General features: G+C 76.2%; 5 protein-coding genes and 3 pseudogenes (1 of these 8 running past the window's edge). All 8 read right to left on the minus strand.

The genetic code is table 11. The features are described 5' to 3' along the window. Positions 1 to 435 (minus strand): acyltransferase domain-containing protein (locus IF06_RS35015; RefSeq protein ID WP_232236811.1); only part of this gene is annotated, 435 nt, incomplete at its 3' end. After that, positions 330 to 7196: a type I polyketide synthase gene (locus tag IF06_RS32455; protein ID WP_232236812.1), complete on the minus strand. Its 6867-nt coding sequence runs from the start codon at positions 7194 to 7196 to the stop codon at positions 330 to 332. The genes IF06_RS32455 and IF06_RS35015, both read right to left, overlap by 106 nt. A gap of 47 nt (positions 7197 to 7243) precedes the next feature. Beyond that, a pseudogene (locus IF06_RS32465) lies at positions 7244 to 21182 on the minus strand (type I polyketide synthase). A 46-nt stretch (positions 21183 to 21228) separates the two neighbouring features. Next, positions 21229 to 32126: pseudogene (locus IF06_RS35020) on the minus strand (type I polyketide synthase); the annotation flags it as partial. An 80-nt stretch (positions 32127 to 32206) separates the two neighbouring features. After that, complete coding sequence (locus IF06_RS35025; RefSeq protein ID WP_420063446.1) at positions 32207 to 39205, minus strand: type I polyketide synthase; 6999 nt, start codon at positions 39203 to 39205, stop codon at positions 32207 to 32209. A 228-nt stretch (positions 39206 to 39433) separates the two neighbouring features. Further along, positions 39434 to 46492: pseudogene (locus IF06_RS35030) on the minus strand (type I polyketide synthase); the annotation flags it as partial. 28 nt (positions 46493 to 46520) lie between these two features. Continuing rightward, on the minus strand, positions 46521 to 56660 hold the full coding sequence (locus tag IF06_RS0130745; RefSeq protein WP_030275219.1) for a type I polyketide synthase: 10140 nt from the start codon (positions 56658 to 56660) through the stop codon (positions 46521 to 46523). 349 nt (positions 56661 to 57009) lie between these two features. Further along, positions 57010 to 57671, minus strand: partial view of an SDR family NAD(P)-dependent oxidoreductase gene (locus tag IF06_RS34535; RefSeq protein ID WP_420063447.1) — the end only. It continues 6169 nt past the right edge of the window; 662 of the gene's 6831 nt are visible here — the last part of the coding sequence; its start codon lies beyond the right edge, outside the window; its stop codon occupies positions 57010 to 57012.

Consider the following 57671-nt stretch of genomic DNA (forward strand, 5'->3'; position numbering starts at 1 on the left):
CGACGGACCGTTCACCGCCGCAACGCCCACCCCGGGGAACTCCCCGAGCCGCTCGGCCACCGCCTCCGCCGACAGGTCGACCGACGCCATCGTGCCGGTACCCCGCAGCACCGTCAGCGCACGCGACCGCAACGCGACCGCCTTCGCCGCATCCTCCAGGCTGAGGATCCCCGCCACACACGCCGCGCCGATCTCACCCTGCGAATGCCCGATCACCGCGGCCGGCACCACACCCGCGTGCCGCCACACCGCCGCCAGAGCCACACCCACGGCCCACAGCACCGGCTGCACCACCTCGACCCGCGCCAACCACGACTCGTCCTCGCCGGTCAACACCGACACGAGATCGACATCGAGGTACGGGGCCAGAGCCCGCTGACACTCCGCCAGCCGCGCGTCGAACACCGGCGCACGACCCACCAGACCCGCCGCCATCCGCGCCGACTGCGCACCCTGACCCGGGAACACGCCGACCGGGTCGTAGCCAGGGACCAGCCCACCGCCGCCGCGTCGATGTCGCCGCGCTCACGCACGTACTCCGCGAGACGGGCCGCCTGGCCGGCCAGGGCGCCCTTCGACCGTCCCGACAGCGGCCACAGCACCGCGTCGGAGGCCACGAGCCCGGGGCCGGGCTCGGCCGGTGCCACGGACAGTTCGTCGGCCTGCTCGATGATGACGTGGGCGTTGGTGCCGGAGATGCCGAACGACGACACCGCCGCCCGGCGCGGCCGGTCCACCGCCGGCCAGGGCCGCGACTGCGTCGCCAGCTCCACCGCGCCGGAGGTCCAGTCGATGTGCGGCGACGGCTCGTCCACGTGCAGCGTCGCCGGGACGAGGCCGTGCCGGATGGCCTGCACCATCTTGATCACGCCGGCCACACCGGCTGCGGCCTGGGCGTGGCCGATGTTCGACTTCATGGAGCCGAGCAGCAGGGGCCGGTCGGCGGGCCGCTCCCGCCCGTACGTGGCGAGCAGGGCCTGGGCCTCGATCGGGTCGCCGAGGGTGGTGCCCGTGCCGTGCGCCTCGACCACGTCCACGTCGGCCGTGGTGAGGCGGGCCGACGCCAGCGCCTGACGGATCACCCGCTGCTGCGAGGGGCCGTTCGGGGCCGTCAGCCCGTTGGAGGCGCCGTCGGAGTTGATCGCCGAGCCGCGCACCACCGCGTAGACGGTGCGGCCCTGCCGGCGGGCGTCGGAGAGCCGCTGCACGAGCAGCATGCCGACGCCCTCGGACCAGCCGGTGCCGTCGGCGGACGCGGCGAACGACTTGCACCGGCCGTCGGCGGCCAGGCCGCGCTGCCGGGAGAACTCGACGAAGGCGGTCGGGGTGGCCATCACCATGACGCCACCGGCGAGGGCCATGTCGCACTCGCCGCGCCGCAGCGCCTGGCCGGCCCAGTGCAGCGCGACCAGGGAGGACGAGCAGGCCGTGTCCAGCGACACCGCCGGCCCCTCCAGCCCGAACGTGTACGCCACCCGCCCGGAGATGACGCTGCTGGTCATCCCGGTCAGCATGTAGCCCTCGGCGGCCTCCGGCGAGTACGCGAGCAGCGAGCCGTAGTCCTGGCCGCTGGTGCCGACGAAGACGCCGGTGCTGCTGCCCCGTACGTCGGTGGGGTCGATGCCGGCGGACTCGAAGGACTCCCAGGTGGTCTCCAGCAGCAGTCGCTGCTGCGGGTCCATGGCCAGGGCCTCGCGGGGCGAGATGCCGAAGAAGTTGGGGTCGAACCTGTCGACGCCGCTGAGGAAGCCGCCGCCGCGGGCGTAGAAGGTGCCGGGGGCGTCGGGGTCGGGGCTGTAGAGGCTGTCGAGGTCCCAACCACGGTCGGTGGGCAGGTCGCTGATCGCGTCCACGCCGTCGACCACCAGCCGCCACAGGTCGTCGGGCGACCACACGCCGCCGGGCAGCCGGCAGGCCATGCCGATGATCGCGAGGGGCTCGTCGTCGCCGACCGACACGGCGGTCGTCGTGGGTCGCACGGGAACCGGGGTGCCGGCGATCTCCGTACCCAGGAAGGCCGCCAGGTCGTGCGGGGTCGGGTAGTCGAAGACGAGGGTGGCCGGCAGCCGCATCCCGAACGCGTTGTTGAGCCGGTTGCGCATCTCGACGGCGGTGAGCGAGTCGAAGCCGAACTCGCTGAACGCCCGGCGCGGCTCGATGGCCGCCGGGTCGGGGTAGCCGAGCACGGCGGCGGCCTGGCCCCGGACGATCTCGACCAGCGCGGCGGCCCGCTCGGCGTCGCCGAGCCCGGCGAGCTGCTGCACCAGCGACGCGCCGGTACTGGCCGCGGCGGCGCGGGCGGGCGTGCGGATCAGCGCCCGGTACAGCGGCGGGATGGTCCCGCCGGCGAACTGCACCTTCATCGCGGCGAGGTCCAGCCGGGCCGGGACGAGCGCGGCGTCGGTGGTGCGGCAGGCCGCGTCGAAGAGGGCGAGCCCCTCCTCGGCCTCCATGGCGGCGACGCCGGAGCGGGAGATCCGGTTCAGGTGGACGTCGTCCAGCTCGGTGGTCATGCCGCTGCGGTCGGCCCAGAGGCCCCAGGCGAGGGTGAGGGCGGCGAGGCCGCGCGCCTTGCGGTGCTGGGCCAGCCCGTCGAGGAACGCGTTGGCGGCGGCGTAGTTGCCCTGGCCCGGGCCGCCGGCGGTGGCGGCCAGCGAGGAGTACGAGACGAACGCCTTCAGGTCGAGGTCGGCGGTCAGCTCGTGCAGGTGCCAGGCGGCGTCGACCTTGGGCCGCAGCACGCCGTCCATCCGCTCGGGGGTGAGCGAGGAGATGACGCCGTCGTCACGGACACCGGCGGCGTGGATGACGGCGGTCAGCGGGTGCTCCGCCGGGATGCCGGCCAGCAGCTCGGCCACGGCGCCACGGTCGGCGACGTCGCAGGCGGCGACGGTGACGCTCACGCCGAGCGCCTCCAACTCGGCGCAGAGCTCCGCGACGCCCCCGGCGGCGCGGCCGCGCCGGCTGGTGAGGATCAGGTGCCGGACGTCGTACGTGCTGACCAGGTGCCGGCTCATCAGCCGGCCGAGGGTGCCGGTGGCGCCGGTGATCAGGACGGTGCCGTCGGAGTCGAACGGGGCTGCCGGCGGCTCGGTCGGGGCGGGAACCCGGGTGAGCCGGGCGCCGGCGGCGACGCCCGCGCGGATCACGACCTGCGGCTCGTCGGTCGCGACGGCCGGGACGAGCGCGGCGGCGCAGCCGGCCACGTCGTCGACGTCCACCAGCACGAACCGGTCGGGGTTCTCCGACTGGGCGGAGCGCAGCAGGCCGATCACGGCGGCGCCGGTCAGGTCCGTCAGGTCGGTGTCCCGGTCGGTGGCGACCGCGCCCGAGGTCAGCACCACCAGTCGGGACACCGCGTAGCGCTCCTCGGCGAGGAACTGCTGGAGCACGGCGAGCACCCGGTGGGTCGCCTCGGCGACGGCGCGCGGCACGTCCGCCGACGCGGGCGGGTCGAGCAACGGCAGGACCAGCACGCCGGGCGCGTCCGTCCCGCCGTCCATCGCCGTGGCCAGGGCCGCCAGGTCGGAGTACGCCGCCACGGCCGTGCCGGTGGCGGCGACCGCGTCGGTGAGCGCCGCCGCGTCGCCGAGCACCGCCCAGTCGACCGTGGACGGGCCGGCGGGAAGCGCGAGCGGGGCCCACTCGACCCGGAACAGCGACTCGGTGCCGCCGCCGGAGGCGGTGCGGAGCTGGTCGGCGGAGACCGGCCGCAGGACGAGGGAGCCGACGGAGATGACCGGCGCGCCTGTGACGTCGGTGAGCAGCAGCGAGATGCTGTCGGGGCCGGTGTGCGAGACCCGGACGCGGGCCGCCGCGGCCCCGGCGCCGTGCAGGGCGACGTCGTTCCAGGAGAACGGCAGGCGGCCGAATCCGGGGGGCATGCCCGCCCCGGAGGGCTCCCCGGCCGGCGTGGTCAGGCCGAGGGTGTGCAGCGCCGCGTCGAGCAGGGCCGGGTGCAGGCCGTACCCGGCGGCCTCGGCGGCGGGGGCCTCGGGCAGCGCCAGCTCGGCGAAGAGGTCGTCGCCGCGCCGCCAGGCGGAGCGCAGGGCGATGAACGACGGGCCGTAGTCGTAGCCCTGGGCGGCGAGGTTCAGGTAGAGGTCGTCGGTGCCGACCTCGGTCGCGCCCGGCGGCGGCCAGGTGGTCAGGTCGGACCAGCCGGCGGGACCGCTCGGCACGGCCGGGCCGCTGGCCAGCACGCCGCTGGCGTTGCGGGTCCAGGCCCGCTCACCCGTGCCCTCGGCCGGCTCGCCGTCCTGCGCGGAGTGCAGCGACACGGAACGGCACCCGGTCTCGTCCGCCGGGCCGATCCAGAGCTGGATGTCCACGCCCCCGGTCTCCGGCAGGATCAGCGGCGACTCCAGGGTCAGTTCGCGGACGTGGTCCGCGCCGACGTGCGCGCCCGCCTGGAGGGCGAGTTCGACGAAACCCGTGCCCGGCAGCAGCACGGTGTCGAACACGACGTGGTCGCAGATCCACGGGTGGGTACGCCGGGCCAGCCGGCCGGTGAAGAGGAAGCCCTCGGCGTGCGCGACGCCGACGGCGGCTCCGAGCAGGGGGTGTTGCGCGGGGCGCAGGCCGACCGCGGTGACGTCGCCGGTCCACCCGGCGCCCGCCTCGGGCCAGTAGCGCTGGTGCTGGAAGGCGTACGTGGGCAGGTCCACCCGCCGGGCGCCGGTGTCGGCGAACCACTGCCGCCAGTCGACTGCAACCCCGTGCACGTGCAGCTCGGCCAACCCGGCCAACAGCCCGTGCACCTCGGGCCGGTCCTTGCGCTGCGCGGCGACGGCCAGCACGACGTCGTCGCCGGGCGGGATCTCGCCGACCATCGCGGTCAGTACGCTGCGCGGCCCGACCTCCAGGAACGTGTCCGCCCCGGCGGCGCGCAGCGCGGCGACCCCGTCGGCGAAGCCGTGGCTGACGGTCAGCCGGCGCGTACGCACGCCCCGCTCACGCCAGACCCGCTCCACCTCGTCGAGGGCGTCGACGGCACCGGAGACCACGACCGAGGTCGGCCCGTTGACGGCCGCGATCCCGACCCGGTCGGTCGAGCCGGCGATCGACTCGACCACCGCCACCTCGTCGGCGGCCACCGCGAGCATGCCGCCACCGGCCGGCAGGGCCTGCATCAGCCGGCCCCGCGCCGCCACCAGCGCACACGCGTCGGCCAGCGACAGCACCCCCGCCACGTACGCGGCCGTCACCTCACCGATCGAGTGACCGCCCACGAACTCCGGCGCGATGCCGAACGACTCGACGAGGCGGAACAGCGCCACCTCGACGGCGAACAGGCCCGCCTGCGTGAACACCGTCTGGTCCAGCAGGGCCGCCTCGGCGGAACCCTCCAGCGCGAACAGCACCTCCCGCAGCGGACGCGGCAGCAGCGCGTCCAGGTACACGCACACCTCGTCCAGCGTGGCGGCGAACACCGGGAAGCCCGCGTACAACTCCCGGCCCATGCCGGCGCGCTGCGCGCCCTGGCCGGAGAAGAGCACCGCGAGCGAGCCCCGGCCGCCGGCCTGCCCGGCGACGACCGCGCCGGACGGCTGACCGGCGGCGAGGGCGCGCAGCCCGGCCAGCAGGTCCTCGCGGCCGGTCGCGTGGACCACGGCGCGGTGGTCCAGGGTGGACCGGGAGATGACCGACGAGAAGGCCACATCCAGGGGGCGCAGGGTCTCGTCGGCGGCGATCCGGGCCGCCCAGCGGGCCGCCTGCGCGGCGAGGCCGGCAGCGTCCCGGGCCGACAGCGGCACCGGTACGACCGGCCGCTCGACCACCGGCGCGGCGGCCGACGGGGCCGGCTGCGGTGCCGGGGCCTGCTCCAGGATGGTGTGCGCGTTGGTGCCGGACACCCCGAACGAGGAGACCGCCGAGCGGCGCGGCCGGTCCACCGCCGGCCACGGCGTCGCCTCGGTCACCAGCGAGACGTCGCCGGCCGACCAGTCGACCTCGGGCGTCGGCTCGTCGACGTGCAGGGTGGGCGGTACGACGCCGTGCCGCATCGCCATGACCATCTTGATGACGCCGGCCACCCCGGCGGCCGCCTGCGCGTGGCCGATGTTCGACTTGACCGAGCCGAGCAGCAGCGGCGCGGAGTCCCCCCGCTCCTGTCCGTACGTGGCCAGCAGCGCCTGCGCCTCGATCGGGTCGCCGAGACGGGTGCCGGTGCCGTGCGCCTCCACCACGTCCACGCCGCCGGCGGCGAGGCCGGCGTTGGCCAGGGCCTGCTGGATCACCCGCTGCTGCGACGGCCCGTTCGGGGCGCTCAGCCCGTTGGAGGCGCCGTCCTGGTTCACCGCGCTGCCCCGTACCACGGCGAGGATGGGGTGACCGTTGCGCTGCGCGTCCGAGAGCCGTTCCAGCACCAGGACGCCGACGCCCTCGGACCAGCCGGTCCCGTCGGCGGCGGCGGCGAACGCCTTGCACCGGCCGTCGGCGGCGAGGCCGCGCTGCCGGGAGAACTCGACGAAGGCGGCCGGGGTGCACATGGCGGTGACGCCGGCGACGATGGCCAGGGTGCACTCCTGCTGCCGCAGCGCCTGGCCCGCGAGGTGCAGGGCGACCAGGGAGGACGAGCAGGCGGTGTCGATGGTGACGGCCGGCCCCTCCAGCCCGAAGGTGTACGCGATCCGGCCGGACACCACGCTGCCGGCGTTGCCGGTCATCAGGTGCCCCTCGAGGCCCTGCGCGGCACCCATCAGCACGGTGCCGTAGTCCTGGCCGGTGCTGCCGGCGAAGACGCCGGTGCGGCTGCCGCGCAGCGAGTGCGGGTCGATGCCGGCCCGCTCCAGGGCCTCCCACGAGGTCTCCAGCAGCCAGCGCTGCTGCGGGTCCATCGCCAGCGCCTCCCGGGGGGAGATCGCGAAGAAGCCCGGGTCGAAGTCGGCCAGGTCGTGGACGAAGCCGCCCTGCCGCGTGTACGACGTACCGGCCTGCTCGGGGTCGCTGTCGTAGAGCGACCCGAGGTCCCAGCCGCGGTCGGTCGGGAAGTCGGAGACCACGTCCCGGCCGGACGCGACCACCTCCCACAGGTCCTCGGGCGAGCGCACCCCGCCCGGGAAGCGGCAGCTCATGGAGACGATGGCGACCGGTTCCTGTTCACCGGCTTCCACCTCGCGCAGGCGCTGGCGCACCTGGTGCAGGTCAGCGGTGACCCGCTTGAGGTAGTCGAGAAGCTTCGCCTCGTCAGCCATGGACCGCGCACTCCTTGTGTTGACCCGTCGTCGCAGCAGCGATCACGTCAGGACATCCCCAGCTCGCGGTCGATGAAGTCGAAGACCTCGTCCGGCGTCGCGTCCTGGAGCTTCTCGGCGACGGTGTCGCCGTCCGCCGGGGCGTCGGCCTCGTTGAGGGAGGCCAGCAGCGCCCGCAGCCGCTCGGTGATCCGAATTCGGGCGCTGCGGTCCGGCGCCGAGCCGGAGAGCGCCGCTTCCAACCTGTCCAGCTCGCCGAAGACCGGTGCGACCCCGACCACCCCGCCGTCGACGACGGCGGCCCGCACGTACTCGGCCAGCCCGGCGGCGGTCGGATAGTCGAAGACGACCGTGGCGGGCAGCCGGACGCCGGTCGCCGCGGTGAGCCGGTTGCGCAGCTCCACGGCGGTCAGCGAGTCGAAGCCGAGTTCGCGGAACGCCCGGTCCGGCTCGACGGCGTCCATCGAGGCGTGGCCGAGCACCGCGGCGGCCTGCCCGCGTACCAGCTCCAGCAGGGTCTTGCGTCGTTCGGCGTCGGTCTGCCCGGCGAGCAGGGCGGCCAGGGACTCCGCGGAGACGCCGGTGTCCTCGGCCCGCTCGGCGACGGCCCGCCGCGCCTCGGCCACGCCCGCGATGAGCGGGCTGGGCCGCACGGCCACGAAGCCGGGCACGTAGCGGGCCCAGTCGATGCCGGCCACCATCGTCGCCGGCTCGCCCCGCGCGACGCACTGCGCGAGCGCCGTGAGCGCGGGCGCGGTGTCGAGGCGGGCCACGCCGGTACGCCGGCGGCGCTCCTCCACGGCAGGGTCGGTGGTGGCCATCCCGCCGGCCGCCCAGGGGCCCCAGGCGACCGAGGTGGCCGGCAGGCCCTGCCGGTGCCGCTGCTCGGCGAGGGCGTCGAGGTAGGCGTTGGCGGCGGCGTAGCTGCCCTGACCGGCGGCGCCGAGCTGCCCGGCCAGCGCGGAGAACAGCACGAACGCGCGCAGTTCCCGCCCGACGGTCAGCTCGTGCAGGTGCAGGGCACCGAGCACCTTGGGGCGCAGGACGGTGGCGAGGCGGTCGGCGGTGAGCCCGTCGAGCACCCCGTCCTCGAGGACGCCGGCCGCGTGCACGACGCTGGTCAGCGGCGCGTCGGCGGGTACCTCGTCGAGCAGCTTGGCCAGCGCGGCCCGGTCGGCCACGTCGCAGGCCGCGACGGTCACCCGGGTGCCCGCCCCGGTCAGCTCGCGGACGAGTTCGGCGGCGCCGGGGGCGTCCGCGCCACGGCGGCTGACGAGCATCAGGTGCTCGGCGCCCCGGGCGGCCAGCCAGCGGGCCACCTCCGCGCCGAGCGCGCCGGTGCCGCCGGTGACCAGCGTCGTGCCCGGGTAGCCGGCGTCGTCGGCGGGCGCCTCGCCGCCGGGTGCCCGCACCAGCCGGCGGACCAGGATGGTGGCGCCGTCGACCGCGAGCTGGTCCTCGCCGTCGAGTCCGGCGAGGGCGGCGCAGAGCAGGTCCCAGCCGTGGTCGTCCAGGGTGGCCGGTACGTCGACCAGGCCGCCCCACCGCTCGGGGTGTTCGAGGGCCACGACCCGGCCGAGGCCCCAGAGCAGCGACTGCTCCGGTCGGCCGGGCGTGCCGCTCCGGGTGGTGCCGGCCGCGCCCCTGGTGACGCACCACAGCGGCGCGGCGACGTCGAGGTCGCCGAGCGCCTGGATCAGCGCGAGCGACCGGGCGAGGAACGGCGGCACCGGCTGGGTGTCGTCGACCGCGCCGTCGGCGAGGGCGAGCAGGGACAGCACCCCGTCGACCGGGGCCGGCCCGCCGTCGGCGGTACGGGTGACACCGTTCAGGTGCGCGGTGAGGGCGGCGCGGTCGGTCAGGTTCTCCGGCAGCGACACCAGCCGGACATCGGCGCCCCGGCGGGTCAGCTCGGCGACGGCGGCCTCGCCCTCCTCCGGGTGCCGTGCGTCGGCGATCACCCACCAGGCGCCGGGGAGGAAGCTGACGGGCGTCCCGGTGTACGGCTGCCAGACGCTGCGGTAGCGCAGGTCGTCCAGGGCGGAGCGGTTGCGCTGCTGGCGTCGCCAGGAGGCGAGCACGGGCAGGGCCGCGCCCAGCCGTTCCAGGGATTCCGTCGCGTCCTGCTCGGTGAGTTCCGCGAGCGCGGCCAGGTCCTCGCTCTCGACGGCCGCCCAGAACGCGGAGTCGACGCCGCTCGGGGTCTCCTCGGCGCCGTCCTGCCGGGTCGCCGCGGTCGGCCAGAAGCGGCTGCGGTCGAAGGCGTACGTGGGCAGTGCGACGGTGCCGGTCTCGGCGAGGACCCTGGTCAGGTCGACGGGCAGGCCGATCGTGTGGGCGGTGGCCAGGTTCGTCAGCAGCCGCGTCGCGTCGTCGTCACCGCGCCGCAGGCTGCCCAGCGTGTGCCCGCTCACGCCGGCGTCGTCCAGGATCGCCGTGACCGGCATCGTCAGCACCGGATGCGGGGAGATCTCCACGAACGTCGTGTGACCCGCCTCGACGGCCACCCGCACGGCGGCGTCGAACTGGACGGTCTGCCGCAGGTTCTCATACCAGTAGTCCGCCGTCATCGAGGACGGGTCCACCCAGTCCCCGGTGAGGGTGGAGACGAGCCGGACGTTGCCCTGTCGCGGCGTCACGTCGGCCAGGTCGGCGCGCAACTGCTCCGCGACGTCCTGCACCGCCACGGAGTGCGACGCGTAGTCCACCGGAATCAACCGCGCCCGCACCCCGTCGGCCTGACACGCCTCCACCAGGTCGGCGACCGGCCGCGGCGGACCCGACACCACGACCGTCGACGGACCGTTCACCGCCGCCACCCCGACACCCGGGAACGCCGGCAGCCGCTCGGCCACCGCCTCCGCCGACAGGTCGACCGACGCCATCGTCCCGGTGCCCCGCAGCACCGTCAGCGCCCGCGACCGCAACGCGACCGCCTTCGCCGCATCCTCCAGGCTGAGGATCCCGGCCACGCACGCCGCGCCGATCTCGCCCTGCGAGTGACCGACCACCGCCGCCGGGGTGACCCCGGCGTGCTGCCACACCGCCGCCAGGGCCACACCCACGGCCCACAGCACCGGCTGCACGACCTCCACCCGCTCCAGCCACGACTCGTCGTCACCGGTCAACACCGACACCAGATCGACATCGAGGTACGGGGCCAGAGCCCGCTGGCACTCCGCCAGACGCGCGTCGAACACCGGCGCACGACCCACCAAGCCGGCCGCCATCCGCGCCGACTGCGCACCCTGACCCGGGAACACGAACACCGCACCGGTTCCGGAGGCCGTACCCGTGACGAGGTTCCCCGCCGGCGCGCCGGCGGACAGGGCGTCGAGCCCCGCCAGCAACTCGGCCACGGTGGCCCCGACGACGGCGGCCCGCTGGTCGAACGTCGACCGGGTGGCGGCGAGGGACCAGCCCACCGCCGCCGCGTCGAGGTCGGCGTGCGCGCGGACGTGCTGGGCCAGGCGGGCGGCCTGACCGGCCAGCGCGCCCTTCGACCGCCCCGACACCGTCCAGACGACGACGTCGGAGGCCACGAGCCCCGGGCTGCGATCCTCGGCGGCCTCGCCGTCGGGCTCCACGCTCTCGGCGGGGAGGTCCTCGGGCAGTTCGATGATGACGTGGGCGTTGGTGCCGGAGATGCCGAACGAGGACACCGCCGACCGGCGCGCCCGGCCCACGGCCGGCCACGGCCGCGACTCGATCGCCAGCTCGACGGCCCCGGAGTTCCAGTCGATGTGCGGGGACGGCTCGTCCACGTGCAGCGTCGCGGGGACCACGCCCTCGCGCATCGCCAGCACCATCTTGATCACGCCGGCGACGCCGGCGGCGGCCTGGGTGTGGCCGATGTTCGACTTCACGGAGCCGAGCAGCAGCGGCTCGTCGCGCTCCTGCCCGTACGTGGCGAGCAGGGCCTGCGCCTCGATCGGGTCACCGAGGGTGGTGCCCGTGCCGTGCGCCTCGACCACGTCCACGTCGGCCGTGGTGAGGCGGGCCGACGCCAGCGCCTGACGGATCACCCGCTGCTGCGACGGACCGTTCGGGGCCGTCAGCCCGTTCGACGCACCATCCTGATTGACCGCGCTGCCCCGCACGATCGCCAGCACCTCGTGACCGTTACGCCGCGCGTCCGACAACCGCTCCACCACCAGCACACCAACACCCTCACCCCAGCCCGTGCCGTCGGCACCCGCCGCGAACGCCTTGCACCGGCCGTCGGCCGCCAGGCCCCGCTGCCGCGAGAACTCCACGAACAGCCCAGGCGTCGCCATCACGGTCACGCCGCCGGCGAGGGCCAGGTCGCACTCGCCACGCCGCAGCGACTGCACCGCCAGGTGCAACGCCACAAGCGACGACGAACACGCCGTGTCCACCGACACCGCCGGCCCCTCCAACCCCAACGCGTACGCCCCATCAGCAGGGCCCCATAGTCCTGACCATTCGTGCCCACGAACACCCCTGTTCGCGAACCCCGAAGAACCCCAGGCTCAACCCCTGCCCGCTCGACCGCCTCCCACGAAACCTCCAGCAACAACCGCTGCTGCGGGTCCATCGCCAAGGCCTCACGGGGGGAAATCCCGAAGAAACCGGCATCAAACTCCGCCGCCTCGTAGAGGAAGGCGCCGCTGCGGACGTATGAGGTGCCGGTGGAATAGGGGTCGGGGTCGTAGAGGCGCTCGACGTCCCAACCCCGATCGCCGGGTAGGTCGGAGACGGCGTCGCGGCCGGCGTGCAGCATCTGCCAGAACCGCTCGGGGTCGTTGGCCCCGCCGGGGAAGCGGCAGGACATGGCGACGATGGCCACCGGCTCGTCGTCGCCGAGCGTCACCGGGGCGGCCTCGACGGCCACGGCGGCCTCGCCGCCCAACTCCTCGTGCAGGTGCCGGGCGAGCGCGGTCGGCGACGGGTAGTCGAAGACCAGGGTCACCGGCAGCCGCAGCGAGGTGGCGGTGGCGAGCCGGTTGCGCAGCTCCACCGCCGTCACCGAGTCGAAGCCGAGGTCCCGGAACGCGTGGTGCGGGTCGACGGCCTGGCCGTCGGCGTACTTGAGGACCGCGGCCGCCTGGTCGCGGACCAGATCGAGCAGCGCCTGCTGGCGCTCGGCGGCGCTCATCCGGGTGAACGCGCCGGCGGGGCCGGCCTCGCCGGTCTCCTTCGTCTCGGCGAGGCCCTTGGTGGCCTGCAACCGCTGCGCCTCGGGGATCTCCGAGATCAGCGGACCGGGCCGGGTGGCGGTGAACGCGACGAAGAACCGGTCCCAGGCGATGTTCGAGATGGTCAGGAAGGTCTCGTCGTGCTCGACGGCCTGGTGCAGGGCCGCGACGGCGAGGCGCGGGGGCATCTCGGGCGCGCCGTGGCGGTGCAGCATCCGGCCGAACTCGCCGTCGGCCATGCCGCCGCCGCCCCAGGCGCCCCAGCCGATGGAGGTGGCGGGCAGGCCGAGGGCGCGCCGGTGCTCGGCGAGGGCGTTGAGGAACGCGTTGCCGGGGGCGTAGTTGCCCACGCCGGAGCTGCCGACGGTGCCGGCCATCGAGGAGAACAGGATGAACGCGTCGAGGTCCAGCTCGCGGGTCAGCTCGTGCAGGTTCAGCGCGGTCGTGACCTTTGCGCTGAGCGCGTAGTCGACCTGCTCCAGGGTCAGCGAGTTGATCACCGAGTCGTCGAGGACGGCGGCGGTGTGCACGACTGTGGTCAGCGGGTGCTCGGGCGGCAGGGCGGCGAGGACGGCGGCGAGCGCCGACCGGTCGGCGGCGTCGCAGGCGGCGACGGTGACCCGGGCGCCCAGTGCGACCAGCTCGGCCTCGAGGTCGGCGATGCCCTCGGCCTGCCGGCCGCGCCGGCTGACCAGCACCAGGTGCGCAGCGCCGTTGGCGGCGAGCCAGCGGGCCATGTGTCCGCCGAGCGCGCCGGTGCCGCCGGTGACCAGGGCGGTGCCGGAGGGCCGCCAGGTGCGCGGGGCGGGGGCGTCGCCGAGCGGGGCGTGCAGCAGTCGCCGGCCGAAGGCGCCGGCCCACCGCAGCGCGACCTGGTCCTCGCCGTCGGCGCCGACGAGGACACGGACCAGCCGTCGGCCGGCCGCGTCGTCGAGTTCGTCGGGCAGGTCCACGAGGCCGCCCCAGCGGTCCGGGTGTTCGAGTGCGGCGACCCGGCCGAAGCCCCAGGTGAGCTGCTGGAGCGGGTGCGGCAGCGGGTCGGCCGGGCCGGTGGCGACGGCGCCCCGGGTGAGGCACCACAGCGGCGCGCGGACTCCGGCGTCGCCGAGCGCCTGCACGAGGGTGACGGTGCCGGCGAAACCGACCGGCACCGACTGGTGCGCCGGGGCGGGCGTCTCGTCGAGCGGCAGCAGCGACACGATCCCGGCGGGGCGAGGGCCGCCGTCGGCGAGGTCGCGCAGCCGAGCGGCGAGCGCCGCGCGGTCCGTGCGGTCGGCGTCCAGCGCCAGCGGTACGACGGTGCCGCCGTGCCGCCGCAATGCGTCGGCGCAGAAGTCGGCCTCGGCCGCGCCGGTGTCGTGGGGGCCGGTGAGCAGCCACCAGGTGCCGGTGGCGGGCGGCTCGCCGGAGGCGTCGGGAGCGACGGGCGTCCAGTTGTCCCGGTACCGCCAGGAGTCCACGGTGGCCTGGTCGCGGTGCCGACGACGCCAGGCGGCGAGCACCGGCAGCACGTCGGCGAACGCCGTCTCCGGGACGGGCCGCGACTCGGCCGTGGCGGAGAGTTCGGCCGTGAGCGCGGTCAGGTCCTCCGCCTCGACGGCCGCCCAGAACCGGGCGTCGACCTCGTCGTCGGCCACGGGACCGGCGGCCGCGGGGGCGGGCGCGGTTGACGGCTGCGGCCAGTAGAGCTGCCGCTGGAACGGATACGTGGGCAGGTCGAGACGACGCCCGGCGAGGCCGGCGAAGGCGGGCCGCCAGTCCACGGCCGTACCCCCGGCCCAGACCTCGGCCAGGGCGCGCAGGAAGCGGCCGAGGCCGCCCTCGCCCCGGCGCAGGCTGCCGGTGACGGTGACCGCGTCCGGGTCGGCGGCGGCCAGCTCGACGCTCTCCTGCACGGCCATGGTCAGCACCGGGTGGGCGCTGACCTCGACGAAGGTCTGGTAGCCGGCGGTGACGAGGCTGCGTACCGCCTCGTCGAAGCGGACGGTCTGCCGCAGGTTGCGGTACCAGTAGTCGGCGTCGAGGGCGGCGGTGTCGAGCCAGTCGCCCTCGACTGTGGAGCGGAACCGGACCTCGCCGGTGCGGGGCCGCAGCCCGGCGAGCAGTTCCAGGAGCTGCTCGCGCAGCTGCTCGACGTGGGCGGAGTGGGAGGCGTAGTCCACGGGCACGCGGCGCACCCGCACCTCGCGGGACTCGTAGTGGGCGACGAGCTCGTCGAGGGCGGCGCCGTCGCCGGAGACCACGACGGAGGTGGGTCCGTTGACGGCGGCCAGGGCGATGCGGCCGGCCCAGCGGGCGATCGTCGCGGTGGCCTCGTCGGCGGTGGTGGCGACCGAGACCATGCCGCCGTCCCCGGCGATGCCGGCGATGATCCGGCTGCGCAGCGCGACCACGGCCGCCGCGTCGTCGAGGGTGAGGCCACCGGCGACGTACGCGGCGGCGATCTCGCCCTGGGAGTGCCCGACGACGGCTGCGGGGCGCACCCCGTACGACTCCCAGAGCGCGGCGAGCGAGACGCTGACCGCGAACAGGGTGGGCTGCACGACGTCGACGCGCTCCAGCGACGGGGCGTCGGGCGCGCCGCGCACCACGTCGGTCGGTGACCAGTCGACGTACGGGCGCAGCGCCTCGGCGCAGGCGGCGAACGTCTCCGCGAAGACGGGGGCGGTGTCGAGCAGCTCGGCGGCCATCCCGGCCCACTGCGAGCCCTGGCCCGGGAAGACGAACGCGACCTCGCCCGGCGTGCCGGGGAGGCGGGTGACGGTCTGCGGGCCGGGCCGGCCGGCGGCGAGCGCGTCGAGGGACGCGGCCAGGTCGTCGCGGTCGGCGGCGAAGACGACGGCCCGGTGGTCGTGGGCGGCGCGGGTGGCGGCCAGCGACCAGCCGACGTCGGTGAGCGCGTCGTCGTCCACTGTGCCGAGGTGCTCGCGCAGGTCCCGGCTGCGGGCGGTGAGGGCGTCGACGGTGCGCCCGGAGAGGACCCAGGGCAGTTCCCCGGTCGGCACGTCGGCTGCCGGTCCGGGCTCCGGCTCGTCGGCGGGGGCCTGTTCGAGGATGGTGTGCACGTTGGTGCCGCTGATCCCGAACGAGGAGACGGCGGCGCGGCGTACCCCGTCGGCGGGCTCCCACGGCCGGGCGGAGGTGAGCAGTTCGACGCTGCCGGCGGTCCAGTCGACGTGCGGGGTGGGCTCGTCCACGTGCAACGTGGGCGGCAGCACCCCGTGCCGCATCGCCAGGACCATCTTCATCACCCCGGCCACACCCGCCGCGGCCTGGGTGTGCCCGATGTTCGACTTGATCGAGCCGAGCCAGAGCGGCCGGTCGGCGGGCCGGTCCTGGCCGTACGTGGCGATGAGGGCCTGCGCCTCGATCGGGTCGCCGAGGGTGGTGCCGGTGCCGTGCGCCTCGACGGCGTCCACCTGCTCGGCGGTGAGTCCGGCGTTGGCGAGGGCCTGCCGGATCACCCGCTGCTGGGCGGGGCCGTTGGGTGCGGTGAGACCGTTGGAGGCGCCGTCCTGGTTGACGGCGCTGCCGCGCAGCACGGCGAGGACCGGGTTGCCGTCGCGGCGGGCGTCGGAGAGCCGCTGGAGCACCAGCAGGCCGACGCCCTCGCCCCAGCCGGTGCCGTCGGCGGCTCCGGCGAACGGCTTGCACCGGCCGTCGGCGGCGAGGCCGCGCTGGCGGGAGAAGCCGACGAAGATGCCGGGGGTGGCCATCACGGTGGCGCCGCCGGCCAGGGCGAGGTCACACTCGCCCGTCTGGAGGGCCTGCGCGGCCAGGTGCATCGCGACCAGCGACGACGAGCAGGCGGTGTCGACGGTGACGGCCGGGCCGTGCAGCCCGAAGGTGTACGCCAGCCGTCCGGAGATGACGCTGGCGGAGGTGCCGGTGGCGAGGTAGTTCTCGTCGACGTCCCCGGTCGCCATCAGCAGCGAGCCGTAGTCCTGGCCGTTGGTGCCGACGTACACGCCGGTGCGGCTGCCGCGCAGGGCGGTCGGGTCGATCCGGGCCCGCTCGAACGCCTCCCAGGTGGTCTCCAGCAGCAGCCGCTGCTGCGGGTCCATGGCGAGGGCCTCGCGGGGGCTGATGCCGAAGAAAGCCGGGTCGAACTCGCCAGCTCCGGCGACGAAGCCGCCCTCCCGGACGTAGCTGGTGCCGAGGTGCTCGGGGTCGGGGTGGTACAGCTCGGCGAGGTTCCAGCCGCGCTCGCCGGGCATCAGGCTCAGCGCGTCGGTGCCGGTGGCCAGGAGGTCCCAGAGCTGCTCGGGTGAGGTGACCCCGCCGGGGAAGCGGCAGCTCATGGCGACGATGGCGATCGGTTCGCGGTCGCGGCCGGTGCCGTCGGCGACCACCTCGCCGGTGGTGTGCCCGGCGGTGAGGCCGTGCAGGTGGGCGGCGAGTTCGGCGACCGTGGGGTGGTCGAAGACCAGCGTGGCGGGCAGGGTCATGCCGGTCTCGGCGGTGAGCCGGTTGCGCAGCTCGACGGCGGTGAGCGAGTCGAAGCCGAGGTCGCGGAAGGTGCGCTCGGGCAGCGGCCGGCCGGCCGGGTAGCCGAGCACGACGACGGCCTGGGTGCGTACGAGGTCGGCGAGCTGCGGCAGGGACCGGCCGACCACCACGGCGCGGGCGGGGCCGGTGGGCACGGCGGGCACCCCGGGCAGGGCGGCGATCAGTGGCGTCGGGCGGCCCCAGGAGGCGGCGAGGCGGCCCCAGTCGACGGCGGCGACGGTGACCGCCGGCTCGGCGGTGTTGACCAGCCGGCCGAGGGCGGTGACGGCCTCGGCAGCGGGGAGCGCGTCGATGCCGCCCCGGGCGAGCCGGGCGGTCAGCGCGGCGGCCATGCCGTCCTCGGCCCAGGCGCCCCAGGCGATGGCGGTGCCGGGCAGGCCCTGGTCGCGTCGCCAGGCCGCGAACGCGTCGAGATAGGCGTTGGCCGCCGCGTAGTTGCCCTGTCCGGCGCTGCCGATGATCCCGGCGAGGGAGGAGAAGAGCACGAACGCGTCGAGGTCGCGGTGGGCGGTGGCCTCGTGCAGCACCTGGGCGGCGCGGACCTTGCCGTCGAGGACGGTCTGCATCCGGCCCAGGTCGAGCCCGTCGAGGACGCCGTCGTCGATCACGCCGGCGGTGTGCACGACGGCGGTCAACTCCGGCAGGCCGGCCACGAGGGCGTCGACGGCCGCCCGATCGGTGACGTCGCACGCCACCACCCGTACCGCGCCCAACTCGTCGACCAGCTCGGCCGCGCCCGGCGCCGCCGGACCCCGCCGCGAGGCCAGCACCACCTCGGCCGCCCCGTTGGCCAGCAACCAGCGCGCCACGTGCCGGCCCAGCGCACCCGTACCGCCGGTCACCAGCACCGTCCCGGCGGGCCGCCAGCCCGCACCCGCGGGCGGCGCGGCCGGCACCAGCCGCCGGCCGAAGACGCCCTGCGGGCGGATCGCCACCTGGTCGTGGCCGGCGTCGGCGAGGACGGCGAGCAGCGCGTCCGCCGCAGTGCGCTCGGCGCGGGCGGGCAGGTCGATCAGGCCGCCCCAGCGGTCGGGCTGTTCGAGCGCGACGACCCGGCCCAGGCCCCAGGCCAGGGCGGGCCAGGGGTCGGTGAAGGTCTCGCCGGCCCCGACGCGCACGGCGCCCCGGGTGAGGCACCAGAGCCGGCCGGGCAGACCGGCGTCGGCGAGCGCCTGGGTGAGGGTGAGCAGCAGCGCGGCGCCGACGGAGACAGCCGGGGCGTCCGGCAGCGCCCGGTCGGGCGCGGGGAGCACGCAGAGGACGCCGGTCCAGCCCTGCTCGCCGTGGCCGCGCAGCAGCCCGGTCAGCTCGGCACGGTCGACGCCGGGGGCGACGGTGAGCGTGTCGACGTGGGCGCCCGCGCCGGTCAGCGTGCCGGCCGCCCCCGCGTCGTCGGCGTCGGCGGTGACGACCAGCCAGCGGCCGGTCAGCACCGGGGCGGCGGCGGGGCGTACCGGCTCCCAGTCGATCCGGTACGTCCAGCCGTCCACCACTGCGTCGCGCTGCCGGGCCCGTCGCCACGACGAGAGCACCGGTACGGCCGGGGCGAGGGCCTCGACCGCGGCGGGGTCGTCCTGCACGGCCAGGTGGGCGGCGACCCCGGTCAGGTCGCCGCGCTCCACGGCCGCCCAGAAGTCCCCCTCGGCGGCGTCGCCCGGCGCGGCCGTCACGGCGGTGCCGCCGGCCTCGGGCCAGTAGCGCTGGTGCTGGAAGGCGTACGTGGGCAGGTCCACCCGCCGGGCGCCGGTGTCGGCGAACCACTGCCGCCAGTCGACCGCAACCCCGCGCACGTGCAGCTCCGCCAACCCGGCCAGCAGCCCGTGCGCCCCGGACCGGTCCTTGCGCTGCGCGGCGACGGCCAGCACGGCGTCGTCGGCGGGCAGGATCTCGCCGACCATCGCGGTCAGTACGCTGCGCGGCCCGACCTCCAGGAACGTGTCCGCCCCGGCGGCGCGCAGCGCGGCGACCCCGTCGGCGAAGCCGCGCGGAACCGGGCGAGCATCGGCTCCATCAGCGGGCTGTGGAACGCGTGGCTGACGGTGAGGCGGCGGGTGCGTACGCCCCGGTCCTTCCAGAGCCGCTCCACCTCGTCCAGGGCCGCCACGGCGCCCGAGACCACGACCGAGGTCGGCCCGTTGACCGCCGCGATCCCCACGTCGGCCAGGCCGTCGAGCGTGGCGAGGACGTCGGCCTCGGTGGCCGCGACGGCCAGCATCCCACCCCCGGCGGGCAGCGCCTGCATCAACCGGCCCCGCGCCGTCACCAGCGCGCAGGCGTGCTCCAGCGACAGCACCCCGGCCACGTACGCGGCCGTGACCTCGCCGATCGAATGACCACCGACCAGGTCGGGGGCGACGCCGAAGGACTCCACCAGCCGGAACAGCGCCACCTCGACCGCGAACAGACCGGCCTGCGTGAACACCGTCTGGTCCAGCAGGTCGGCGTCGGCCGAGCCCTCGGCGGCGAAGAGCACCTCACGCAGGGGGCGCGGCAGGGCTCGATCCAGGTGCCCGCACACCTCGTCCAGCGCGGCGGCGAACACGGGGAACTCGGCGTACAACTCCCGGCCCATGCCGACGCGCTGCGCGCCCTGACCCGAGAAGAGCACCGCGAGCTGGCCGCGCGGCGCCCCGGCACCGGTCACGACCGTACCGGCCGGTTCCCCGGCGGCAAGGGCGCGCAGCCCCGCGAGCAGGTCGTCGCGGCCGGTCGCGGACAGCACGGCCCGACGGTCCAGGGTGGAGCGGGAGGTGACCGACGAGAAGGCCACGTCGAGCGGGCGGAGGGTCTCGTCGGCGGCGAACCGGGCGGCCCAGCGGCCGGCCTGCGCGGCGAGCGCGGCGTCGGAGCGGGCGGAGAGCAGCACGGGGGCCACGGTGCGGGCCTGCGGCGTGGTCGCCTCGGCCTCGACCTCGGCCTCGACCTCGGCGGGAGCCGGGGCCTGCTCGATGATGGTGTGCGCGTTGGTGCCGGACACGCCGAACGACGACACGGCGGCCCGGCGCGGCCGGTCCACGGCGGGCCAGGGCGTCGCGGCGGTGGCGAGGGTGACCGCCCCGGCGGTCCAGTCGATGTGCGGGGACGGCTCGTCGACGTGCAGGGTGGGCGGCACCACGCCGTGCCGCATCGCCATCACCATCTTGATCACACCGGCCACGCCGGCGGCGGCCTGCGTGTGCCCGATGTTCGACTTGACCGACCCGAGCAGCAGCGGCGCGGAGTCCCCCCGGTCCTGTCCGTACGTGGCCAGCAGCGCCTGCGCCTCGATCGGGTCGCCGAGCCGGGTGCCCGTGCCGTGCGCCTCCACCACGTCGACCTGCTCGGGCGTGAGGCGGGCGTTGCCCAGGGCCTGGCGGATGACGCGCACCTGGGAGGGGCCGTGCGGGGCGCTGAGCCCGTTGGACGCGCCGTCCTGGTTGACCGCGCTGCCGCGTATCACGGCGAGCACCGGGTGGCCGTGCCGCTGCGCGTCGGAGAGCCGGGTGAGCAGCAGGATGCCGATGCCCTCGGACCACGAGGTGCCGTCCGCGCCGGCGGCGAACGCCTTGCACCGGCCGTCGGCGGCGAGGCCGCGTTGCCGGCTGAAGCCGACGAAGACCGCCGGGGTGGGCATCACCGTCACGCCGCCCGCGAGGGCCAGCTCGCAGTCGCCGTTGCGCAGGGCCTGCGCGGCCAGGTGAAGGGCGACGAGCGAGGACGAGCAGGCGGTGTCGACGGTGACCGCCGGCCCCTCCAGCCCGAGCGTGTACGCGACGCGGCCGGAGATGACGCTCGTGGCGTTGCCGGTGAGCAGGTGCCCCTCGCCGTTCTCGGCCTGCGCCATCATGCCGTCGTAGCCGTGCGACGACGCCCCGACGAAGACGCCGGTGCGGCTGCCCCGGACGGCCGGCAGCGGCAGCCCGGCCCGCTCGAACGCCTCCCAGGACGTCTCCAGCAGCAGCCGCTGCTGCGGGTCCATGGCGACGGCCTCGCGGGGCGAGATGCCGAACAGGTCGGCGTCGAAGTCGGCGGCGGAGTAGACGAAGCCGCCCTCGCGCACGTAGCTGGTGCCCGGGTGGTCGGGGTCGGGGTGGAAGAGGTTCTCCAGGTCCCAGCCCCGGTCGGCGGGGAACGGCCCGATCCCGTCGCCGCCGTCGTGCACGAGCTGCCACAGCGCCTCGGGGCTGTCGACCCCGCCGGGGTAACGGCAGCTCATCGCCACGATGGCGACGGGCTCGGCGTCGCGGGCCTCCAGCTCGCGCAGCCGACGCCGGGTACGCCGCAGCTCCGAGGTCGTACGCTTCAGGTACTCGACGTACTTCTCGTCCTCGTTGCTCACCGTGGACCTACCTCACTCGGCATGCCGATGTCGTTGCGGCTGGTGGTCACGACGTCTCCAGCTCGCGGTCGATCAGGTCGAAGATGTTCGCGGCGGTGGCCGACTCCAGGTCGTCGTCGCCGTCCGCGTCCGCCTGCCGCTCGGTCAGCCGGCCCAGCAGGCCGTGCAGCCGGTCGGTGATCCGGCGGAACTCGTCGTCGGCCGGGTCCAGCCCGACGAGCGCCGCCTCCAGCCGGTCGAGTTCCCGGCCCGCCCCCGACGGCTCGCCCGCCGAGTTCGCCGGGACGAACTGCCCGCCCAGGTGGGCGGCGAGCGCCTCGGGCGTCGGGTTGTCGAAGACCAGCGTCGCCGGCAGCCGCAGCCCGGTGGCCGCGCCGAGCCGGTTGCGCAGCTCGACGGCGGTGAGCGAGTCGAAGCCGAGTTCCCGGAACGCCCGGGTCGGCTCGATGCCGGCCGGGTCGCCGTGGCCGAGGACGACCGCCACGTGCGACAGCACCAGGTCGCGCAGGGCGCGTGCCCGCTTGTCGTCGGGCAGGGCGCGCAGCGTCTCGGCGTACGCCTGCCCGTCGGTGGCCGCACCGGCCGCGGCCCGGCGGCCGGCGGCGCGGACCAGGTTGGTCAGCAGCGGGTGTACGGGCGACCCGGGCGCGGCCACGCCGGTGACGATCTTCGCGGGCATGAGGGTCGCCCGCTCCGAGCGCCAGACCGCGTCGAACAGGGCGAGCCCCTCGGCGTCGGAGAGGGCGGCCATGCCGCCCCGGTCGAGGCGGCGGATGTCGGCCGAGTCGAGGTGACCGGTCATGCCGCTGGCTTGCGCCCAGCGGCCCCACGCCAGCGCGACGGCCGGCAGGCCGAGGGCCCGCCGGTGCTCGGCGAGGGCGTCGAGGAACGCGTTGCCGGCGGCGTAGTTGCCCTGGCCGGGACCGCCGAACACGCCCGCGGCGGCGGAGAAGAGCACGAACGCGCTCAGCTCGTGGCCGAGGGTGGCCCGGTGCAGGTTCCACGCCACGTCGACCTTGGGCCGCAGCACCGCGGCGAGGCGGTCGGGGGTGAGCGACTCGACGGTGGCGTCGTCGAGGACGCCGGCGGCGTGCACGACGGCGCGCAGCGGGTGCCGCCGGTCCACCGTGGACAGCACGTCCGCCACGGCGTCCGGGTCGGCCAGGTCGGCGGCGACGATCGACACGTCCGCGCCGAGGGCCTTGAGGTCGGCGAGCAGGTCGTCGGCGCCCTCGGCGTCCGGGCCGCGCCGGCTGACCAGCAGCAGTTGCCGGGCGCCGTGCGCGGTGACCAGATGCCGGCAGAGCAGCGCGCCGAGGGTGCCGGTCGCCCCGGAGACCAGGACCGTGCCGTCGAGCCGGGGCGTCTGCGGGATACTCAGGGCGAGCTTGCCGACGTGCCGGGCCTGGCTGAGGAAGCGGAACGCCTCGGGGGCGCGCCGGACGTCCCAGGTGCGCCGGGGCAGGGGCCGCAGCGCACCGGCGGCGAAGAGCGCCATCAGTTCGCCCAGCATCGCGCCGATCTTCCCGGGGCCGGCCTCGATGAGGTCGAAGACCTGGTAGCTGACGCCCGGGTGGTCGGCGGCGACCTGCCGCGGGTCGCGCTTGTCGGTCTTGCCCATCTCGACGAACCGGCCGCCGTCGGCGAGCAGCCGCAGCGACGCGTCAACGTACTCGCCGCGCAGGGCGTTGAGCACCACGTCGACGCCCCGGCCACCGGTACGGTGGGCGAACTCGTCGGCGAAGTCGAGGCTGCGGGAGGAGGCGAGGTGCGCGCCGTCGAAGCCGGTGGCGCGCAGCGCCGGCCACTTGCCGGGGCTGGCCGTGCCGTAGACCTCCGCGCCGAGGTGGCGGGCGATCTGCACGGCGGCCATGCCGACGCCGCCGGCCGCCGCGTGGACGAGCACTGACTCGCCCGCGCGCAGCCGGGCCAGCTCCACCAGCCCGTACCAGGCGGTCAGGAAGACCACGGGCACGGCGGCGGCGTCGGTGTAGGACCAGCCGTCGGGGATGCGGGTGAGCAGTCTGCGGTCGGTGACCGCCGCCGAGGAGAACGAGCCGGAGAAGATGCCCGTCACCCGGTCGCCGGGGGCGAGGTCGGTGACGCCCGGCCCCACGCCGAGCACCACGCCGGCGCCCTCGTTGCCCAGCACCTCCTGGTCGGGGACCATGCCGAGGGCCAGCACCACGTCGCGGAAGTTCAGCCCGGAGGCGCGCATCCCGACCAGGACGTGGCCCGCCGGCAGCTCCCCGGCCGTCTCGGGGCCGGGAAGCAGGGCGAGGTTCTCCAGCGTGCCCTTCTCGGTGACGTCGAGGCGCCACGGCACCTCGCCGGCGGGCAGCGGCAGCACCCCGGCGTCGCGGGCCCGGGCCAGCCGCGGCACGAGCGGCGCGCCGTCGCGGAGCGCGAGCTGCGGCTCGCCGGAGGCGACGGCCGCCGGGACGGCCGCCAGGGAGGCGGCGGCGTCGTCGGTGTCGAGCAGCGTGAACCGGCCGGGGTGCTCGGACTGCGCGGAGCGGACCAGTCCCCACAGGCTCGCCCGGGCCAGGTCGCGGGGGGCCTCGCCCGGGGCCGCGCCGACCGCGCCCCGGGTGTGCAGGACCAACCGGGACCGCTCCAGCCGGGACTCGCCCAGCCACTGCTGCACCAGCGCGAGCGCGTCGCGGGCCGCGTCGTGCGCGGCCTCGCCGGCCCGCTGCGGGTCCGGCTCCGCGCCGGAGCGCAGGTCCAGCACCATATCGGGTACGTCCCCGGACTCCCCGATCTCGGCGACCAGCGCCGCCAGGTCGGCGTGGGACCGCACCGGGTGCCCGGCGGCGGTGAGCGCACCGGTGAGGCCGAGGGTGTCGTCGCCGAGCAGCGCCCAGCTGACCGTCTGCCCCGCCGCCGCGTCGGCACCCGGCAGCGGCGTCCAGTCCAGGTGGAACACCGAGGTGCGGCGCAGCGCGGCCGCCTCGTCGGCCCGGCCCGCGGCGACGGGGCGGAACGTCAGCGACTCGACGGTGGCGACGGGCTGGCCGGCGGTGTCGGCGAGGGTGACCGCGACGGTGTTCGGGCCGAGGGAGCGCAGCCGCGCCCGCAGCCGGGTGGCCCCGTGGGCGTGCAGGGCGACCGAGCGGAAGGCGAACGGCATCCAGCCCGCCCCGGAGGTGTCCGCCGGGTCGCCGAGCAGGGCGGTGACCCCGCTGGCCTGCAGGGCCGCGTCGAACAGGGCCGGGTGCAGCCCGAAGCGGGACGCGTCGGCGCTCGCCTCCTCGGGGAGGGCCACCTCGGCGTAGACCTCGCCGTCGCCGCGCCACACCCGGCGCAGCCCTCGGAAGGCGGGGCCGTAGCCGAGGCCACCCTCGGCCATCTGTGCGTACCAGGCGTCCAGGTCGGCGTCGATCTCGACGGCGCCGGCCGGCGGCCACTGCCCTGGTACGGCGGCCGGGTCGGGCAGTTGCGGCAGCAGGAGGCCCTCGGCGTGCCGGGTCCACTCGGCGTCGGCGTCCTCCTCGGGGCGGGAGTGCACTGTGACGCTCCGCTCGCCGGTGTCGGCGGGCGGGCCGACGCGTACCTGCACCTGCATCGCGCCGGTCGCGGGGAGCACCAGCGGGTTGATCAGCGTCAGGTCGCCCACCTGGCCGGCGTCGACCTCGTCGCCGGCCCGGACCACCATGTCGACGACGCCGGTGCCGGGGACGATCACTGCCCCGCCGACGGCGTGGTCGGCCAGCCACGGGTGGGTACGCACCGACAGCCGCCCGGTCAGCACCACCGTCCGGTCGTCGGCGACGGGTACGGCCGCGCTGAGCAGCGGGTGCCCGGTGTCCTGGAGGCCGGCGGAGCCGACGTCACGTACGCGGTGCGCGGGGGCGTCCAGCCAGTAGCGTCCGTGCTCGAAGGCGTACGTGGGCAGTGCGACGGTGCCGGTCTCGGCGAGTACGGCCGTCAGGTCGACGGGCAGACCGATCGTGTGCGCGGTCGCGAGATTCGTCAGCAGCCGCGTCGCGTCGTCGTCACCCCGCCGCAGACTGCCCAGCACGTGCCCGCTCACGCCGACGTCGTCCAGGATCGCCGTCACCGGCATCGCCAACACCGGATGCGGGGAAATCTCCACGAACGTGGTGTGCCCGGCAGCGACGGCCACCCGCACCGCCGCGTCGAACTGGACGGTCTGCCGCAGGTTCTCATACCAGTAGTCCGCCGTCATCGACGCCGGGTCCACCCAGTCCCCGGTGAGCGTCGACACGAGGCGGGTGACCGCCGCCGAATGCGACGCATAGTCCACCGGGATCAAGCGGGCCCGCACCCCGTCGGCCTGACACGCCTCCACCAGGTCGGCAACCGGCCGCGGCGGACCCGACACCACCACCGTCGACGGACCGTTCACCGCCGCAACGGCAGCACCGTCAGCGCCCGCGACCGCAACGCGACCGCCTTCGCCGCATCCTCCAGGCTGAGGATCCCCGCCACACACGCCGCGCCGATCTCGCCCTGCGAGTGACCGACCACCGCCGCCGGGCTCACCCCGGCGTGCTGCCACACCGCCGCCAGAGCCACACCCACGGCCCACAGCACCGGCTGCACCACCTCGACCCGCGCCAACCACGACTCGTCGTCACCGGTCAACACCGACACGAGATCGACATCGAGGTACGGGGCGAGAGCCCGCTGACACTCCGCCAGCCGCGCGTCGAACACCGGCGCACGACCCACCAGACCCGCCGCCATCCGCGCCGACTGCGCACCCTGACCCGGGAACCGACAGCGGCACGGTGATCGAACGCCGACCGGGTCGTAGCCAGGGACCAGCCCACCGCCGCCACATCCACCACGGCTTCGTTGGCCCGCTGGAGATGCCCGGCACCGCCGGCGCCGCGCCCGCGCAGGAAGTCCGCCAGGCGGGCCGCCTGCCCCGCGAGCGCGCCCTTCGACCGCGCCGACACCGGCCACACCACGACATCGGAGGCCACCAGGCCCGGGCCGTGCCCGACCGGAGCGACGGACAGCTCGTCGGCCTGCTCGATGATCACGTGGGCGTTCGTGCCGGACATGCCGAAGGACGACACCGCCGCCCGACGCGGGCGCTCCACCGCCGGCCACGGCCGCGCCTGCGTCGCCAGCTCCACCGCACCGGAGGTCCAGTCGATGTGCGGCGACGGCTCGTCCACGTGCAGCGTCGCCGGGACCACGCCCTCCCGCATCGCCAGCACCATCTTGATCACACCGGCCACACCCGAGGCGGCCTGGGTGTGGCCGATGTTCGACTTGATCGAGCCGAGCAGCAGCGGCTCGTGTCCCTCGCGGCCCTGCCCGTAGGTCGCCAGCAGGGCCTGCGCCTCGATCGGGTCACCCAGCGTCGTGCCCGTACCGTGCGCCTCCACCACGTCGACATCCGCGCTGCCCAGCCGGGCACCGGCGAGCGCCTGGCGGATCACCCGCTGCTGCGACGGACCGTTCGGGGCCGTCAGCCCATTCGACGCACCATCCTGATTGACCGCACTGCCCCGCACGATCGCCAGCACCTCGTGACCGTTACGCCGCGCGTCCGACAACCGCTCCACCACCAGCACACCAACACCCTCGCCCCAGCCCGTGCCGTCGGCACCCGCCGCGAACGCCTTGCACCGGCCGTCGGCCGCCAGGCCCCGCTGCCGGGAGAACTCGAAGAAGGTGCCGGGGGTGGCCATGACCGTGACGCCGCCGGCGAGGGCCATGTCGCACTCGCCGCGCCGCAGCGACTGCACCGCCAGGTGCAACGCCACAAGCGACGACGAACACGCCGTGTCCACCGACACCGCCGGCCCCTCCAACCCCAACGCGTACGCCGGCCCCGAACCCCTCGGCCTGCTCCCCCGCAGCCATGAGCAGGGCCCCATAGTCCTGACCATTCGTGCCCACGAACACCCCTGTTCGCGAACCCCGAAGGACCCCAGGCTCAACCCCTGCCCGCTCGACCGCCTCCCACGAGACCTCCAGCAGCAACCGCTGCTGCGGGTCCATCGCCGCCGCCTCGCGCGGCGAGATCCCGAAGAAGCCCGGGTCGAACTCGCCCGCCGCGTGCAGGAAGCCGCCCTTGTCGGCGTACGTGGTGCCGGGGTTGGCCGGGTCGGGGTCGTAGAGCCGGTCGAGGTCCCAGCCCCGGTCGGTCGGGAAGTCGCCGATCGCGTCGACGCCGTCGGCGACGAGGCGCCACAGCTGCTCGGGGTCGTTGACGCCGCCGGGGTAGCGGCAGGCCATGGCGACGACGGCCACCGGCTCGTCGTCGCCCACGGCGGCCGGGGCGGCGTCCGGAACCGCCGGGGCGCCGGCGCCGAAGAGGCCGGTGAGCAGGAAGCGGGCCAGCACGGCCGGGGTCGGGTGGTCGAAGACCAGGGTGGTGGGCAGCGCCTGCCCGGTGGCGGCGACGAGCCGGTTGCGCAGCTCCACAGCGGTCAGCGAGTCGAAGCCGAGGTCGCGGAACGCGGTGGTCGCGCCGACGGCGGCGGCCCCGCCGTCGTGGCCGAGCACGTCGGCGGCGAGTTCGCGGACCATCTCGGCGACGGTCTCCTCGCGTCGGGCCGGGGCCAGCGCGGCGAGGCGCCGGCGCAGGGTCGCCGCCGGGCCGTCGTCGCCGTCGTCGGCTGCGGCGCCGCCGTCGAGGGCGGCCCGCGCCTCCGGTACGCCCTCTAGCAGTGGCCGGCGGCGGGCGGAGGCGTACGCGGGGGCGAACCGGGCCCAGTCCACGTCGGCCACCGTCACGGTGACGTCGTCGTGGTCGAGGGCCTGCTGCAACGCGGCCGTGGCGACGGCCGGGTCCATGGCGGGCAGGCCCCGACGGCGCAGGTTCCGTTCGGCGTCGGCGGCGTGCATGCCGCCGTCGGACCAGGGCCCCCAGGCGATGGCGGTGCCGGCCCGGCCGTCGGCGCGCCGCCGCTGCACGAGCGCGTCGAGGTAGGCGTTGCCGGCCGCGTATCCGGCCTGCCCGCCGCTGCCCCAGGTGGCGGCGATGGACGAGTAGACGACGAAGGCGTCCAGTTCCCGGTCGGCGAGCAGGTCGGCGAGGTGGGTGGCCCCGGCGGTCTTGCCGGCGGTGACCTCGGCCAGTTCGGCGGGGGTGACCTCCGCCAGCGGGGTGGCCTGCGCGACGCCGGCGGTGTGCACGACCGTACGCACCGGCGGGCCGGCAGCCTCGACCCGGTCGAGCAGGTCGGCGACGGCGGCCCGGTCGGCGATGTCGCAGGCGGCGACGGTGACCCTGGTCCCGAGGGCGGTCAGCTCGGCCTCCAGCGCGGCCGCGCCGGGGGCGTCGGGCCCGCGCCGGCTGACCAGCGCGACGTGTTCGGCTCCGGCGGCGGCGAGCCAGCGGGCGGCGCGGGCCCCGAGCCCGCCCGTGCCGCCGGTGACCACTGCGGTGCCGGTGGGCGTGAACCGGCGCGCCGGCGGGCGGTCGCCGAGGGCGGCGCGGACGAGGCGGCGGGCGAAGACCCCGGGGCCGCGTACCGCCAGCTGGTCCTCGCCGGTCGATCCGGTGAGGATCGCGGCAAGCCGGGCGACGGCCCGGTCGTCGGGGTCGGACGGCAGGTCGACCAGGCCGCCCCAGCGGTGCGGCGCCTCGACGCCGACGACCCGGCCGAGGCCCCAGATCGCTGCCTGCGCCGGGTCGACGAGCCGGTCGTACGAGGCGGCGGCGACCGCGCCCCGGGTGACCAGCCACAGCGGCGTGGCCCCGCCGACGTCGCCGAGCGCCTGCGCGAGCGCGAGGGTGGCGGTCAGGCCGGGCAGGACCGTGCCGCCGGTGCGCGGTTCCCCGGCGAGCAGGGAGACGACGCCGGCGGGCTCGGTGCCGGCGAGGGCTGCCGCGAGGGCCGCCCGGTCGGCGTCCGGCTCGACGGTCAGGGGCCGCACGTCGGCGCCGGCGTCGGTCAGCGCAGCCCGGACGGCCCGCGCCGCCGGGTCGTCCGCGTCGGCGGCGGGCACCGCCAGCAGCCAGGTGCCGGTCAGCCGGGCGGGGGCGGGCTCGGGGGCCACCTGCCACTCCTCCCGGTACCGCCAGCCGTCGAGGACCGAGTGTTCCTGCCGCTGCCGCCGCCAGTCGGCGAGGACGGGCAGCAGGGTACGCAGCGACTCGGCGGCGGCGGTGTCGGTGACGGCGAGGGTGTCGCGCAGCGCGTCGAGATCGGCGCGTTCGACGGCGGCCCAGAACCGCCGGTCGAGCGCGCCGGCCCCGCCCGTCGTGGTGTCGTCGGCGGGCGCCTCGGCCGGCACCCAGTAGTGCTGCCGCTCGAACGGGTAGGTGGGCAGGTCGACGAGCCGGCCGGGCAGGTCGGCGAGGACGTCCGCCCAGCGCGGCGGCGTACCGGCGACGTGGAGCTGGGCGAGGGCGGCGAGCAGGGTACGGCGGTCCGGGCGGTCCCGGCGCAGCACCGGAACCACCACGGCGGGGGCCGCGTCGGTGGTCTCGGTCTCGGTCCCGGCGAGGGTCTCCTGGACGGCGGCGGTGAGCACGGCGTCCGGTCCGACCTCCACGAAGGTACCGACGCCGTGGGCGCGCAGGGTGCGTACGCCGTCGGCGAAGCGGACCGCCTCCCGGACGTGGCGCACCCAGTAGTCCGGGTCGGTGAGCTGCGCCGGGTCGGCCAGCTCACCGGTCACGTTGGACACCACCGGCAGGGTGGGGGCGCGCAGGTCGAGCCGGGCGGCGACGGCGGCGAACTCGGCGAGCATCGGCTCCATCAGCGGGCTGTGGAAGGCGTGGCTGACCCGCAGCCGCCGCACCTGCACCCCCCGGTCGGTCCAGAGTCCCGCCAGCTCGTCGATGGCCGCCGCCTCGCCGGAGACGACGACGGCGTCGGGGCCGTTGACGGCGGCGACGGCGACCCGGTCGGTCAGCGCGGCGATCGACTCGGCGACCCGGGCCTCGTCGGCGGCCACGGCGAGCATCGCGCCGCCGGTGGGCAGGGCCTGCATGAGCCGGCCCCGGGCGGCGACGAGGGCGCACGCGTCGTCGAGGCCGAGCACGCCGGCCACGTGGGCGGCGGTCAGCTCGCCGACGGAGTGCCCGGCGACCATGTCGGGGGCCAGCCCCCAGGAGCCGAGCAGCCGGTGCAGCGCCACCTCGACGGCGAACAGCGCGGCCTGGGTGAAGACGGTCTGGTCGAGCAGGTCGGCCTCGGCGGTGCCGGGCTCGGCGAACAGCAGCGGCTTCAGCGGCCGGGGCAGCCGGTGGTCGAGGTGGCCGCAGACCTCGTCGAGCGCCTCCGCGAAGACCGGGTACGCCTCGTACAGCTCCCGGCCGGCGCCGGCGCGCTGGGCACCCTGGCCGGAGAAGAGGAACGCGACCCCGCCCCGCTCGGCGGCGGTGCCGGTGACCAGGCCGGGGGCGGGCCGGTCGTCGGCGAGGGCGTGCAGGGCGGCGAGCAGGCCGTCGCGGTCGTCGGCGAGGACGACCGCCCGGTGTTCCAGGGGCGAGCGCGAGAGCACCGACGTCCGGGCGACGTCGGCCGGGCGTGCGTCCGGGTCGTCGGCGAGCCAGGCCGACCAGCGCTCGGCCTGGCGGCGCAGGGCGGTGCGGGTGCGGCCGGTGAGCAGCACCGGCGCGGGCGCGGGCGCCGCCGGGCGGTCCGCCTCGGCGCCGGCCGGCTCGGGCTGCTCGAGGATGAGGTGGGTGTTGGTGCCGCTCATTCCGAACGACGAGACGGCGGCCCGGCGCGGCCGGTCCACGGCCGGCCACGGCGTGGCCTCGGTGACCAGGGTGACCGCCCCGGCGGCCCAGTCCACGTGCGGGGTGGGCTCGTCGACGTGCAGGGTGGCCGGCACGATGCCGTGCCGCATCGCCTCCACCATCTTGATCACCCCGGCGATGCCGGCGGCGGCCTGGGTGTGGCCGATGTTCGACTTGATGGAGCCGAGCAGCAGCGGCGCGGCGTCGCCCCGCTCCCGGCCGTACGTGGCGAGCAGCGCCTGGGCCTCGATCGGGTCGCCGAGGGTGGTGCCGGTGCCGTGTGCCTCGACCACGTCGACCAGGTCGGGGGTGAGCTTCGCGCCGGCCAGGGCCTGCCGGATGACCCGCTGCTGGGACGGGCCGTTGGGGGCGGTCAGGCCGTTGGAGGCGCCGTCGGAGTTGACCGCCGAGCTGCGGATGACGCCGAGTACGGGGTGGCCGTTGCGGCGGGCGTCGCTGAGCCGTTCCAGCAGCAGCATGCCGACGCCCTCGGACCAGCCGGTGCCGTCGGCGGAGGCGGCGAACGACTTGCACCGGCCGTCGGCGGCGAGGCCGCGCTGCCGGGAGAACTCGACGAACGGGCCGGGGGTGGCCAGCACGGTCGCGCCGCCGGCCAGGGCGAGGCCGCACTCGCGTTGACGCAGCGCCTGGCAGGCGAGGTGGATGGCGACGGACGCCGACGAGCAGGCGGTGTCCACGGTGACCGACGGGCCTTCCAGCCCGAACGTGTACGCCAGCCGGCCGGAGACCACGCTGGCGGCGGTGCCGGTCAGCACGTACCCCTCGACGCCGGGCGCCCGGTGCAGCACGGCGGCGTAGTCCTGCCCGGAGGTGCCGACGAAGACGCCGGAGCGGCTGCCGCGCAGCGACAGCGGGGCGATGCCGGCGCGCTCGAACAGCTCCCAGGTGACCTCCAGCAGCAGCCGCTGCTGCGGGTCCATGGCGACCGCCTCGCGCGGCGAGATGCCGAACAGCGCGGCGTCGAACTCCCCCGCGTCGTGCAGGAACCCGCCGGCCGTGGTGTACGAGGTGCCGGCGTTGTCCGGATCGGCGTGGTAGAGCCGCTTCAGGTCCCAGCCGCGATCCGTGGGGAAGTCGCCGATGGCGTCCCCGCCGGACGAGACGAACTCCCACAGTTCCTCGGGCGAGCTGATGCCGCCCGGGTAGCGGCAGCTCATCGCCACGATCGCCACCGGCTCGGACTCCTCGGCGGTGACCTCGCGCAGCCGTTGGCGGGTCTGCTGCAGCTCGGCGACGACGCGCGTCAGGTATTCGCGCAGCCGCTCTTCGTCCGCCATGACATCTCGCTTTCTCGTGACACCACAGGTCCCCGTACGGCTCAGGAGAGCCCGAGGTCCTGGTCGATGAGGTCGAACAGCTCCTGGTTGCTGGCCGCCCGCAGCCGGTCGGCCACCTCGGCGGTCTCCTCCCGGCGTTCCTCCGCGACGCCGAGCCGTTCGAGCAGGCTGTGCAGGCGCATCGTGATCCGCACCCGGCCGATGTCGTCCGGGTCGCGCAGCGCGAGGGCGCTCTCCAACTGGTCCAGCTCCGCGAGGGTGGGCAGCGCCTCCACCGACGCCTCGTCGAGCAGTTCGGCCCGCAGGTGCTCGGCCAGCGCCTGCGGGGTCGGGTGGTCGAACACCACCGAGCTGGGCAGGCTCAGCCCGGTCGAGCGGGCCAGCCGGCCCCGCAGCTCCACGGCGGTGAGCGAGTCGAAACCGAGGTCCCGGAAGGGCCGCCCGGCCTCCACCGCGTACGGGGTGTCGTGGCCGATGACCTCGCCCGCGGCGGTGCGGATGAGGTCGACCAGCAGCCGTACCTGTTCGGCCTGCGACAGCTCGCCGAGCCGCTTGCGCAGTTCGCCGGCGACCTGGTCGCCCTCCTCGGCGGTGGCACGCGCCGCCGCGGCCTGCGCGGCCACCTCGGCGATCTCGCTGATCAGCGGCCGGGGCCGGGCGGAGGCGAACACCGGCGCGAAGCGGTCCCAGTCGATGTCGGCGACGGTGAGGGCGGTGTCGTCGCCGTCGAGGCCGGCGCGCAGGGCGGCCATCGCCGGTTCCCGGTCGAGCAGGGACACCCCGCGCCGGCTCATGGCCGCGGCGTGCGCGTCGGTCACCATGCCGCCGCCGGCCCAGGGTCCCCAGTTCACCGAGAGGTGCCGGGCCCGCCCGGCAGGCCGGGACTGCGCCCAGGCGTCCAGGAAGGCGTTGCCGGCGGCGTACGCGCCGTGGTCGCCGACGCCCCAGACGGCCGCGATGGAGGAGAAGTGCACGACCAGGTCGAGCGGCTCCGGGTCGAGGAGCTCGCCGAGGTGCCGGGCGCCAGCGATCTTGCCGGAGACGACGTCGGCGAGTTCCGCCTCGGTCACGGCGGCGACCGGGTTGAGCCGGCCCACCCCGGCGGCGTGCACCACCGCGTGCACGGTCTCGCCGTCGGCGCGCAGGGAGCGCACGAGGTCCGCGACCGCGTCCCGGTCGGCCAGGTCGCAGGCCAGCACCCGGGCCTCGGCGCCGAGGGCGGCCAGTTCCGCCACCGCCTCGTCGGCCCCGGGGGCGGCCGCGCCGCGCCGGCTGACCAGCAGCAGTCGCCGCGCGCCGTGCCGGGCGAACCAGCCTGCGGCGTACCGGCCGACGGCGCCGGTGCCGCCGGTGACCAGGACGGTGTCCGGTGCCTGCCAGCCGGCCGGTGCCTCGGCGCGGGGCGCGCGCTCCAGCCGCCGCAGGTACGTCCCGGATTCGCGCACCGCGAGCTGGTCCTCGTCGCCGGCGGCGGTGATGGCCGCCAGGACTCCCTCGGCGGCGGCGGTGTCCAGGGTGGCGGGCAGGTCCAGCAGGCCACCCCAGTGCCGGGGGTGTTCCAGCGCGGTCACCAGGCCGAGGCCCCACGTGGTGGCCTGGGCGGGGCGGGCGACGGGGTCGTCGGCGCCGGTGGCGACTGCCTGCCGGGTGAGCAGCCACAACGGTGCCGGGGGCAGGGCGTCCGTGACCGCCTGCACGAGGGCGAGGTTCGCGGTCAGGCCCAGCGGCACGGCCGGGCGCTCGGGGTGCGCCCGCTCGTCGAGGGCGAGCAGCGACACGATCCGGGCGGGCGCCGCGGCGGCGAGCCGCCCGGCGAGCGCGCTCCGGTCGATCGTCGCCGGATCGACGACGATCTGCCGCACGTCACCGCCACGGGCGGTGAGCAGTTCGGCGAGCCGGTCGGCGACCGGCTGGCCGGTGCCGCTGTGCACAAGGGTCCAGGTGCCCTCGACGGCGCCCGCCGCGAGGGCCCGCGGACGCCAGGTGATCCGGTAGCGCCAGCCGCCGGCGAGGGTGTCCTCCTGCTGCCGGCGCCGCCACCGGTCCAGGTCCGGCAGCAGCTTCCGCAGCGGCCGGTCCGCGTCGAGTCCGAGCCGGCTGGCGAGTTCGTCGCCGTCGCCCGATGCCACGGCCCGCCAGAACGCCGAGTCGACGTCGTCGGGGGTGGTGGCGGGGGTGGGCCCCGGCACCGCGTCGAGGGTCGGCCAGAACCGCTGGTGGGCGAACGCGTACGTGGGCAGGTCCACGTGGCCGCCACCGGGAAGCAGCGCCGGGAAGCGTACGGGCATGCCGTGGCAGTACAGCTCGGCCACCGCGCCGAGCAGGGTGGTCACCTCGTCCTGGCCGGGCCGCTGCACACCGGTCACGACGATCGGGGCGTCCACCGGCAGCGCGTCGGCGGTCAGTGCGGTCAGCACGGTGTCCGGCCCGACCTCCAGGAACCGCGTCACCCCGTGGGCGTGCAGGTGGGTGACGGTGTCGGCGAAGCGGACCGCCTCCCGGACGTGGCGCACCCAGTAGCCGGGGGTGCAGAGCTGCTCGGCGTCGACGACCGCGCCGGTCAGGTTCGACACCAGCGACACCGTCGGCGGGGCGTACGACAGGGTCGCCGCGACGGCCGCGAACTCGGCGAGCATCGGCTCCATCAACGGGCTGTGGAAGGCGTGGCTGACCCGCAGCCGCTTGGTGCGTACGCCGAGGTCGGCGAAGTGAGCGGCCAACCCGGCCAGCGCCTCGTCGGCGCCGGCGACAACGACGGCGGCCGGCCCGTTCACGGCGGCGACGGCCGCCTGTCCCGGCGTACCGTCCAGCGCCCGCAGCACGTCAACCTCGGGCGCGGCGACGGCCAGCATCCCGCCGCCGGCGGGCAGGGCCTGCATCAGCCGGCCCCGGTTGCCGACGAGCGCGCAGGCGTCGGGCAGGTCGAGCACCCCGGCGACGTGGGCCGCGCTGATCTCCCCGACGGAGTGCCCGGCCACGAAGTCGGGCCGGATCCCCCAGTGTTCGAGCAGCCGGAACAGCGCCACCTCGACGGCGAAGAGCCCGGCCTGGGTGAAGACAGTCTGGTCGAGCAGGTCGGCCTCGGCGGTGCCGGGCTCGGCGAACAGCACCGTGCGCAGCGGCCGCGGCAGGTACGCGTCCAGGTGCTGGCACGCCTCGTCGACGGCCGCCGCGAAGACGGGGAACGTCTCGTACAGGCGGCGGCCCATGCCGGCGTGCTGGGCACCCTGGCCGGAGAAGAGCATCGCCAGCGCCCCGCCGGGCTCGGCGACGCCCCGGGTGAGCCCGGGGTGCTCCTGCCCGGCGGCGAGGGCCCGCAGGCCGCCGAGGGCGGCGTCGGCGTCCTCGGCGAGCAGCACCGCGCGGTGCCGCAGCGGGGACCGTCCGGTCGCCAGTGCCCGGGCCACGTCGGCGGCGGACGCGGCGGTCTGCGGCAGCCAGTCGGCCAGCCGGGCCGCCTGGGCCCGCAGGCTGTCGGCGGTGTCGGCCGAGACGACCCAGGGCAGCACCGGCGGCCCGGCGGCGGGGCGGGGCGTGCCGGTGTCGGCCGGCGGCGCGGCCGGCGCCTGTTCGAGGATGACGTGCACGTTGGTGCCGCTGACCCCGAACGACGACACGGCGGCCCGGCGAGGCCGCTCCACGTCCGGCCACGGCTGCGCCTCGGTCAGCAGCGCGACGGCGCCCGCCGACCAGTCCACGTGCGGCGACGGCTCGTCCACGTGCAGGGTGGGCGGCAGCAGGTCGTGCTGGAGCGCCAGCACCATCTTGATCACGCCGGAGACCCCGGCGGCGGCCTGGGTGTGGCCGATGTTCGACTTGACCGAGCCGAGCAGCAGCGGCCGGTCGGCGGGCCGGTCCCGCCCGTACGTGGCCAGGAGCGCCTGCGCCTCGATCGGGTCGCCGAGCCGGGTGCCGGTGCCGTGCCCGTCGACGGCGTCCACGTCGGCGGCGGTCAGCCGCGCGTTGGCCAGCGCCTGGTTGATCACCCGCTCCTGGGCGGGCCCGTTGGGCGCGGTCAGGCCGTTGCTGGCGCCGTCCTGGTTCATGGCCGAACCGCGGACGACGGCAAGGATCCGCCGGCCGTCGCGCTGGGCGTCGGAGAGCCGCTGCAACATCACCAGGCCGACGCCCTCGCCCCAGCCGGTGCCGTCGGCGGCCCCGGCGAACGACTTGCACCGGCCGTCGAGGGCGAGCCCACGCTGCCGGGCGAATTCGAGGAACGGGCCGGGGGTGGCCATCACCGTCACGCCGCCGGCGACCGCGACGTCGCACTCGCCCTGCCGCAGGGACTGGCAGGCCAGGTGCAGCGCCACCAGCGACGACGAGCAGGCGGTGTCGACGCTGACGGCCGGGCCCTGCAACCCGAAGTGGTACGCCAGCCGACCGCTGATGACGGCGGCGACGTTGCCGGTGGCCTGGTAGCCCTCGGTCTCGACCCGGGCGGCCATCAGCAGCGTCGCGTAGTCCTGGCCGTTGGTGCCGACGAAGACGCCGGTGTTGGTCTCCCGCATGTCGGCCGGCGCGGTGCCGGCCCGCTCGAACAACTCCCAGGCGCTCTCCAGCAGCACCCGCTGCTGCGGGTCCATCACCATCGCCTCGCGCGGGGAGATGCCGAACAGGGCCGCGTCGAAGCCGGCGGCGTCGGTGAGGAAGCCGCCCTCCCGCACGTACGAGGTGCCGGGCCGGTCGGGGTCGGGGTCGTAGATGGCCGCCAGGTCCCAGCCCCGGTCGGTCGGGAACTCCGCTATGCCGTCGCGCCCCTCGGCGACGAGTCGCCACAGGTCCTCGGGGCCGGCGACGCCGCCGGGGTAGCGGCAGCTCATCGAGACGATGGCGATCGGCTCGTCCAGCGCGGTGGCGGCCCGGGTGGGAACCGCCGCCGGGCTGTCGTCGCCCGCGAGCCTGCCCGCCAGGTGCTCGGCGAGGGCGTCGGGCGTCGGGCGGTCGAACACCAGGGTCGCCGGCAGGTTCAGCCCCACCGCCTCGGCGAGCCGGTTGCGCATCTCGACGGCGCTGAGCGAGTCGAAGCCGATCTCCCGGAACGACCGGTCCGCAGCGAGCGCCTGCGGCGAGGCCAGCCGCAGCACCGCCGCCGCGTGGACCCGTACGAGGTCGAGCAGGACCCGGCGCCGCTCCGGTGCGGCGAGGCCGGCCAGCCGGCCGCGCAGCGGCGAGGCCGTGTCGGACGGGTCGGCGTCGCGCTGCCCGGCGGCGAGCAGCCGCGCCACCTCGGGGACGTCGGCGATCAGCGGCCGGGGGCGGGCCAGCGTGTAGGTCTGGAGGAACCGGTCCCAGGCGATGTCCGCCACGGTGAGCGTGGTGTCGCCGTCGTCGAGCGCCCCGGCCAGCACGGAGACGGCGAGGTCGGGGCGCATGGCCCGGACGCCCGAGCGGAACATCTGGTCGGCGGCGCCCTCGGCGTCGACCATGCCGCCGCCGTCCCAGGCGCCCCAGGCGATGGCGGTGGCGGCCCGGCCGCGCCGTCGCCGGTCCTCGGCGAGCGCGTCGAGGAAGGCGTTGGCGGCGGCGTAGCCGCCCTGGTGCCCGCCGCCCCAGACGCCCGCGCCGGAGGAGAAGAGCACGAACGCCGACAGGTCGTCGCCGCACGCCTCGTCCAGGTTCACCGCGCCGGCCACCTTGGCCCGCAGGGCGTCGGCGAGGTCGGCCACGTCGGTGGCCGCGACCGGCGCGGCGTGGGCCACGCCCGCGGTGTGGAACACGGCCCCGACGCGGGTGCCCTGCCCGGCCAGCCGCTCGACGAGGGCCCGTACGGCGGCGGGGTCCGCGACGTCGCAGGCGGCCACGGTGACGGTGGCGCCGGCGGCGCGCAGTTCGTCGGCCAGCGCGTCGGCGCCGGGCGTGGCGGGCCCCTGGCGGCCGGTCAGCACCAGCTCGCCGACGCCCTCGCGGGCCAGCCAGCGCGCGACCTGGGCCCCGATCGACCCGAGGCCGCCGGTGACCAGGACGGCGCCGCTGGCGGGACGCCAGTCCCCGGTCGCCGTCCGGTCGGTGCGGGCCCGGACCAGCCGCCGGGCGAACACCCCGGAGGGGCGCAGCGCCAGCTGGTCCTCGGCGTCGACGCCGGCCAGCACCGCCACGAGCCGGGCCCGGTCCCGGGGGTCCAGCTTCGTGGGCAGGTCGACGAGGCCACCCCAGCGGTCCGGGTGCTCCAGGGCGACCACCCGGCCGAGCCCCCAGAGCATCGCCTGCCGGGGGCGGTCGAGCTGGTCGGCCCGGCCGGTCGAGACCGCGCCGGCGGTGGCGCACCACAGCGGCGCGGTGATTCCGGCGTCGCCGAGGGCCTGGACCAGTGCGTACGTGGCGGCGAGGCCCGCCGGGACGACCGGGTGGGCCGGGTGCGGCGCGTCGTCCAGGCCGAGCAGCGAGAGCACGCCGGCGACGGGCCCACCGGTACGGGCGAGCCGGTCGGCAAGCGCCTGCCGGTCCGGCTCCGTCGCGTCGATCCGGACGACCTCGGCCCCGCCCTCGCCCAGCACCCGGGCGACGCCGTCGACCAGGGGGTGCTCGACGTCGGCGGCCGGCACGACCAGCAGCCAGGTGCCGGCGAGGGTGGCCTCCGCGACGGTCAGCGGCTTCCAGGTCACCCGGTAGCGCCACAAGTCGACGGTGGACTCTTCGCGGCGGCGCCGGCGCCACGAGGAGAGCAGCGGCAGCGCGGGGTCGAGGGAGCGGGCCGTGGCCTCGTCGATGCGCATCGCGGCGGCCAGCGCCTGCGCGTCGGCGCGTTCCACGGCCTCCCAGAATTTCCGGTCCGCCTCGTCGGCGACGGCGAGGGCGGGGGCGGTCGCTGCCGTCGGCTGCGGCCAGTAGCGCTGGCGCTGGAAGGCGTACGTGGGCAGCGCGACCGGCGGGCCGGTGGGGGCGCCCAGGATCGCCGTCCAGTCGACCGGCACGCCGTGCACGTGCAGCCCGGCGAGGACCGTCAGCATGCGCTGCCAGCCACCGGCCAGGGTGTCCTCGGCGGCCACCACGACGGCGTCGTCGGCCCGCGCGCTCTCGCGGATCCCGGCGGCGAGCACGGACGCGGGAGCGGCCTCGAGGAAGACCCGGTGGCCCTCGTCGAGCAGGACGCGTACGGCGTCGGCGTCGGCGTCGGCGTCGGCGTCGGCGTCGGCGTCGGCGGACAGTTCCCGGTACCACCGGGCGGCGTCGAGGCCGTCGGTGTCGACCGGGCCGCCGATCGCCTAGTACAGCGGTATCTCGGCCGCCCGGAGGGTGATCCCGGCCGGCGCGTCCGGGCCGTCCTCCGCCCGGCTGGCGAGGGCCATCGTCTTCGCCGCGTCCTCCAGCGACAGCGCGCCGGCCACGCAGGCGGCCGCGACCTCGCCGTGGGCGTGCCCGACCACGGCGGCGGGCCGGACGCCGAGCGAACGCCACCAGCGGGCCAGCGAAACCGCCACGGCCCACCGGACGGGGTGCGTCACCCGGGGGTCCGTCGCGGGCGGGGCACCGTCGGCACCGCGCAGCACGGCGGTGAGCGACCAGTCCACGTGGGGGGTGAGGGCCGCCTCGCAGGCGGCGATCACGGCGGCGAACTCCGGTGCCCGGTCCAGCAGCTCGACCGTCGCGGCGGGCCACGGGTCGCCGTGGCCGGGGAAGACGAGGATCGGGTCGGTGCCTCGCGCGGCGACGCCGGTGACGGCGGTGGCCCCGCCGAGGTGGAACGACTCCAAGGCGCGCGTCAGGCCGACTGTGTCGCGGCCGAGGACGACGGCGCGGTGCGCGAACGCGGTCCGGGTGGTGACCAGGGCGTGTGCGACGTCGGCCGGCGCCAGCTCCGGGTGTGCCGCGAGGTGCGCGCCCAGCCGGGCCGCCTGGTCGCGCAGCGCCGGGGCGTCCACGGCGGAGAGCACCAGGGGTACGAGTCCGGCGCGCGGCCGGTCGGCGGCGCGTGCGTCGACCGCCTCGGCGGGCGGCTGCTCGATGATCACGTGCGCGTTCGTGCCGGAGATCCCGAACGACGACACCGCCGCCCGACGCGGCCGGTCCACCCGCGGCCACGGGGTCGCCTCCGTAGCCAGGGCCACCGCCCCCGCCGACCAGTCCACATGCGGCGACGCCTCGTCCACATGCAACGTCGCCGGGACGACGCCGTGCCGCATCGCCAACACCATCTTGATCACACCAGCCACACCAGCAGCCGCCTGCGTGTGCCCGATGTTCGACTTCACCGACCCCAACAGCAACGGCCGATCCTGCGGACGCTCCTGCCCGTACGTCGCCAGCAGAGCCTGCGGTGGATCACGCGCTGCTGCGAGGGGCCGTTCGGGGCGGTCAGGCCGTTGGACGCGCCGTCCTGGTTCACGGCCGTACCACGCAGGACGGCGTGGATGCGCCGGCCTTCCCGCTGGGCGTCGGAGAGCCGCTGCACGAGCAGGACACCCACGCCCTCGCTCCAGCCGGTGCCGTCGGCCGAGGCGGCGAACGACTTGCACCGGCCGTCCTGCGACAGACCACGCTGCCGCGAGAACTCGATGAACGTCCCCGGCGTCGCCATCACCGTCACGCCGCCGGCCAGGGCGAGGTCACATTCACCCGACCGCAACGCCTGCGCGGCGAGGTGCAGCGCGACGAGGCTGGACGAGCAGGCCGTGTCGACGGTGACCGCCGGGCCTTCGAGGCCGAACGTGTACGCCACCCGCCCGGACAGCACGCTGCCCGAGTTGCCGGTGCCGACGTAGCCCTCCACCTCGCCGGCCAGCTCCATCAGCCGCGTCGCGTAGTCGTGGTACATCACACCGGCGAACACACCCGTCCGGCTGCCCCGCAACCGCTGCGGGTCCAGCCCCGCCGACTCGAACGACTCCCACGACGCCTCCAGCAGCAACCGCTGCTGCGGATCCATCAACGCCGGGTCGAACGCACCCGCGTCATACAGGAAGCCGCCGTGCCGGGTGTACGACGTCCCGGGGTGGTCCGGATCGGGATCGAACAGGCTCTCCAGGTCCCAGCCACGGTCGGTGGGGAACTCCCCGATCCCCTCCCCGCCGGCGGCCAGCAGCGCCCACAACTGGTCGGGCGTCTCGACGCCGCCCGGGTAGCGGCAGGCCATGCCGACGATGGCGAGCGGCTCGTCGGCGCGGGTGGTGGTCCGCGCGCCCGGCGCGGCGGGACCGCCGGCGGCACCGGCGAGTTCGGCGTGCACGTGGACGGCGAGCGCCTGCGGCGTCGGGTAGTCGAACACCAGCGTCGAGGGCAGCCGCAGGCCGGTGGCCGCGTTCACGCGGTTGCGCAGGTCGACGGCGGTCAGCGAGTCGAAGCCCAGCTCGCGGAACGCCCGGTCGGCAGGCACGGCTTCCGCCCCGCCGTGCCCGAGCACCTGCGCGACGAGGCCGCGTACCAGCACGTCGACCTGGGCGCGCGCCTCATCGGCGGTCAGGCCACCGATACGGGTCGCCCAGGTGGTGCCCTGTCCCGCCTGGCGCCGGATCGTGGTCGTACCGATCAGGTTGCGGAGCATCGGCGGCACCGGGCCGGCGCCGACGGCGGCCCGGAGGGCGGCCAGGTCGATCACGGCGGGCACCAGGGCGGGGCGGTCTGCGGTGAGCGCCGCGTCGAACAGGCGCAACCCGGTCTCGGCGCTCATCGCCGTGAGGCCGCCCCGCGCCGATCGCGCCCGGTCGGCGTCGTCGAGGGACGCGGCCATGCCGGGGGTGTCCCACATGCCCCAGGCGAGGCTGACGGCAGGCAACCCGAGCTGCCGCCGGTAGACCGCCAGAGCGTCGAGGAACGCGTTACCCGCCGCGTACGCCGACTGACCCGGCGAACCCAGCACACCCGCCACCGACGAGAACACCACGAACAGATCCAGACCCAGACCCGCCGTCGCCTCATGCAGGAACCAACCCGCCGACACCTTCGGCGCCAGCACCGCACGAAGCCGCTCGGCGGTCAGCCCTTCGACTACGCCGTCGTCCAGGACACCGGCGGTGTGCACCACACCCGCCAGCCGGCCCTCAGCGGAAACCTCCGCCACCAGGGCGGACGCCTGATCCCGGTCCGTCACGTCGCAGGCGACCACCCGCACCGACGCACCCAGCGCGGTCAGCCGCTCCGACAACTCACCGGCACCCGCAGCCGCCGCGCCACGACGCGACACCAGCACCAGCGACCGCACGCCGTACGCCGACACCAGATGCTCCGCGACCAACGCCCCGAGCGCACCCGTACCACCGGTCACCAGCACCGCACCGTCACCCACGACCGGCGTCTCCACCGACGCCGCAGCGACCGCACGCACCAGACGCGGCACGAACACCTCGCCCGCACGCACCGCGACCTGACCACCGTGCGTCGACGGCTCGTCGGCCACCGTGGTCAGCACACCCAGCAGCCCGGCGTCCACGTCACCGTCGACGTCCGCCAGGACGATGCGACCCGGGTGCTCCGACTGCGCCGAGCGCAGCAGACCCCAGACCGCCGCTGCGGCCAGGTCGGTGACCCGGTCTCCGTCCCCGACCGACACCGCACCCCGGGTCACCACGACCAACCGCGACTCCGCCAGCGCGTCGGCCGCCAGCCAGGACCGCACCGTCGCCAGCATCTGCGACGTCGCCGCCCGCACCGACTCGGGGCCGTTGTCGACGGCGGCGGCGGGCATCTCACCGGGGGCCGAAGCAGGTTCCGTCCCGACGTGAAGGGCCCGGCGCAGGCCACCCGCCGGCACCAGCAACAGACGCGGCGCCACACCCGACGCCACGGCGACCGCCTCGACGTCGGCGTACACCGGCAGCTCAGCGACGGCCGGCAGGTCGGCGGCGGCGGCGGCGGGCGAGCCCAGCAGCGCCCACCCGGAGGCGTCCCCGGCTGGGGCGACCTCCTGGGCCTGCCAGGTGAGTTCGAACAGCGACCGGGCCCACGCGTCCGGGGACGACGACACCCCGGTCAGCTCGCGCAGGGCGAGGGTGTCCACCGATACTACGGCCGCGCCCGACTCGTCGCACGCGACCAGACGCACCGCCGAACCCGCGCGCGTGAGCCGCACCCGCAGCACCCGCGCACCCGAGGCATACACCTGCACACCCTCGAACGCGAACGGCACCCGAGGCCCACCCGAGCCCTCCAAGCCGGGCAGCAACCCGATCGGATGCAGCGCGGCGTCCAGCAGCGCCGGGTGCACGCCGAACCCCGCGGCGTCACCGGCCACCTCGTCCGGCAACGCCACCTCGGCGTACACGGTCTCGCCGACGGTCCACACCCGGCGCAGCCCCCGGAACACCGGCCCGTACGACAGGCCGCGCTCCGCCAGCACCGGATACCAGCCCGCCACGTCCACCTCGACGCCGTCGACCGGCGGCCACTCCCCCACGCCCGGCTCGTCGGCCGACGCCGGCTCCAGCACACCCTCCGCGTGCCGGACCCACTCCGGGTCGGCGGCCTCGTCGGGCTGCGAGTGCACGGTCACCGATCGCACGCCGGTCTCGTCGGCCGCGCCGACGCGCACCTGCACCCGCACCGCACCCGCCTGCGGCAGCACCAGCGGCGCGGCCACGGTCAACTCCCGCACCCGCGACGCACCCACCTCGTCACCCGCCCGCACCGCCAACTCCACCAGGGCGGCGCCCGGCACGATCACCGCGCCGGAGACGACGTGGTCGGCGAGCCACGCGTGCGTCGACGTCGAGAGGCGGCCGGTCAGCACCACCATGTCCGCGCCGGCCACGGAGACGGCCGCGGCGAGCAGCGGATGCCCGGCCACGCCGAGGCCCGCCCCGGACACGTCCGTCCAGCGGCCCGCCGGCTCCAGCCAGTAGCGCTGGTGCTGGAAGGCGTACGTCGGCAGGTCCAGGTGCCGGCCGCCGGCCCGGCCGAGCAGGTCCGCCCAGCCGACGGTCACGCCGTGCACGTGCAGCGCTGCGAGGGCCTCCAGGAGGGCCTGCGGCTCGGGGCGGTCGTGGCGCGACGCGGACACCAGCAGGGACGCCGGTTCGTCGTCCGAGCGCTCGGCGAGGCAGTTCTGCGCCATGGCGGTCAGGACGCCGTTCGGTCCGACCTCGAGGTAGGTGTCGACGTCCCCGGCGCGCAGGCAGTCGACGGCGTCGGCGAAGCGCACCGTGCCGCGTACGTGGCGCACCCAGTAGCCCGGGTCGCAGAGCTGGTCGGCGTCGGCGACGCGGCCGGTCAGGTTCGACACCACCGGGATCGTCGGCGGCCGGAACGTCAGCCCCTCGGCGACGGCCGCGAACTCGGCGAGCATCGGGTCCATCCGCGCGCTGTGGAAGGCGTGGCTGACCCGCAGCCGGCGGGTCTGCACGCCCCGCTCGGACCACACCCGCTGCACCTCGTCGAGGGCCTCGGCGTCGCCCGCCACCACCACGGCGGCGGGGCCGTTCACGGCGGCCACGTCCAGCCGGCCGGGCAGCCCTGCCAGGGAGGCGGCCACCGCGGCCTCGTCGGCTGCCACGGCGAGCATGCCACCACCGGCCGGCAGGGCCTGCATCAGCCGACCCCGCGCCGCGACCAGCGCGCACGCGTCGGCCAGGGAAAGCACGCTCGCCACGTGCGCCGCCGCGATCTCACCGATGGAGTGCCCGGCCACCAGGTCCGGCGCGACACCGAACGACTCGACCAGGCGGAACAGGGCCACCTCGACCGCGCGGCGCAGACGCGCCGGTGGTGACGGTGCCGGCCGGCTCGCCTGCGGCGAGGGCCCGCAGCCCGGCGAGCAGGTCGTCCGCGTCGCCGGCCAGGACGACCGCGCGGTGCTCCAGTCCCGCGCGACTGACCGAGGAGGCCGCGACGTCCACCGGGCGCGGGGAGTCGGCGCGGGCGAGGTGGTCGGCCCAGCGGCCGGCCTGCCCGGCGAGCGCCTCGGGCGTACGGGCGGAGAGGAACACCGGGGCGAGCGGAAGCGCCACCGGCGCGTCGGCGGCGGACGGGGCCTCCTCCGTGGACGGGGCGTCGTCGACGGGCGCCTCCTCCAGGATGACGTGCGCGTTCGTACCGCTGATGCCGAAGGACGACACGGCGGCCCGGCGCGGCCGGTCGGTGGCCGACCACGTGCGTGCCTCGGTCAGCAGCGAGACCTGCCCGGCGGACCAGTCGATGTGCGGGGAGGGCTCGTCGACGTGCAGGGTGGCGGGCATGGTGCGGTGCCGGATCGCCTCGATCATCTTGATCAGGCCGGCGGCACCGGCGGCAGCCTGAGTGTGGCCCAGGTTCGACTTGACCGAGCCCAGCCAGAGCGGCCCGCCTTCGCCCCGGTCCTGCCCGTACGTGGCCAGCAGTGCCTGTGCCTCGATGGGGTCGCCGAGGGTGGTGCCGGTGCCGTGCGCCTCGACCACGTCGATGTCGGCCGGCGAGAGCCGGGCGTTGGCGAGAGCCTGCCGGATGACCCGCTCCTGTGACGGTCCGTTGGGCGCGGTGAGCCCGCTGCTGGCGCCGTCCTGGTTGACGGCGCTGCCCCGCACGACGGCGAGGATCCGGCGGCCGTCGCGGCGGGCGTCGGAGAGCCGTTGCAGGAGCAGCACGCCGACGCCCTCGGACCAGCCGGTGCCGTCGGCGGCGGCGGCGAAGGACTTGCAGCGGCCGTCCGAGGCCAGGCCCCGCTGGCGGGAGAAGTCGGCGAACGTGCCGGGGGTGGACATCACGGTGACGCCGCCGGCGAGGGCGAAGTCGCAGTCCCGCTGGCGCAGCGACTGCGTGGCGAGGTGCACGGCGACCAGCGACGACGAGCACGCCGTGTCCACAGTGACGGCTGGGCCCTCCAGCCCGAATGTGTACGCCACCCGCCCGGACACCACGCTGCCGGAGTTGCCGGTGCCGATGTAGCCCTCGACGCCGTCGGGCAGGTCCAGCACCCGCGACGCGTAGTCGTGGTACATGACCCCGGCGAAGACGCCGGTCCGGCTGCCGCGCAGCGCCTGCGGGTCGATGCCGGCGTGCTCGAACGCCTCCCAGGAGGTCTCCAGCAGCAGCCGCTGGTGCGGGTCCATCGCCAGGGCCTCGCGGGGGCTGATGCCGAAGAAGCCCGGGTCGAACTGCGGCGCGTCGTAGAGGAAGCCACCCTGGCTGCTGGTCGACGTGCCCGGGTTGTCCGGGTCGACGTCGAAGAGCCGCTCCAGGTCCCAGCCCCGGTCGGCCGGGAAGTCGCCCACCCCGTCGCCGCCCCGGTCGACGAGGTCCCACAGCTCCGCCGGGCTGGACACGCCGCCCGGGAACCGGCACGCCATGCCGATGACTGCCATCGGCTCGCGGTCCTTGGCCTCCACCTCGCGTACCCGCCGGCGCGCGTCGCGCAGGTCGGCAGTCGCACGCCGGAGGTAGTCGAGGAACTCTGCCTCAGTGGGCATCGGGCCACTCCGTATCGGGGTTCGAGGTGTGCGACATGCCGGATCAGGCCGAGCCGAACTCTTCGTCCAGCAGGCTGAAGATCTCCTCGGCGGAGGCCGACTCGAGGCTGGCGCCCTCGTCGGCGGCGGAGTCCGCACCGGACTCGGTGTAGGTCCACAGGGAGAGCAGTTCACGCAGCCGGGCGCCGACGGCGGCCCGGTCGGTGTCGGCAGAGGCCACCGCCCGCATGGCGTGCTCCAGCTTGTTCAGCTCGCCGAGCACCGTCAGCGCGGAGGTGCTCCGCTCCGCCAGCAGCGCGCCCCGCAGGTACTCGACCAGCGCGGCCGTGGTCGGCCGGTCGTAGATCAGCGTGGACGGCAGCCGCAGCCCGGTGGCCGCGTTGAGCCGGTTGCGGAACTCGACCGCGGTCAGCGAGTCGAAGCCCAGCTCGACGAAGCCGCGCTCGACGTCGATCGAGCGGATCGACGCGTAGCCGAGGACCGCGGCGGCGTGGGTCCGCACCAGGTCGGAGAGCACCTGGTCGCGATCGGCCTCCGCCGTGGCGGCGAGGGTCTCCCGCAGCGCCTCGGCCGGATCGCGTTCGGCGGCCCGTACCGCGCCGGTCGTCGCCGGCCGCACCAGCGACCGCAGCACCGGCGGGACCGCCGCCGGTCCGTGCCGGCCGATCAGGGCGAGGTCCAGGTTGACCGGTACGACCACCGGCTCGGCGAAGCGCAGGGCCTCGCTGAACAGGTCCATGCCCTCCTCGGCGCCGAGCGGCACGAAGCCGCCCCGGTTCATCCGGGCCTCGTCGACGTGCCCGGTCCGCCCGTCGCCGGTGTCGTTCACCCACGGGCCCCAGGCCAGCGAGAGCGCCGGGAGTCCCCGGTCGCGCCGGTGCTGGGCGAGGGCGTCGAGGAAGCAGTTCGCCGCCGCGTGGTTGGCCTGCCCGGGGCCGCCGAACAGGCCGGCCGCCGAGGAGAAGAGCACGAACGCAGCCAGGTCCAGCTTCTCGGTCAGCTCGTGCAGGTGCCACGCCGCGTCGACCTTGGGACGCAGCACGGCGTCGAAGCGCTCCGGGGTGAGCGCGGGCAGGACGCCGTCGTCGAGTACCCCGGCGGCGTGCACCACGCCGGTCAGCGGCTGGTCGGCGGGGAGTTCATCGACCAGCAGGGCGAGCGCGTCGCGGTCGGTGACGTCGCAGGCGGCCACCCGGGCGGTGGCACCCAGCCCGGCCAGGTCGTCGACCAGCGCGGCGACGCCCGGTGCGTCCGCCCCGCTGCGGCTGACCAGCAGCAGGTGCCGTACGTCGTGGCGGGTGACGAGCCGCCGTGCCACGAGCCGCCCGAGCAGACCGGTCGCCCCGGTCACCAGGACGGTGCCGGCGGCCAGGTCGGGGCCCGGCGCGTCGGCCGGGGGCGGGCCGAGCCGGGTCAGCCGGGGCACCCGGAGCTGCCCGGCACGTGCGGCGAGCTGGGGTTCGCCCGTGGCGAGAGCGGCCGGCAGCAGCGCGGCGGCCGGGGCGTCGTCGTCGACGTCGAGGAGCACGATCCGGTCGGGGTTCTCCGACTGGGCGGAGCGCAGCAGGCCCCAGGCGGTGGCGGCCGGCACGTCGGCGATCCGCTCGTCCGGGTCGACCCGGACCGCGCCGCGGGTGACCACCACCAGCCGGGCGGCGGTCAGGGTCTCCTCGGCGAGCCACTGCTGGGCCAGCGCGAGCATCCGGTGGGCGACCCGGTGCGCCTGGGCGGCCGGGTGTGGCTCGCCGGTGGCGGTTCCGGCGCAGGTCACCACCACCGCGTCGGGTGCGGCGGCACCAGCGCGTACGTCGGCGACCAGCGTCGACAGGTCCGGGTGCCGGTCGGCGCCGGGCCAGTCGTCGCCGAGGGCGACGAGCCGGGACGTGCCGTCGGCGCGGCCGGTGGCGGGGGCGACCCAGTCGAGGCGGTGCAGGGACCGGCTGGCCGAGCGGCGGGCGGCGCTGAGCTGCTCGCCGGAGATGGGCCGCAGGACCAGACCGTCGACGGAGGCGACCGGGGTCGCGCCGGTGTCGGTCACGGTCAGGGCCACGGAGCCGGCGTCGGTGGCGCGCAGCCGGATCCGCAGTTCGCGGGCGCGGGTGGGTCGGATGGTCACGCCCGACCAGGTGAACGGCAGGCCCGGGCGGATGCCGGGGCCGCCCTCGGTGCCCGACGCGCCACCGGCGGGGTCGCCGGCCGTGGCGTCGGTGGCGCCGTCCGTGGCGCTGGCGCCGATGGCGTGCAGCGCCGCGTCCATCAGGGCCGGGTGCACGGAGAACGCCGTGGTGTCGGTGGACGCGTCGGCGTCCAGGGCGACCTCGGCGAGGATGTCCGGGCCCGACCGCCAGGCGGCGCGCAGCGCCCGGAAGACCGGGCCGTAGTGGTAGCCCTGGGCGGCGAGCCGGGCGTAGAGCCCGTCGAGGGCGATCGGCTCGGCGTCGGCCGGCGGCCACACGGCGGCCGGCACGGGGTCCGGGTCGACGGTGTCGGCGAGCTGGCCGGAGGCGTGCCGCTGCCAGGCCCGGGAACCGTCGGGTCCGGTGTCGTCGTCGCGCCGGGTGTGGACGGCGACGGGCCGGTGCCCGGTCTCGTCCGGCGGGCCGACGCGGACCCGCAGGTCGATTCCGCCCTCGGTGGGGATCGCCAGCGGCGCCTCCAGGTTCAGCTCGGCGACGGTCGCCGTGCCGGCCTGCCGGCCGGTCCAGGACGCCAGCTCCACAAGCGCCGTCCCGGGCAGCAGCACCGTGCCCAGCACGGCGTGGTCGGCGAGCCAGGGGTGGGTGGTGAGGGTGATCCGGCCGGTGAACAGCAGGCCCTCGTCGCCGGGCAGGTCGGCCACCGCGCTGAGCAGCGGGTGGTCCACCACGTCGAGGCCCACTGCGGGCAGGACCGAGCGGTGCGCGCCGGTGCGCTCCAGCCAGAAGCGGTTCCGGTCGAAGGCGTACGTGGGCAGGTCGACGGGCTCGGCCTCGGGCAGCAGTCGGCGGTGGTCCACCGCCAGGCCGAGGGTGTGCGCGGTGGCGAGGCCGGTCAGCAGCCGGGTGGCGGCGTCGTCCGACCCGGCGAGGGTCTCCAGGACGTGGCCGGTGACGCCGGTCGCGTCGAGGACGGCGGCGACCCGGTCGGTCAGCGCCGGCTCCGGCGAGATCTCCACGAATGTCACGTGTCCGGCCGCGACGGCGGCGCGCAGGGCGGCGTCGAGCCGCTCCGGTCCCCCGGCGATATCGGCCGGGCGGTCGGCGCCGGAGGCGGTCGGCGCCGCTCCGAGGCCGGCCGGGTCGGCACCGGGGCCCGCCCGGTCGACACCAAGGCCGCTCAGGTCGGCCCAGTGGTCGACACCGAGGCGGGCCGAATCGGCCCAGTCGCCGGTGAACGTGGAGGCCAGCCGGGCGGTCCCCGGCTGCGGGGCGAGCCCCGCGAGGGCGGCGCGGAGGCCGTCGTGGTCCAGGTGGCCGGCGGCGGCGCGGGCCCGCAACGCCACCGTGCGGGCGGCGTCGGGCAGGGACAGCAGGCCCGCCACGTACGCGGCCACGACCTCGCCGTCGCCGTCGCCGACGACAGCGGCGGGGGTGACGCCGGCGTGCCGCCAGACGGCGGCGAGCGCCACCCCGACGGCGAACAGCACGGGCCGGGCCAGCTCCGGCCGCTCGCCCCAGGAGGCGTCCGCGCCGGTGAGCAGGGCGGCCGGATCGACGTCGACCCAGGGCGCGAGGGCCTGCCGGCACTCGGCGAGGGTGTCGTCGAAGACCGGGCAGCGGCCCACCAGTGCGGCCACCGCCCCCGCCGGGGTGGCGCCCGGGAAGACGAACACCGGGCCCGCGCCGTGGTTGGCGACGGTGCCGGTCACGACGTTGCCGGCCGGGGTGCCGGCGGCGAGCGCGTCCAGGCCGGCCAGCAGCTCGCCGGGGGTCGCGCCGAGCACGGCGGCGCGCCGGTCGAACGCCGAGCGGGTCGCGGCGAGCGACCAGCCGACCGCCGCCGGGGCGAGGCCGGGGTGCGCGCGAAGGTGCCGGGCCAGCCGGGACGCCTGCGCGGCCAGGGCCGAGGTGGAGCGGGCCGAGACGGGCCAGGCCACCACGTCGGCGGTGAGCAGCCCGGCGGCGCGTTCCCCCTCCGCAGCGGCTGCGGGCGGCATCGGTGCGTCGACCGGCTCGGCGTCGGCGGGCGCGTCGGTGGGCAGCTCGACGACCACGTGGGCGTTCGTGCCGGAGATGCCGAACGAGGAGACCGCCGCGCGGCGGGGCCGGTCGACGGCCGGCCACGGCCGGGACCGGGTCACCAGCTCCACGTCGCCGGCCGACCAGTCGATGTGCGGCGACGGCTCGTCCACGTGCAGCGTCGCCGGTACGGTCCCCTCCCGCATCGCCAGCACCACCTTGATCACGCCGGCCACACCGGCGGCGGCCTGCGCGTGGCCCATGTTCGACTTGACCGAGCCCAGCAGCAGCGGGCCGGCGTCGCCCCGGTCCTGCCCGTACGTCGCCAGCAGCGCCTGCGCCTCGATCGGGTCACCGAGGACGGTGCCGGTGCCGTGCGCCTCGACGACGTCCACGTCGGTGACCGCCAGCCCGGCGCCGGCCAGCGCCTGCCGGATCACCCGCTGCTGGGAGGGGCCGTTGGGGGCGGTCAGGCCGTTCGACGCGCCGTCGGAGTTGACGGCGGAGCCGCGGACGACGGCGAGGACGCGGCGGCCCTGCCGCCGGGCGTCGGAGAGCCGCTGCACGAGCAGCATGCCGACGCCCTCGGACCAGCCGGTGCCGTCCGCCGTCGCGGCGAAGGACTTGCACCGCCCGTCGGAGGCGAGGCCGCCCTGGCGGGAGAACTCCTGGAACGCCGTCGGGGTGGCCATCACGGCCACGCCGCCGGCCAGCGCCAGGTCGCACTCGCCGCGCCGCAGCGCCGCCCCGGCGAGGTGCAGCGCCACCAGCGACGAGGAGCAGGCGGTGTCGACGGTGACGGCGGGGCCCTCCAGCCCGAGGGCGTACGCGACCCGGCCGGAGATGACGCTGTGCGCGGCGCCCGTCATCAGGTAGCCCTCGACGCCCTCGGGGACCTCGGTCAGGCCCGTGCCGTAGCCGGAGGTGGAAGCGCCCACGAAGACGCCCGTACGGCTGCCGCGCAGCGACGCGGGGTCCACCCCGGCCCGCTCCAGTGCCTCCCAGGACGTCTCCAGGGTGAGCCGCTGCTGCGGGTCCATGGCGAGGGCCTCGCGGGGCGAGATCTCGAAGAAGGCGGGGTCGAAGTCCGCCACGTCGTGGAGGAAGCCGCCCGCCGGCGGGTGCGTCCCCTCGGCCGGCTCGGGTATCTCCCAGCCCCGGTCGGTGGGGAACGGCGAGATGGCGTCCACGCCGTCGGCGACGAGCCGCCAGAACGCCTCCGGCCCGTCGACGCCGCCGGGGTAGCGGCAGGCCATGCCGACGATCGCGACGGGCTCGTCGGCATCGACGACGACGGTCTGCGGGGCGGCGGCCGGGGCGGCGCCGGAGACCAGCTCGCGCAGGTGCGCGGCCAGCTCGGCGGGGGTCGGGTAGTCGAAGACCAGTGTGGTGGGCAGCCGCAGGCCGGTGGCCGCGTTCAACCGTCCCCGGAAGTCCACGGCGGTCAGCGAGTCGAAGCCGAGGTCCTTGAACGGGCGGCCGCGCAGCTCGTCGGGGGTGGCGTGGCCCAGCACCGCCGCGGTCTGCTCGTTGACCAGGCGCAGCAGCTCCCGCTCCTGCTCCGCGGCCGGGAGCGCCGCGAGGTGGCGCAGTGGCGCGGCGACCCCGTCCGCCGGCGTGGCGGCCTCCTCCTCGGCGACGAGCGCCCGCACCTGCGGCAGGTCGCCGAGGAACGGGCTGGGCCGGGCCACTGTGAACGCGGGGTGGAACCGGCTCCAGTCGACGTCGGCGACGGTCACGCAGGGCGTGGGCCGGCGCAGCGCCCGGTCGAGGGCGACGAGCGCCTTCTCCGGGTCGACGGGCGGCAGGCCCATCCGGTTGAGCTGCTCGGTGGCGACGTTCTCGGCGGCCATGCCGTGCGCGCCGCCCCAGGCCGTCCAGGAAACGGCGGTGGCCGGCAGGCCCCGGTCGCGCCGGTTGACGGCCAGGCCGTCCAGCAGAGAGTTGCCGGCGCCGTACGCGCACTGCCCGGCGCTGCCCCACACGCCGGAGATGGAGGAGAACATGACGAACGCGGCGAGGTCGCGCTCGGCGAGGCAGGCGTCGAGGTGCAGGGCGCCGAGCACCTTGCCCGCGACGACGTGGGAGAACTCGTCGAGGGTGGTGTCGGTGATCGGGGTGAGCTGGTCGGTGCCGGCGGCGTGCACGACCGCCGTCAGGTCGGGCAGCGAGCCGACCAGGTCCGCCACGGACCGCCGGTCGGTGACGTCGCAGGTGGCGGCGGTGACCCGCCCGTCGGCGCCGTACCGGTCGAGCAGGTCCGCCACGGCGGGGGCGGCGGCGCCCCGGCGGCTGGCCAGGACCACCCGCCCGGCGCCCCGGTCGAGCAGCCAGCGGGTGACGTGGCCGCCGAGGGCGCCGGTGCCGCCGGTGACCAGGACGGCGCCGGACCACCAGTCGCCGGCGGGGTTCTCGTCGGTCGTCGGCGGGGCCGGCGTGAGCCTCCGGGCCCAGGTTCCGCCGGGGCGCACGGCCACCTGGTCCTCGCCGCCGTGGCCGGCCAGCACGGCGGCGAGCCGCCGGGTGATGGCGGCGTCGACGGTGGCCGGCACGTCGACCAGGCCGCCCCAGCGGTGCGGTTGCTCGACGGCCGCCGCGCGGCCGAGGCCCCAGACCTCGGTCTGCAGCGGGTGCACGACCCGGTCGCCCGGGGCCGCCGCCACCGCGCCGCTGGTGACGCACCACAGCGGCGCCACCAGGTCCAGGTCGGTCATCGCCTGGACGAGGGCGAGGGTGCCGGCGGCGGCGAGGGTCACGCCGGGGTGCTCGGGCAGCAGCCGGTCCTGGCCGGCGACGACGGCGAGCACGCCGTCGACACCGCGGTCGCCGGTCAGCATCCGGAGCCGGGCGGCGAGCGCCGCGCGGTCCAGGTCCGCGGCGCCGACGCGCAGCACCAGCGGCTCGGCGTCGCCGAAGAGCCCGGCCAGGCCGTCGGCCCACGCCGGCGCGTCCTCGGCGGGCAGCACAACCAGCCAGCGGCCCGCCGGGGCGTCGCCGTCCTCGACCGGCACGGGCTGCCAGCTCACCTGGTACGACCACCCGTCCACGAGGGAGCGTTCCCGCCGGGACCGGCGCCAGGAGGACAGCGCGGGCAGGGCCGGCAGCAGCGCCCGTACCTGCTCGTCGTCGCCCAGCTCGCCGCGCAGCGTGTCGACGTCCGCCTGCTCCAGGGCGGTCCAGAACTCGTCGTCGCCGTCGGAGGAGGCGGGGCCGGGGCCGGCGGGCGGCGGCTCGGGCCAGAAGCGCCGGCGGCGGAAGGCGTACCCGGGCAGCGGCACCCGCGCGGTGTCGGCTCCCGCGTACAGCCTCGTCCAGGCGACCTCCACCCCGCCGACGTGCAGCTCGGCGAGGGCGGTGAGCGCCGACGTGGGCTCGGGGCGGTCGCGGCGCAGCAGCGCCACGGCGGAGGTCTCGTCGTCGGCCAGGACGTCGCGGGTCAGCGCGGTGAGCACTCCGCTGGGGCCGACCTCCAGGAACGTACGCACGCCCAGGGCGCGCAGCTGCTCGACGCCGTCGGCGAAGCGGACCGCCTCCCGCACGTGCCGCACCCAGTACTCGGCGGTGCGGATCTCGTCGGGGTCGGCGACGGCGCCGGTCAGGTTCGACACGATCGGCAGCGCCGGCGGGTGCAGCTCCAGCCGGCGCACCACGGCGGCGAACTCGGCGAGCATCGGTTCCATCAGCGGGCTGTGGAAGGCGTGGCTGACCCGCAGCGGCCTGGTGCGTACGCCCTGGTCGGCCCAGCGGCGTTCGAGTTCCTCGACGGCGTCGGCGGCGCCGGAGACGACGACGGCGGTGGGCCCGTTGACGGCGGCCACCGCGACCCGGTCCTCGACGTCGGCCAGAGCGGACCGGACGGCGTCGGCGGGGAGCTGGACGGCCAGCATCGCGCCGCCGGCCGGCAGGGCCTGCATCAGCCGGCCCCGGGCGGCCACCAGCGTGGCGGCGTCGGGCAGCGACAGCACGCCGGCCGCGTGCGCGGCGGAGAGCTCGCCGATCGAGTGGCCGAGCAGCACGTCCGGGACGACCCCCCAGCTCTCCAGGAGCCGGAACAACGCGACCTCGACGGCGAACAGACCGGCCTGGGTGTAGAGGGTCTGGTTGAGCAGCCCGGCCGCCTCGTCGCCCTCGGGCGCGAAGAGCACCGGGGCGAGCGGGCGGGGCAGGTGCCGGTCCAGCTCGGCGCAGACCTCGGCCAGTGCCCGGTCGAAGACGGGGAACGCGGCGGCCAGCTCGCGGCCCATGCCGCTGCGCTGCGCGCCCTGGCCGGAGAAGAGGAACGCGAGCTTTCCGCCGCGCGGACCCGCGCCGGTGACCAGGCCCGGGGCGTCGCCGCCGGCGGCCAGCGCGCGCAGGGCGGCGGCCAGGTCGGCGCGGTCGGTGGCGAGCAGTACGGCGCGGTGCTCCAGGCCGGCCCGGGTGCTCGCCGACGACCAGCCGACGTCGGTCAGCCGCAGCCCGGGGCGGTCGTCGAGCCAGTCGGCCCAGCGGGTGGCCTGCGCGGTCAGGGATCCGGCGTCGCGGGCGGAGACCAGCACCGGCACGAGGCCGGCCCCGTCGACCGGGGCGGTGCCAGGCGCCGTGACCGGGTCGGTCTCGGAGGCGGAGCCGTCCGGGGCGTCCGCCGGGGCCGGGTCGGCGGCGGGTGCCTCCTCGATGATCACGTGGGCGTTGGTGCCGCTCATGCCGAAGGAGGAGATGCCGGCGCGGCGGGGCCGCTCCCCGGCGGGCCACGGCCGCGGCTCGGTGGCCAGCGCGACCGCGCCGGCCGTCCAGTCCACGTTGGGGGTGGGCTCATCGACGTGCAGGGTGGCGGGCACGGTGTCGTGCCGCAACGCCATCACCATCTTGATCACGCCGGCCACGCCGGCGGCGGCCTGGGTGTGGCCGATGTTCGACTTGACCGAGCCGAGCCAGAGCGGTTGGTCGGCCGGCCGGCCCTGCCCGTACGTCGACAGCAGCGCCTGCGCCTCGATCGGGTCGCCGAGGGTGGTGCCGGTGCCGTGCGCCTCCACGACGTCGACCTGCTCGGGCGCGAGCCGGGCGCTGGCCAGCGCCTGGAGCACGACCCGCTGCTGGGACGGGCCGTTGGGGGCGGTCAGGCCGTTGCTCGCGCCGTCGGAGTTGACGGCGCTGCCGCGTACGACCGCGAGCACGGGGTGGCCGTTGCGGCGGGCGTCGGAGAGTCGCTCGACGAGCAGCAGGCCGGCCCCCTCGCCCCAGGCGGTGCCGTCGGCGGCGGCGGCGAACGACTTGACCCGGCCGTCCAGGGCCAGGCCGCGCTGGCGGCTGAAGCCGATGAACGCGGACGGGGTGGACATGACGGTGGCGCCGCCGGCCAGCGCCAGGGTGCACTCGCCCTGCCGCAGCGCCTGGCAGGCCAGGTGCAGCGCGACCAGCGACGACGAGCAGGCGGTGTCGACGGTGACGGCGGGCCCCTCGATGCCGAGCGCGTACGAGATCCGGCCGGACACGACGCTGGCCGCGGTGCCGGTGAGGATGTAGCCCTCGGTGCCGGGCGGCGGCTGCTGAAGCAGCCCCACGTAGTCCTGGCCGGTGGTGCTGGCGAACACCCCGACCTGGTGGCCTCGCAGCGTCGAGGGGTCGATGCCGGCGTGCTCGAACGCCTCCCACGAGGTCTCCAGCAGCAGCCGCTGCTGGGGGTCCATGGCCAGCGCCTCGCGCGGCGAGATGCCGAAGAACGCGGCGTCGAACTCGGTAGCGGAGTCGACGAAGCCGCCCTCGGCGACGTACGACGTGCCGGGATGGTCGGGGTCCGGGTGGAACAGCCGCGCCAGGTCCCAGCCGCGGTCGGCGGGGAACGCGGAGTAGGCGTCGCGGCGGGAGTCGACGAGTTCCCACAGTTCCTCGGGCGAGCCCACCCCGCCCGGGAAGCGGCAGGCCATGCCGACGATGGCGATCGGCTCGCGGCTGGCCGCCTCAAGCTCGCCGAGCTTCCTCCGGGTCTGGTGAAGGTCCGCCGTCACCCATTTCAGGTACTCCCGGAGCGTATCTTCAGTCGCCATTGACGCCACCTCTTCGGGTCGGAGAGAAACAGCGACCCAATACCGTCCACGGACGCCACAAGCCGCGAAGATCCAAACCCATTCAGCCGACCACGAATTGCCAGACAAAATGGCGTTTCAGCCCCCCACCAGGTCTTACGCGCCGGACGAAAGGTAATTGTCGCCGGACGGCGGTCACAACCCCTAGCGTGCCCCTACGGGTGCCCCTAGGTGGCGGGGGCGCAGGCTGGGCCGACCCGCCCTGCGAGCGGTGCGGCGCACCGCCCTCGCGGGGTGCGGCCGGGCGAGTGCGCGGACCCGCCCGGCCCGGCGTGTCACGACCGCCGACAACGGTCGTACGACACCATTTCTAGATCCCTGGCAAATTGCCGCCGGGGCCACCCAGCTCGCGGTGGATGAAATCGAAGATCTCGGCGTCGGTGGCGTCGTCGAGGGTGTGCGTGGCCGATTTCTCCTCGGCGGGACCACGGTCGTCGCCCCACCGGGCGACGAACGCCTGCAGCTGCACCAGCAGCTTCTGCCGGGTCAGCCGGTCCGGCGCCTCGGCCGCGAAGGCGCCGTCGAGCCGTTCCAGCTCGGCGAGCAGCGGCGCCGCCGCGGCGGCGCCGTCCTCGGCGAGCCGGTCGCGCAGGTGCCGGGCGAGGGCCGCCGGCGTGGGGTAGTCGAACACCACGGCGGCGGGCAGGTGGACGCCGGTGGCGGCGCGGAGCCGGTTGCGCAGCTCCACGGCCGTCATCGAGTCGAAGCCGACCTCGCGGAACGCCCGGTCGGGCTCCAGCCCCGCGTCGCCGCCGTGGCCGAGCACGGTCGCCGCCAGGCCGCCCACGAGGTCGACGAGGACGCCCTCGCGGTCGGCGGGGCTCAGCGGACGCAGCCGCTCCCGCAGCGCGGTCGCCGCCTCGTCGTCAGCCGGCCGGCGCTCGTCGTCGGCGGGCATCGCCGCGCCCGCCTCCGGGACCCCGGTCAGCAGCGGGCACTGCCGCATCGACGCGAACGTCGGCACGAACCGGT

Origin of the sequence: Micromonospora globosa, from assembly GCF_000717585.1 — a bacterium.
GTDB lineage: Bacteria > Actinomycetota > Actinomycetes > Mycobacteriales > Micromonosporaceae > Micromonospora > Micromonospora aurantiaca.

What these genes read in the sequence shown, in the direction of transcription:
- IF06_RS32455 (WP_232236812.1), bottom strand. Translation starts at nt 7,196, where the DNA reads ATGGCTGACGAGGCGAAGCTTCTCGACTACCTCAAGCGGGTCACCGCT.
- IF06_RS0130745 (WP_030275219.1), bottom strand. Translation starts at nt 56,660, where the DNA reads ATGGCGACTGAAGATACGCTCCGGGAGTACCTGAAATGGGTGACGGCG.